General features: G+C 32.8%; 47 protein-coding genes. 25 read left to right on the top strand and 22 right to left on the bottom strand.

Features of this window, described 5'->3' with window-relative positions:
• Nucleotides 1-295 precede the first annotated feature (295 nt).
• Nucleotides 296-427, bottom strand: coding sequence for a hypothetical protein (locus IJ258_RS10510; protein ID WP_292806659.1), 132 nt, complete (start codon nucleotides 425-427; stop codon nucleotides 296-298).
• A 62-nt stretch (nucleotides 428-489) separates the two neighbouring features.
• Complete coding sequence (locus tag IJ258_RS10505; RefSeq protein ID WP_292806657.1) at nucleotides 490-741, bottom strand: hypothetical protein; 252 nt, start codon at nucleotides 739-741, stop codon at nucleotides 490-492.
• A gap of 241 nt (nucleotides 742-982) precedes the next feature.
• On the opposite strand from IJ258_RS10505, the gene IJ258_RS10500 reads away from it, so the two are divergent.
• The 3 genes from IJ258_RS10500 to IJ258_RS10490 are packed head-to-tail and all read left to right on the top strand — an operon-like array spanning nucleotide 983 to nucleotide 2589.
• A complete protein-coding gene (locus IJ258_RS10500; RefSeq protein ID WP_292806655.1) occupies nucleotides 983-1309 on the top strand; it encodes a helix-turn-helix domain-containing protein in 327 nt (108 codons plus the stop codon).
• Complete coding sequence (locus tag IJ258_RS10495; RefSeq protein WP_292806653.1) at nucleotides 1302-2057, top strand: ImmA/IrrE family metallo-endopeptidase; 756 nt, start codon at nucleotides 1302-1304, stop codon at nucleotides 2055-2057. The genes IJ258_RS10500 and IJ258_RS10495 overlap by 8 nt, the downstream gene beginning before the upstream one ends.
• A complete protein-coding gene (locus IJ258_RS10490) occupies nucleotides 2050-2589 on the top strand; it encodes a nucleic acid-binding protein (RefSeq protein ID WP_292806651.1) in 540 nt (179 codons plus the stop codon). The genes IJ258_RS10495 and IJ258_RS10490 overlap by 8 nt, the downstream gene beginning before the upstream one ends.
• A 27-nt stretch (nucleotides 2590-2616) precedes the next feature.
• Here the strand turns inward: IJ258_RS10490 and IJ258_RS10485 are convergent, their stop codons facing one another.
• From IJ258_RS10485 to IJ258_RS10475, 4 genes are all read right to left on the bottom strand, one after another.
• Nucleotides 2617-2814: a hypothetical protein gene (locus IJ258_RS10485; RefSeq protein ID WP_292806649.1), complete on the bottom strand. Its 198-nt coding sequence runs from the start codon at nucleotides 2812-2814 to the stop codon at nucleotides 2617-2619.
• Between the two features lie 49 nt (nucleotides 2815-2863).
• On the bottom strand, nucleotides 2864-2977 hold the full coding sequence (locus IJ258_RS11960) for a symporter small accessory protein (RefSeq protein WP_366514580.1): 114 nt from the start codon (nucleotides 2975-2977) through the stop codon (nucleotides 2864-2866).
• Complete coding sequence (locus IJ258_RS10480; protein ID WP_292806647.1) at nucleotides 2977-4587, bottom strand: sodium:solute symporter; 1611 nt, start codon at nucleotides 4585-4587, stop codon at nucleotides 2977-2979. Before IJ258_RS10480 ends, IJ258_RS11960 begins: the two co-directional genes overlap by 1 nt.
• Before the next feature lie 109 nt (nucleotides 4588-4696).
• On the bottom strand, nucleotides 4697-5494 hold the full coding sequence (locus IJ258_RS10475; RefSeq protein WP_292806645.1) for a lipopolysaccharide assembly protein LapB: 798 nt from the start codon (nucleotides 5492-5494) through the stop codon (nucleotides 4697-4699).
• 219 nt (nucleotides 5495-5713) lie between these two features.
• On the opposite strand from IJ258_RS10475, the gene IJ258_RS10470 reads away from it, so the two are divergent.
• A complete protein-coding gene (locus tag IJ258_RS10470; RefSeq protein ID WP_292806643.1) occupies nucleotides 5714-7015 on the top strand; it encodes a phenylacetate--CoA ligase family protein in 1302 nt (433 codons plus the stop codon).
• A gap of 8 nt (nucleotides 7016-7023) precedes the next feature.
• Nucleotides 7024-7455, top strand: coding sequence for an amino acid-binding protein (locus IJ258_RS10465; RefSeq protein WP_292806641.1), 432 nt, complete (start codon nucleotides 7024-7026; stop codon nucleotides 7453-7455).
• Between the two features lie 25 nt (nucleotides 7456-7480).
• On the opposite strand, the gene IJ258_RS10460 is transcribed toward IJ258_RS10465, so the two are convergent.
• The 4 genes from IJ258_RS10460 to iorA all read right to left on the bottom strand — a co-directional run bounded on the left by IJ258_RS10460 (nucleotide 7481) and on the right by iorA (nucleotide 10591).
• Entirely contained in the window at nucleotides 7481-7645 is a 165-nt protein-coding gene (locus IJ258_RS10460) for a hypothetical protein (protein ID WP_292806639.1), read from the bottom strand.
• Nucleotides 7646-7773: 128 nt separating this feature from the next.
• On the bottom strand, nucleotides 7774-8052 hold the full coding sequence (locus tag IJ258_RS10455) for a hypothetical protein (protein WP_292806638.1): 279 nt from the start codon (nucleotides 8050-8052) through the stop codon (nucleotides 7774-7776).
• 53 nt (nucleotides 8053-8105) lie between these two features.
• On the bottom strand, nucleotides 8106-8690 hold the full coding sequence (locus IJ258_RS10450; protein WP_292806636.1) for an indolepyruvate oxidoreductase subunit beta: 585 nt from the start codon (nucleotides 8688-8690) through the stop codon (nucleotides 8106-8108).
• 5 nt (nucleotides 8691-8695) lie between these two features.
• On the bottom strand, nucleotides 8696-10591 hold the full coding sequence (gene iorA / locus IJ258_RS10445; RefSeq protein WP_292806634.1) for an indolepyruvate ferredoxin oxidoreductase subunit alpha: 1896 nt from the start codon (nucleotides 10589-10591) through the stop codon (nucleotides 8696-8698).
• Nucleotides 10592-10697: 106 nt separating this feature from the next.
• On the opposite strand from iorA, the gene tfrB reads away from it, so the two are divergent.
• The 5 genes from tfrB (at nucleotide 10698) to glyS (ending at nucleotide 16225) form a co-directional block, all read left to right on the top strand.
• Nucleotides 10698-12173: a fumarate reductase (CoM/CoB) subunit TfrB gene (gene tfrB / locus IJ258_RS10440; protein ID WP_292806632.1), complete on the top strand. Its 1476-nt coding sequence runs from the start codon at nucleotides 10698-10700 to the stop codon at nucleotides 12171-12173.
• 11 nt (nucleotides 12174-12184) lie between these two features.
• The gene (locus IJ258_RS10435) at nucleotides 12185-13093 is read left to right on the top strand and encodes a TrmJ/YjtD family RNA methyltransferase (protein ID WP_292806630.1); all 909 of its coding nucleotides are present in this window, start codon (nucleotides 12185-12187) and stop codon (nucleotides 13091-13093) included.
• Nucleotides 13090-13911, top strand: coding sequence for a 4Fe-4S binding protein (locus IJ258_RS10430; RefSeq protein ID WP_292806628.1), 822 nt, complete (start codon nucleotides 13090-13092; stop codon nucleotides 13909-13911). Before IJ258_RS10435 ends, IJ258_RS10430 begins: the two co-directional genes overlap by 4 nt.
• A gap of 70 nt (nucleotides 13912-13981) precedes the next feature.
• The gene (dcd, locus tag IJ258_RS10425; protein WP_292806663.1) at nucleotides 13982-14518 is read left to right on the top strand and encodes a dCTP deaminase; all 537 of its coding nucleotides are present in this window, start codon (nucleotides 13982-13984) and stop codon (nucleotides 14516-14518) included.
• Nucleotides 14519-14530: 12 nt separating this feature from the next.
• Nucleotides 14531-16225, top strand: coding sequence for a glycine--tRNA ligase (gene glyS, locus IJ258_RS10420; protein WP_292806626.1), 1695 nt, complete (start codon nucleotides 14531-14533; stop codon nucleotides 16223-16225).
• 9 nt (nucleotides 16226-16234) lie between these two features.
• On the opposite strand, the gene IJ258_RS10415 is transcribed toward glyS, so the two are convergent.
• The gene (locus IJ258_RS10415) at nucleotides 16235-17020 is read right to left on the bottom strand and encodes a winged helix-turn-helix domain-containing protein (RefSeq protein WP_292806624.1); all 786 of its coding nucleotides are present in this window, start codon (nucleotides 17018-17020) and stop codon (nucleotides 16235-16237) included.
• Between the two features lie 176 nt (nucleotides 17021-17196).
• Here IJ258_RS10415 and IJ258_RS10410 point away from each other — a divergent pair, with 176 nt between their 5' ends.
• Complete coding sequence (locus IJ258_RS10410) at nucleotides 17197-17958, top strand: TatD family hydrolase (RefSeq protein ID WP_292806622.1); 762 nt, start codon at nucleotides 17197-17199, stop codon at nucleotides 17956-17958.
• A gap of 1 nt (nucleotide 17959) precedes the next feature.
• Nucleotides 17960-18862 (top strand): TDT family transporter, encoded by a 903-nt coding sequence (locus IJ258_RS10405; RefSeq protein ID WP_292806620.1) that lies wholly within the window; start codon nucleotides 17960-17962, stop codon nucleotides 18860-18862.
• Nucleotides 18863-18881: 19 nt separating this feature from the next.
• On the opposite strand, the gene sepF is transcribed toward IJ258_RS10405, so the two are convergent.
• Nucleotides 18882-19454: a cell division protein SepF gene (sepF, locus tag IJ258_RS10400; RefSeq protein ID WP_292806617.1), complete on the bottom strand. Its 573-nt coding sequence runs from the start codon at nucleotides 19452-19454 to the stop codon at nucleotides 18882-18884.
• Between the two features lie 5 nt (nucleotides 19455-19459).
• Nucleotides 19460-20512, bottom strand: coding sequence for a DUF1611 domain-containing protein (locus tag IJ258_RS10395; protein WP_292806615.1), 1053 nt, complete (start codon nucleotides 20510-20512; stop codon nucleotides 19460-19462).
• A gap of 193 nt (nucleotides 20513-20705) precedes the next feature.
• On the opposite strand from IJ258_RS10395, the gene IJ258_RS10390 reads away from it, so the two are divergent.
• A complete protein-coding gene (locus IJ258_RS10390; RefSeq protein WP_292806613.1) occupies nucleotides 20706-21650 on the top strand; it encodes a 3H domain-containing protein in 945 nt (314 codons plus the stop codon).
• Entirely contained in the window at nucleotides 21643-22224 is a 582-nt protein-coding gene (locus tag IJ258_RS10385; RefSeq protein ID WP_292806611.1) for a ZPR1 zinc finger domain-containing protein, read from the top strand. The genes IJ258_RS10390 and IJ258_RS10385 overlap by 8 nt, the downstream gene beginning before the upstream one ends.
• A gap of 8 nt (nucleotides 22225-22232) precedes the next feature.
• On the opposite strand, the gene IJ258_RS10380 is transcribed toward IJ258_RS10385, so the two are convergent.
• Nucleotides 22233-22670, bottom strand: a complete 438-nt coding sequence (locus IJ258_RS10380; protein ID WP_292806609.1) for a hypothetical protein — start codon at nucleotides 22668-22670, stop codon at nucleotides 22233-22235.
• 266 nt (nucleotides 22671-22936) lie between these two features.
• Nucleotides 22937-27877, bottom strand: a complete 4941-nt coding sequence (locus IJ258_RS10375; RefSeq protein ID WP_292806607.1) for a hypothetical protein — start codon at nucleotides 27875-27877, stop codon at nucleotides 22937-22939.
• A gap of 465 nt (nucleotides 27878-28342) precedes the next feature.
• Here IJ258_RS10375 and IJ258_RS10370 point away from each other — a divergent pair, with 465 nt between their 5' ends.
• Entirely contained in the window at nucleotides 28343-29476 is a 1134-nt protein-coding gene (locus IJ258_RS10370) for an adhesin (protein WP_292806605.1), read from the top strand.
• A gap of 37 nt (nucleotides 29477-29513) precedes the next feature.
• Complete coding sequence (locus tag IJ258_RS10365) at nucleotides 29514-30197, top strand: MIP family channel protein (protein ID WP_292806603.1); 684 nt, start codon at nucleotides 29514-29516, stop codon at nucleotides 30195-30197.
• A gap of 22 nt (nucleotides 30198-30219) precedes the next feature.
• On the opposite strand, the gene IJ258_RS10360 is transcribed toward IJ258_RS10365, so the two are convergent.
• Nucleotides 30220-30912 (bottom strand): nitroreductase family protein, encoded by a 693-nt coding sequence (locus IJ258_RS10360; protein WP_292806601.1) that lies wholly within the window; start codon nucleotides 30910-30912, stop codon nucleotides 30220-30222.
• Between the two features lie 85 nt (nucleotides 30913-30997).
• Between IJ258_RS10360 and pyrH the strand changes: the two genes are divergently transcribed.
• From pyrH to IJ258_RS10330, 6 genes are all read left to right on the top strand, one after another.
• Nucleotides 30998-31675 carry a UMP kinase gene (gene pyrH, locus IJ258_RS10355; protein WP_292806599.1) on the top strand — a complete coding sequence of 226 codons (678 nt, stop codon included), beginning with the start codon at nucleotides 30998-31000 and terminating at the stop codon, nucleotides 31673-31675.
• Between the two features lie 8 nt (nucleotides 31676-31683).
• Nucleotides 31684-32472, top strand: a complete 789-nt coding sequence (locus IJ258_RS10350) for a TatD family hydrolase (protein ID WP_292806597.1) — start codon at nucleotides 31684-31686, stop codon at nucleotides 32470-32472.
• Between the two features lie 12 nt (nucleotides 32473-32484).
• Nucleotides 32485-32676: a DUF2116 family Zn-ribbon domain-containing protein gene (locus IJ258_RS10345; protein WP_292806595.1), complete on the top strand. Its 192-nt coding sequence runs from the start codon at nucleotides 32485-32487 to the stop codon at nucleotides 32674-32676.
• A 7-nt stretch (nucleotides 32677-32683) separates the two neighbouring features.
• A complete protein-coding gene (locus IJ258_RS10340) occupies nucleotides 32684-33007 on the top strand; it encodes a YbjQ family protein (protein WP_292806593.1) in 324 nt (107 codons plus the stop codon).
• Between the two features lies 1 nt (nucleotide 33008).
• On the top strand, nucleotides 33009-33863 hold the full coding sequence (locus IJ258_RS10335) for a hypothetical protein (protein ID WP_292806591.1): 855 nt from the start codon (nucleotides 33009-33011) through the stop codon (nucleotides 33861-33863).
• A gap of 265 nt (nucleotides 33864-34128) precedes the next feature.
• Entirely contained in the window at nucleotides 34129-34329 is a 201-nt protein-coding gene (locus IJ258_RS10330) for a hypothetical protein (protein WP_292806589.1), read from the top strand.
• Between the two features lie 35 nt (nucleotides 34330-34364).
• On the opposite strand, the gene IJ258_RS10325 is transcribed toward IJ258_RS10330, so the two are convergent.
• Together IJ258_RS10325 and IJ258_RS10320 are read right to left on the bottom strand one after the other, a co-directional pair.
• Nucleotides 34365-34718 carry a M48 family metallopeptidase gene (locus IJ258_RS10325; RefSeq protein ID WP_292806587.1) on the bottom strand — a complete coding sequence of 118 codons (354 nt, stop codon included), beginning with the start codon at nucleotides 34716-34718 and terminating at the stop codon, nucleotides 34365-34367.
• 9 nt (nucleotides 34719-34727) lie between these two features.
• Nucleotides 34728-35537, bottom strand: a complete 810-nt coding sequence (locus IJ258_RS10320; RefSeq protein WP_292806585.1) for a sulfite exporter TauE/SafE family protein — start codon at nucleotides 35535-35537, stop codon at nucleotides 34728-34730.
• Nucleotides 35538-35578: 41 nt separating this feature from the next.
• On the opposite strand from IJ258_RS10320, the gene IJ258_RS10315 reads away from it, so the two are divergent.
• From IJ258_RS10315 to IJ258_RS10305, 3 genes are all read left to right on the top strand, one after another.
• The gene (locus tag IJ258_RS10315) at nucleotides 35579-36658 is read left to right on the top strand and encodes a hypothetical protein (protein WP_292806584.1); all 1080 of its coding nucleotides are present in this window, start codon (nucleotides 35579-35581) and stop codon (nucleotides 36656-36658) included.
• A 48-nt stretch (nucleotides 36659-36706) separates the two neighbouring features.
• A complete protein-coding gene (locus IJ258_RS10310; protein ID WP_292806582.1) occupies nucleotides 36707-37555 on the top strand; it encodes a DMT family transporter in 849 nt (282 codons plus the stop codon).
• Nucleotides 37556-38003: 448 nt separating this feature from the next.
• Entirely contained in the window at nucleotides 38004-39896 is a 1893-nt protein-coding gene (locus IJ258_RS10305) for an MJ1255/VC2487 family glycosyltransferase (RefSeq protein WP_292806580.1), read from the top strand.
• Here the strand turns inward: IJ258_RS10305 and IJ258_RS10300 are convergent, their stop codons facing one another.
• From IJ258_RS10300 to IJ258_RS10285, 4 genes are all read right to left on the bottom strand, one after another.
• Nucleotides 39897-40367, bottom strand: a complete 471-nt coding sequence (locus IJ258_RS10300) for a hypothetical protein (RefSeq protein ID WP_292806578.1) — start codon at nucleotides 40365-40367, stop codon at nucleotides 39897-39899.
• Nucleotides 40368-40429: 62 nt separating this feature from the next.
• Nucleotides 40430-41374, bottom strand: a complete 945-nt coding sequence (locus IJ258_RS10295; RefSeq protein WP_292806661.1) for a transcription initiation factor IIB — start codon at nucleotides 41372-41374, stop codon at nucleotides 40430-40432.
• Between the two features lie 32 nt (nucleotides 41375-41406).
• Nucleotides 41407-41694, bottom strand: coding sequence for a Gar1/Naf1 family protein (locus IJ258_RS10290; protein WP_292806576.1), 288 nt, complete (start codon nucleotides 41692-41694; stop codon nucleotides 41407-41409).
• Nucleotides 41695-41804: 110 nt separating this feature from the next.
• The gene (locus IJ258_RS10285) at nucleotides 41805-42542 is read right to left on the bottom strand and encodes an RraA family protein (RefSeq protein WP_292806574.1); all 738 of its coding nucleotides are present in this window, start codon (nucleotides 42540-42542) and stop codon (nucleotides 41805-41807) included.
• Nucleotides 42543-42688: the final 146 nt, after the last annotated feature.

The raw sequence follows: 42688 nt of genomic DNA, 5'->3' as shown, positions 1-42688 counted from the left end.
TCTACAAAACAACTTATAATTCCACAAAAGAATTAATAAACTTGTTTGAAGAAAAATTCTATGACATTATCGAATCAAAATCATTTTATGAAAATTGGCTTGAACTAAATGGTATAAACTTTTAGAGAAAAACTATAAATATATACCGATTTAAGTTCAATTAAACACTGATTTAATTCAATATTCACATTTTTAATGAATCAACATTAACATTAACGGAAGGGTTTTCGGATTTCAATTTGTATATTAAACCCCGATATATATGCACGAGTTTTTAAAAGTAGTTTTTCAATAATCAATGGCCACTGTTAATATCTCTGTTATGGATCCACTCACGATGTTTGCCAATAGCTACTCTAACAATAACATCGATAAGATCAAGATCATCAATCTGTTTGAAATAATACTCAGCAGGTCCTTCCAACATTTGGCGAAGATCATAGAATGGTCTGGGCTTAACAGCTTCAGGATTCATTAACCCGTAACTTTTTAATAGCTTAACATTCTCTGTTTCGTATTTTCAAGTTTACTTTTCTGTACTTTGGTTGCTACTGTCTTTTCTTTCTTGTCAAATATTTTAGCAACTTGTGATGAATCAATAAGGATACTGGACTCTATTAACAGTAATGTTATATCTTTTCCTCTAACTGTTATTATTGTTGGATGTGAGTTTTCAGTATCTAATATTAGATTCATTATAGTGTTTGAAACGTATATTTTGTATCCAAATATACGTTTCATTTATATATAAAACATGACCCTCAAAAAAACATTGATGTTGTCAAATATCAAATAATCAATCTACAAAGATTATTGTCATAGCTAAAAATATTACTTTGCAAATGCTCTCTCTAATTGTTTATATAGATTACAAACCTATGTACTATTATATTCATAAATTGTATTCGATTGCATTTAATAGAAATTTATATATTATAAATTTTTAAAATATAATACCATATTCTTTTTAAGGTGATTAACCATGAAAAACATTGGAGCAAGAATGGAAACTCTCAGAGAAAATATGAATTTGACTCCTCAGGCGGTTTCTTCATATTTGGATATTCCAACTGAAGATTTGCTTGACATGGAAAATGGCAACAAGAATATTACTTTATCCATTTTAAACAATCTATGCTCATTATTCGGATGTAGCGAAAGCTATCTGCTTTGTAGGAGTGATGAATTTGACCATACAAAATTTGCACTTAGAAGCACAAGCATTGAAGCAGATGACCTTAAAGGCATAGCAAGCATGAATAGGATTTATATGAATATGCAATACTTAACAAGTAAAATGGATGATTAATTTGAAAACTGACAACCAGCTAAATAGCGAAGCCATCAAATTACGAGAAAAATGGGGCTTGACTCCTTATGGATCTGTTGACATCACATCAGTGGTTTTGTCAAAGCTTCCAGACCTGACCATATTATACATTCCATTTTCTAAAAAAACTAGTGGAATGTGTATCAAGGATGGAAATATCGAAATCATTGGAATCAATTCAACGATGACAAAAGGAAGGCAAAGATTTACTCTAGCCCATGAACTTTACCACTTGTTAATAGAAGAAAATTCAGGAAAACCTATTATCTGCAACAATCCTTTAAGAGATGATTCTGAAAGAGAAGCAGATAAGTTTGCATCATACCTTCTCATGAGCGATGAAGGCTTCCTCCAGTATTGTGAGATGAACAGTATCAATGAATGGGATCTTACAAACATCATTTCTGTTGAGCAATATTTCCAAATCAGCCATCATACACTACTAATTCGTCTTTTAAATAATAAATTAATTACAAGAAAAGAATATGACAAATTTAGAGGCAAATACATATCCTATGAAGCGAAAATCAGAGGATATGGGGATGAACTATACCGACCATCCCCCAAAGAAGACCAATACATGACCCTTGGAAAATACATTAATACAATCGAATACCTAGATGAAACAGCTAAAATTAGCCAAAGCAAGAAAAAAGAACTACTACTTGATGGTTATAGAGGAGACCTTGTATTTAATGTAGATAAGGGTGATGATACCAATGACTAAACCAATTTTTTACGATACTGACTGTCTTTCATCATTTTTACAAATAAATAGAACAGAATTGCTGAAAAAAGAATATTCAAAAATCATAATCACCACTAAAGTCAAAGAGGAACTATACAACAAAAAAACACCTCAAGATATTAAAACTAGATTAACATCATTAATTCAGGATGGATATGTTGAAATTAATGATCTTGAATTTGGAAGTGATGAATTTAATCAATATTACACATTTATAACAGACGATAAAACAGAAGATATTGGTAAAGGAGAATTAAGTGTCATCTCACTTGCAATAGCTAAAAATGGAATACTTGCAAGCAATAATCTGGATGATGTATGTTATTTTGTGAGAAAATACCATTTAGAACATGTAACAACATCAAAAATAATTGTGACCTGCTATGAAAAAGGATACCTGACTTTTGATGAAGCAGAAAAGATATGGAAAGAATTGTTGAAAAATCCTAAACATCCCCAAATGTCTTTTAAAGATTTCTATGATAAAGATGATAAGATGTGTTATAACTAATACTTAATACAAATCGTATTTGCTTGATTAGAAATATAACTTTTCACAATCTTCATTTTTAGATACAATTCCTTTTAATATAAATTTTGATTTTGTTGAACCCATTGTTGTTGCATATTCAGTTACTGACATCAATGCACACATCACAAGAGCGGTAAAAAGCAATGCTGCAAATATCAGGAAAAATTCTTTTGTAAAAATTCTTTCAGAGCCATTAGCATTCATTGATAATGAATTTGTAATTAATGATATAAAAAAGATAAGTTAGGAGAAATTAATCTCCTTTATTCCAGTTTACAATACCGTAACCAACACACAGAAGTGTTGATAAGATAATTCCTAAATAACAACCCCAAATCCATGGGTCTTCTATTCCTAAAACCATCATTATGCGTCACTTCCTTTTTTATCGATTTGTGAAAATGCTTTGTCGATGACCTCTTGTGCCGGAGGTTTGGTAAGTAAACTTACGACAATTGTAAATAATGCTGAAATTGGAACTGCTATCAACATTACGTCAATAAACGGCCATGGTGCAGCTGGAAGGATTGTTTCAACACCTAAGAGGAATTGGCAGATTCCAAGTCCTAATGCGGTTTTCTTGAACACGAATATTAACCAGAAGAGACTTACGAATGTTCCAGATACAATTCCTGCAATAGCACCTTGTCTTGTAATTCCTTTCCAGTAGAGTGCTCCTAAAAATACTGGCAGGAATGCTGCTGCACAGATTTCAAAGAATAGGCTTGTTCCAAGTGCAACCACACTTCCAGGAAGTGAGAATGCCATTACCAATGCCAATATAATTGCAATTAGAATACCTACTCTTGAAATAGATACCTGATCGAGTTTCTGTTTGGATTTTTCCCTTATTGTTGAGTATATGTCTACACCGAATGCTGTTCCCTGAGTGTGGAGTTGTGATGATATTGTTGACATTGCAGCTGCAATCAGGGACAAGAGGAATATATATACAAACCATTCAGGCAGTGCCATTGTAATGAATGTAGGGATAATCTTGTCGATGTTTCCTCCTACAACATCCACTGCAATTTGACCTAACTTGTCAAAGAAGTATACATTGGAAAGAGATCCAACAATGTATGCGGTTGTCGGCATGATTGCAATGAATATTCCTCCGATTAAAACAGATCTGTTTAATTCTTTGTCTGATTTAACTGTCATGAATCTTACGATTAATGAAGGTTGTGCGAGTACCCCAATACCTACACCGATTAATGTTGAAGATACAAGTGACCACCAGAACGGTGTTCCAAATTCCGGAAACGATGTCCATCCCGTACCACCAGTTGCCAAGGCATCTGCCGGATACAGATTGCTCATTTGTGTCAGTGCTGTGTTTGCGGTGTCCACTCCTCCAAGTAACCAGTATATAAATACCAATAAGAATACCATGGCTAGAACCATGATTGTTCCTTGAAGTGCGTCAGTGTACATTACTCCACGTATTCCACCGAACAATACATAAAATGTAATAATAATTGATAATATCAGCAATGCAATACTAAAATCAATAAGCAGGGATGATTCCAGAAATCTTGCAGCACCGATTAATACCACTGCTGCATAAATTGGCATTGCACAGAAAATTATTAAACCTGAAGCATATTGGATGAATTTAGAGTCGAAACGTTTTCCTAAAAATTCCGGAAATGTCAATGAGCCTAATGCGTGACCCATACGACGAGTTCTTTTACCTAAAAATACGAATGCTATGAATATACCTATGATAATGTTTAAGAATGCTAACCATAATACACTCATACCATATTGACCGGCAACTCCTCCAAAACCAACAATAGCTGCAGTCGAGATAAAAGTAGCTCCATAACTCATTGCCATAATGAATGGGTGAGTATCTTTACCCGCTATCATAAAGTCTTCAGAGGAATTAGTCTTTTTGTATGCATAATAACCTACAAAAACGAGTGCGAATATGTAGACTATAAATACAATTGCTAAAATCATTACGTCCATAATTAATTACCTCTAAGAAATATTAAACATTTTAATATTACAATTAATTATTTAACGACAAAATTATTTAAACATTACCATAATATACATTGATGTACATAAATGTACATCAAAATATATAATATTCAACACCATTAAATTCACCATGGTCCTTTCCGGTCTCTTTGAACTCCAGCATCAGCCTGACAGCATCACGAACATCCAAATCAACCTTCTCAGACAACATAATCTGAGCATTTAAATCGTCACAAATCCTTTTATAAACTGCACCCTTCAACAATTGCCTATGTTCCTCATCAATCTCTCCAAGTTCACAGTTTTCAATCAAATCTAAAGCCTTTTCATATTTTTCAGAAAATAGATTAATCATTATTACTGGCAGCATACTTAACAAATCATTGTCTGATGCGTTTAAGATATACTCACTAATATCATCAATCATTTTTTCATCCTTTAAAAATGAAGTAGCGAGCATTTTTTCATATAATGCAGGAAGATAATTTTCATCAACCTTTAATGCATTGTCACAGTTTTCTATAACCTTGTCATTCTCATTTAAAATACTATAGAATCTGGCAATTCTGACAAACCCCTCCTTATCTTCATCACCACATAATTTTTCAAGCTCTTTTAATGCATCCAATGCTTTTGCATCCTCATTTAAGAACAGATGACATCTAACTTTTTCTGCCCAGAAAATTTCAATGTGAGGTGATTCCTCAATAATCAAATCGATGATTTTTAAAGCCTCATCATATTTCTTCAGCCTCATGAAAGAATCCAGTTTAACAATTAAAGAAAATTTATAGCCATATTCATTTTTATGAACCTGATTAAGACAGTTCAGTGCATTTTGATAGTTTTTCTTTTCAAATTCTATATTATCTTGTTTGATTTTATCATTCATGATTTTCACCATTACAATGTTTAAAATAAGTAATATAAAAAGATTATAGATAAAATAAAGTAAATATTGATGTTTATTCATAATTTAACAAGTTAAAATCAATATTTACCTTTGAACGTATAAAAAATCATTAAACAAACTAAACAATACAACAAGTTTTATATGAACAAAAATTAATAATTTAACATATAAGAAATAATTTGGAAAAATAGGGATACTATGTTTTGGAATGAAAAAGCAGAATGTATGGAAAAAGAAGAAAAAGAGAAAGTGCAACTGGAAAGACTACAAGAAACTGTAAAACTTGCATATGAGAATGTTGAGTTTTATAAAAAACGATTCGACGAAATCGGATTAAAACCAGAAGACATCAAAACATTAAAAGACATTGAAAAAATTCCATTCACCACAAAAAGTGACTTAAGAGAAGCATATCCATTAGGATTACTTGCAGTTCCACGGGAAGAAATTGTAGAAGTTCATGCATCATCCGGAACAACCGGAAAACCAACCGTAACCGCATACACCCAAAATGATTTGGATGTTTGGGGAGAATGTATTGCACGTGGACTTAAAATGGCCGGAGCTGAAAAAGACTACATCATTCAAAATGCTTACGGATACGGACTGTTTACCGGAGGATTTGGAATCCACCATGGAGGAAACAAAATGGGAGCAATTACAGTACCAATTTCTGCAGGTAACACCCAAAGACAATTAGACACTATGGTAGACTTCCAAAGTGACATTCTAACCTGTACTCCTTCTTATGCAATGTATCTTGGAGAATCCAGAGAAAAAGCCGGAATTCCACTAGAAGACATAAACCTTAAAGCAGGAATTCATGGAGCTGAAATGTGGACCAGTGAAATGAGAAAAAGAATAGAAAAATCTCTTGGAATTAAAACATACAACATTTACGGTCTAACAGAAGTTATGGGACCGGGTGTTGCTCAGGAATGTGAATGTCAAAACGGAATGCACATTCAAGATGACCAATTCTATCCTGAAATAATTAATTCTGAAACTGGAGAAACCCTAGATTACGGTGAAAAAGGAGAATTAGTTTTAACTTCTTTAACTAAAAACGGTATGCCAATTTTAAGATTCAGAACAAAAGATTTGACCTCACTCATTGGTGAAAAATGTGACTGTGGAAGAACAACAGTCAGAATGACAAGAATCACCGGTAGAAGCGACGACATGCTTAAAATTAAAGGAGTAATGGTATTCCCTTCACAAATTGAAAAAGCATTGCTCAAAGTCAGCGGTGCAAGTCCAAATTACTTAATTCACGTGACAAGACCAGATATTCTTGATGAAGTCGAAGTAAAAGTAGAAGCATCAAAAGAACTGTTCTCCGATGAAATGAAAGAAATGGAAAAAGTTGAAAAACAAATCCAAGCATCCATCAGATCAGAAACTGGTTTAAGAGTTGACGTAACAATATGTGAACCTGAAACACTTCCAAGAAGTGAAGGTAAAGCTGTTCGTGTAATTGACGAAAGGAACTTTGAATAGGTGATAATATGGCAGTGAAACAAATTTCAATTTTCGTTGAAAACAAAGAAGGAAGAATTAAAAAAGCTATTGACACATTAGCAAAAGAAAACATTAACATCCGTGCATTATCCATTGCAGATACAACAAAATACGGAATCTTAAGATTAATAGTATCTGATAATGATAAAGCCATTGAAGCACTTGAAAAAGACGGTTTTATTGTTAAAGAAAACGATGTCATTATCTTAGCAGTTCCCGACGAACCTAACGGATTAAACTCAACATTATCTGTTTTTGATGAAAAAGGCATCAATTTAGAATACCTTTATGCATTTGTAAGTAGTAAAACAGATGAAGCTATTGTTGTAATGAGATTGGAAAACATGGAAAAAGCTATCGAAGCTTTACAAGACAGTGATGTTAAAATATTAGAAACAGAAGATATTAAAGATTTATAGAAAAGAATAACTTCTTTTCTACAACTTATTTTTTTTCTTTGATTAAAAATCTTTTCTCTAAAGAAATTTTAGTTTTTTGAGCAATTACTTCACAATCCTCACCAAATTCCAACAATCGCTTAATAATCTGCCCAATACCTAGCTCAAAGCCATCAGCATTTCCATTATTATACATTTTTACCGTATTCATGAATCAAAGACATAATACCATTTACAAGATTAAATTTATAAATTAAATTTAGTTTTAATTTTAAGTATTGTATCTAATGGAACATCAGTTAAAATTAAACAATAAAAAAAGAGTAAAATAAGAAATATCTAAAATTCTTTTAATAAATTAGATATATCTTCTCTTGAATAGCCTAAACGTACAAAAAGGCTTTTTAGTGGTTCGTTTTCAGGAACAGTCCCTAATTCTCTCCAGTTTTTGAAGTCATTGCTTAATATTCCATTAATCAAAAGCTGAATTGTTATTAAATCATCACTTTTAACAGCAATAAAAGCATCTTCATCCTTAAAAATATTTTCCGGGTCAATCAATGTTACTTTACCGTTCCTGTCTTTTTTTACAATAGCATTGTCAATTTTATAAGCCATAATACCACAACTGTTTTTATATATAATATTTTAATTTAAATACTATTTATAATTTAACCTTTGATGGATTTGTATCCACTTTCGATAGCCTTTAAATTCATTGCATGGAATTTAGGTTTTAAATTATTTTTCATAGCTTCAATTACAGATTCCTTTGTCAGAGGGAATTTATCATCAGCAGTGACAGCACCTAAAAGAACCATGTTTAAAGCCAATACACTTCCTGCATCAATCGCCAATTGTGTTCCATCAACAGGAAGCACATGCTTAAAGTTTTCATTTAATGTTTTTGTTATGCTGTCAACACTAGGATAAGGCTTATCTGTTGAAGATGGAATAATCGGATGAGTATTGTAGACTATTTTAGTTTCTGAGTTTACCTTATCCAATCCTCTGATTGTTTCAATTGGTTCAAATGAAAGCAACATGTCTGCTCCTTTTTTAGGAATGATTGATGAATTGTATCCTCCAATCTTCAATTCAGTAGATACTGATCCTCCTCTTTGAGACATTCCGTGAATTTCACTCATAACTACATCCAAACCCTGATTCATTGCAGCTTCACCGATAATTGTGGAAGTCTTAATGATTCCCTGACCTCCAACTCCACAAATGTATATACTATAATGATTATCCATTTTCATCACCTTCCTGCCTCTAGAGCACCATATTTACATACCTGTATACATACATTACATCCGTCACATTGTGATTGGTCGATTGTGATTTTACCATTTACTTTTGAGATTGCCGGACAAGCAAGTTCCTTTACACACTTGTCACAGTTATTACAGTTTTTCTCAACAAAACTAACAGAAGGTTTTTTGGTTAAACCTTTAATTAAAGTACATGGTGCTTTTGAAATAATTACTGCAGTGTCATTTCTTTCAAATGCCTCTTTATAAGTCTTAACAACCTGATCCAAATTAAACGGATTGATTACACGAACATAGTCAACACCACATGCAAGGGCTAGTTTACGTATTGACACTTCAGGTGCCTCATCCCCCATTCCGTCAACCGGAATTCCAGGGTTTGGCTGACCACCAGTCATTGCAGTGATTCTGTTGTCAAGAACTGTTAAGACAAAGTTGTGCTTGTTGTGAACTGCATTGATTAATGGTGAGATACCGCTGTGGAAAAATGTTGAATCTCCAATGAAGCTTGCCACCTTCTGGTCGGTTGAGATTGAAAATCCGCAGCCGTCACCTACACTGGAACCCATTGACAATAAATAATCTGCAGCATTGTACGGTGGATTTATTCCTAAAGTATAACATCCAATATCTGATGCGAAAATTACATCAGCAGGTTTTAAGCCCAATTCATCTATTGCAATGTTTATTCCGTAATACATTGCCCTGTGAGGACATCCTGCACATAATACAGGTGCACGTGATGGAATGTCTTTCTCCAATTTTTCAAGACTTGATGAATAGTTAGCTTTAGCGTCATCTTCCTTGAAGTTCAATACCTTATTCAAACCTTCTGATACAACATCTGAGTTGAATTCGTGATATAATGGGAAAGTGCCATCCAACTTACCATGAACAGTAACATTAAGCTTTTTAGCTCCAATGCATGATAAGACATCTCTTTCAATTATTGGATCGACTTCTTCAACGACGAATACTTCATCCAGGTCTTTCAGGAATTCTGCAACTTTTTCCTGTGGGAACGGATATGAAAATCCTAATTTCAGGATGTTAATGTCCAAATCATTGAATTTGCATACATCATGAGCATAATTGTATGCACTGCTTGAAGCGATTAAACCGTATTTTTTCTCACCTGACAGTTCAATTTCAGTATTATATTTGCTTTTGTTGGTTAACTCTTCAATTTTGTGGATTTTATCCCATAATCTTACATGCATATCTCCTGCAAATGCTGGAACAGGCACATATTTAGACGGGTCTTTTTTGAAGTGACCTCTCTTCCAGTGGTTATCATTATTTGTTGAATTGTCCTTAACGTCACCGAACTCAACTACTCCTCTCATATGAGATACTCTTGTAGTTGTTCTGACAATTACAGGTATTTTGAATTGTTCTGACAATTCAAATGCATATTTGACCATGTCTTTTACTTCTTGACAGTTTGACGGTTCTAAAATAGGTACATTTGCCAATCTTGCGTAATTACGTGTATCCTGTTCATTTTGAGATGAGAAAAGTGATGGGTCATCTGCTGATAGGATAACCATTCCACCATTTACTCCAGAATATGCTGTAGTCATGAATGAATCTGCCGCAACATTCATACCGACATGCTTCATGAATGTAAATGACCTGAGGCCTGACACAGCTGCAGTAGCTGCAACCTCCATAGCAACCTTTTCATTAGTAGAAAACTCAAAATATATATTGGCATCCTTAGCCAATACTGATAAGATATTTCCAATTTCTGATGAAGGAGTTCCCGGATATGTAGCTGCAATGGAAACGCCTGCTTCTATTACTCCTCTAACAGCCGCTTCATTACCTAGTAAAAATTGTTTTTCACCAGACACTCCTGTAACTAATTCTTTTAAATTCATTATATTTTCCTCAAAATAATCTTTAATAACAATATATTATATAGTACAACAAACTATAAATATATATTATAATATTTTACAAGCTAATATAATTAGAGGGGAAAGAATGATTAAAGTTTATGTTTCAAGATTTAATAGTGAAACTGACAGTGAACCTCATTTGGAGTGTTATGAAATTGAAAAGACACCTCAGATGAAAGTTCTTGATGCTCTTCAGGCTATTAATGAAAAATATGATGCAGACATTAGTTTTAGAAGCTCATGTAGAGCAGGTCAATGCGGATCTTGCGGAATACTATTTAAAGGCAATGGAGCTTTAGCATGCCAGAAAGAAATCAAGGACGGAGCAATCATTGAACCTCTCAATTTCCCAGTTATAAAAGATTTGATTGTTGACAAGTCCAGCATTGAAGCTAAAGTTAAGGATTTGGAATTGTCCCTTCAATGCGACCATAAATGTAAAGGCATTGATGAAAGCATAACCAAGGAAGATACAAAAGACACCAAAAAAGTAAGAAGCTGTATCGAATGTTATTCATGCCTTTCAACATGTCCTGTTGTCAATATTGCAGCTGAGGAATTCGGCGGACCATACTTAATGAGATACATCCGAAAATTTGAAACCGACCCACGAGATAATTTTGACAGGCTCAGGGAAGCACTTGATGACGGATTGTATAACTGTACCAGCTGCGGCAAATGCTTAGCTGTTTGTCCTAAAAATATCAATACCTTTGGAGATGCAATTGAAAAGATGAGAGCAGTAGCTGTTGCAAACGGTTCCGGCCCTCTTCCTGAGCATGTTGCGTTTAAAGAAAACATACAGGCAACCGGAAGAAGTATTAAAACAGACAAAACTCCATTCATTGAGGAAGCAACTAATAAAACTGGTTCAAAAGTTGCATTTTTCACAGGATGTATGGTTGACTATAAATTCCCTGAAATCGGACATACATTAGTCAAAATCCTTAAGGAAAATGGAATTGACATTGATGTTCCTGAAGGTCAAGTCTGTTGCGGATCCCCACTTTTAAGAACTGGTCAGACCGAACTCGTACAGGAGCTTGTTGATAAAAATAAAGAAGTATTTAAAGATTATGATACAGTAATTACAATTTGTTCAGGTTGTGGAGCTACATTGAAGAATAATCATCCGCAATTTGGTTCCAATCTAAACGTTATGGACATCAGTGAATTTTTAGAGGATAAATTGGACACTTCCAAATTAAAAGAGGTTGATATGAAAGTGACCTACCATGACCCATGCCACTTGGGCAGAGGCCAGGGCATCAAGGATGCACCTAGAAACATTATTGAAATGATTCCTGGCGTTGAATTTGAGGAAATGAAATATCCTTGCCAATGCTGTGGTGCAGGCGGAGGAATCAAATCCGGAAAACCTGAAATTGCAATGGACTTATCCAAATCAAAAGCTGAAATGATTAAGGATACCAGTGCAGATGCCGTAGTTACAATTTGCCCGTTCTGTGAATTGAACCTACAGGACGGTTTGGATGCAATTGGTTGTGAAAATGTCAAATCAATGCATATTCTTGAATTATTAAATAAAGCTTACGAATAGAATCATAGGAGTTGATTAAAATAGGAGATGCTGCTGTTAGTGAGGAAAAAGTAGTTGAAACCACTGCAATGACTTCACCTGAAAAGAAAGAGGAAAGCAAATCAGAGAAAAAATCAACTTCCACAAAAAAAGCAAAATCAAAACCCCAATCCAGAGGAACAGCAAGAGTTAAACTTATAAGAGATAAGGAAGATGAGGAAACTAGCTTATTTAAGGAAAACATTTACATAGTTTTTGTTGAATGTGAAACTCCTGGAAACGTTGGTTTTCTTGCAAGGACAATGGCCAACTTTGGATTGAAAAATCTTGTATTAATCAATCCACCAACATTAACCAATGATGCTTACTATCAGGCCACTCATGGAAAGTATATTGTTGAAAACGCTAAAATCTACAAGACATTGGATGAATTTTACCAATCACAGAGGATTGACTTTAAAGTGGCTTCAACAGGCACCGTTGGAGGAAGCTATAATCTGTCAAGAATCCCAATCAAGCCTGAGGAACTTGGCAAATCATTAAATGTTTCAAACAAAATAGCAATACTGTTTGGAAGAGAGGGTGATGGACTTTCAAATAAGGAGATCGGAGACTGTGACATTTGCGTATCAATTCCAACTGATCCGACTTACCCTATCATGAACATATCCCATGCTGCAGCAATAATTTTCTATGAATTATTTAAAAACAAGCATGAATTTGGTGTAGAAGGTTTGAATGAAAGCACTGCCCTTGAAAAGGATTATCTTTTAAAGGATATGAAAGAATTGATAAACAGTTTGGATATTCCAGACCATAAAAAGAAAAACGGCTTGAAAACTTTCAACAACATTATTTCAAGAGCCTTTATAACAAGCCGAGAAGCGCATACATTTAAAGGAATCTTAAGAAGACTAAAAAATAAACTTGGTGAACAATGAGACGTATAAGCTTTGCAGAAATAAGTATCTTCGTTGTAAATAGAATATTTCATTGGAGATTTTGGATTGCTGGACTTACAAAAAAATCAAAAGTGGCTAAAAAAGTAATCAACAAAATGCTTTTTGAAAAAGATGAAGTATTGGTTCTTCCAAATACCATTCCAATCAATCAAAAGATTGAAAGTGACGGTTCAGATTTCCTACCTACTGATGTAATGAAAGAAGTTATCAAACAATGCGATGACATTGTCATAATGGATACTTGTCTTTGCAGAACATCCAATAAGTGTGAAGATTATCCTCAGGATATTGGTTGTATTTTCCTTGGACCGACCAGCAGAAAAATTCCAAGAGCAATCGGACATACAGCAACCGTCGAAGAGGCATTAGATCATGTTGATAAAGCTGATGCTGCAGGTTTAAGTCATATTATTGGTAGAAATAAAATTGATTCCGTTTGGATGAATGTAAGACCCGGCGAAGGATTATTAACAATTTGTCATTGCTGTCCATGCTGCTGTCTGTGGAAAGTTGTTCCAAATCTGGAAGATGAAATTGCAAATAAGATTTCAAGACTTGATGGAGTTTCCGTCAAAATCAATGAAGACAACTGTAAAAAATGTTTAAAATGTCTTAAACAGGACTGCATGTTTGATGCAATACATCTTGAAAATGGTAAAATAACTATCAATCAGGAAATGTGTAGAGGCTGTGGTCTTTGCGCCAACGTTTGTAAATTTGATGCAATAACTGTTGATTACGATAACAAAACTATTGATAATGTAATCAATAGGATGTATAATTTAATTGAAGAATAATTTTTGTTTGTGTGAAAAAATGGCAATTTTAAGCGATAAAGATATAAAGAAATGTTTAAAAGAATGAAAAATTGGAATTGAACCTCTCAGAGATGAGAAGCAAATCCAACCATCTTCTGTTGATATGAGATTGGGAGATGAGTTTAAAGTATTTAAAGTGATTAGAAAACCATACATTGATCCTAAAGATGAAGAGGACATCGCATCCTATATGGAATCAACCGTAGTGCCTGAAGGTGAAGCATTCATAATTCATCCAAATGAATTTGCCCTTGCCACCACTTTAGAATATGTTAAAGTGCCTGATGACCTTGTTGCAAGAGTTGAAGGTCGTTCAAGCATGGGCCGTTTAGGTGTTACAATGCACGTTACAGCAGGTTTCATTGACCCTGGTTTTGAAGGAAACATCACTTTGGAGATATCTAACATTGGTGCAATGCCTGTTGCATTATATCCTGGTCAGAGAGTATGTCAGATTGTATTTGAAACAATGACCTCCCCTGCAGAATTGCCTTATGGACACCCTGATAGAAATAGCAAATATATGGGTCAAACTCGCCCAGAAAGCAGTAGAGTTAAATTAGATTATGAATTGAAAAAAGATTAGGAGTTAATATTTATGAATCATGATAAAATGAGTAATGTTAGTGCTAAAAGAGGATTTTTATGGCCATCATTTGAGATTTACTCTGGAGTATCTGGTTTTACTGATTACGGACCTCTAGGAGCAAGTCTTAAAAACAACATCATGCAGAAATGGAGAAAACAATACGTATCCGGTGAAGGATTCTATGAAATTGAAGGTCCAACCGTAATGCCTAAAGAAGTTCTCAAAGCATCAGGACACGTTGACAACTTTACCGATCCAATGTGTAAATGTGAAGAATGTGGTGAAGTATTCAGAGCAGACCACATCATTGAAGAAGTAATCGGTGAAGATGTGGAAAGCTTAGAAAACGAAGAGCTTGACCAAATCGTCATTGACAACAACATTGTCTGTCCTGAATGTGGAGGCAAATTGTCCAACATTTGGAACTACAATTTAATGTTTAAAACTGAAATCGGTGCAAAAGGGGATAAAGTAGGTTACATGAGACCTGAAACAGCTCAGGGAATCTTTATTTTATTTAAACGTTTGGAAAGATTCTTTAGAGGAAAATTGCCATTTGGAGCTGTTCAACTTGGAAAAGCATACCGTAATGAAATTTCACCAAGACAGGGAGTAATCAGGCTCAGAGAATTCACACAAGCAGAAGCAGAAATATTTTTAAACCCTAAAGACAAAACACACCCTAAATTTTCACAGATTGAAGATGTTATATTGCGCCTAAATTCACAGGAAGTTCAGGAAAACAATTTAGAGCCTTTGGAAATTACCGCCCGTGAAGCGTTGGACAAAGGTATTGTTGCTAATGAAATGTTAATTTATCAATTATACTTAGCACGCAAATTCCTAACTGAAATCGGTATTCCGGAAGATGTTTTAAGATTCAGACAACACTTGGCCGGAGAAATGGCTCACTATGCTCTTGACTGTTGGGACGTTGAAGTTAAAACAGACAAATACGGTTGGGTTGAAATCATCGGTATTGCTGATAGAGGAGATTATGACTTAACATCACATTCAAAATTCAGTAATGATGAATTGAACGTTTTTGTTGAATATGATGAACCTAAAAAGGTTCAAAAAACCATTGTCAAACCTAACTTGTCTAAATTCGGACCAATATTCAAAGGAGATTCTCCTAAAGTAAAACAAGCAATTGAAGATGCTGATGTTGAAGATATCAAATCAGCAATTGAATCTGACGGCAAGTTTACTGTTGAATTGGATAAAGTTTACGAAGTAACTGAGGATTTACTCATATTTGAAGATGTTGAAGAGGAAATAACTGGTGAAAAGATTGTTCCTCATGTCATTGAACCGTCATTCGGTATTGACCGTATTACCTATTCAGTATTATTACACTCATTTACCGAAACTGAAGGCAAAGACTACTTCAAATTCGACAAGTCAGTAGCTCCAGTTCAAGTTGGAATTTTCCCTCTTGTTAACAAGGAAGGTCCTCGTGAGATTGCACAAGAGTTAACAGAAACCTTAAGAATGAATGGTTTTACTGTTGAATATGATGCAAGCGGAACTATCGGTAAAAGATATGCCAGAGCTGACGAGATAGGTATTCCTCTTGCAGTTACAGTTGATTTTGATAGTCTAGAAGACAATCAGGTTACTGTAAGAGACAGGGACAGTGAAGCTCAGGAAAGAATTCCAATTGATGAGTTAAACAATTATCTGGAAAAATATTATAAATGAGTATACTACTCATTTATTTTTCTTTTTAAATGTTTTATACAGATTGTTGGACCATTTTAATGCATCCCTATTCTTAGAGGTTAACAATCGGTTTTGATCAAAATGACCATCTTCCTTAAACAAACCTAAAATCATCATTTTATCTGTAACGATTAATAAGAAATTATTTTTTCCTTTAAATGAAGACAGATATTTTGCTTCAGAATTTCTCTCAAAAATATTAAAAATTTCCTGAGAAACTAATATTTCAACATGTTTGTCATCATTTACCAAATCATTGAGCTTTTCATTGAAACTGATATGGTAAAAAGGCAGAATGCAACGTACCCTTTCTGCATCATTCAATGCATTTTCTATAAAATTATTAATCTTATATGCATCGATGCCTTTGGATTCAAGAAGGTTTGCCTTGCCTAAAAGATATAATTCTGCAACAGATTTATTAGGGACCATGTCAACGACATGTCCGTCAATAATGTTGAAAAATTTATTCAATAGATTTACAACTTCTTTAAGCTCCAAAACATTTTGCATTTGTACTTTTAACGAATTAGATAAAAAATATTTGTTTGATTCACGGTAAACAAAATCCTTTAATTCTAATCCATTTAGTGTGGTTGAAATTGAGCTATAATTTAGTTTAGTATTATCTGCTAACTCTTTCATATTTTGTGGCTTTTCAAACAATGAAGCTAAGATTTTTAATCTTATTATTGAGTTTGCAGCATATTTTACATCTTCAGATACATTATCATAGTTTTTTAAATAGTTTTTATTCTCATTCAAATTAATCACCTATGTGGTATTACTTACATCCATATTTTTATTACCATAGCATATAAACTAACTTTAAGTGAACAAATGTGAAAAATCGCACTTGCAAAAACTTTAAAAATGATGAAATTATTAGATATTTTTTTTAAAGATGAAAAATATATTAAAATTTGATAAAAATTGATATGGAGATAAAAATGATAGATACACATATGCATGCGGATGCCAGAAGCGGAGAAGATTTTAAAGCAATGTATTTAGCTGGAATAGATTGTGCAATTACCTGCAGTTATTATCCATATAAAATACCTCAAGACATTGTGCTTTTAAATCATTTAAATAGAATACTTGAGTTAGATACCAAAAGGGCAAAAGAGCATGGACTTGAATTGAAGGTTGCATTAGGAATCCATCCGACAAACTCCTATGTTAACCCTGAAAAAATATTTGAAAAGTTATACGAATGGATTGAAACCAACAGCATTATTGCCATTGGTGAAATTGGACTTGAGGATTTGACTGCAAATGAAATCGACATATTCAAACAGCAATTAGACATTGCAAGTGAAACCAAATCCAAAGTAATCATTCATACCCCCAGAAAAAACAAAAGGGAAGTTTTAAAAGAGATTTTAGATATCCTCCCACAGCATATTGATGAAAATCAAGCAGTAATTGACCATATAAATCCGAATGTTGTTGAAGACGTCATAGATACTGATTGCATGTTGGGATTAACCGTACAGCCTCAAAAGATGGACAAATTCGAAGCAATTTCCATTCTTGACAATTATGGATTTGACAGGTTCTTATTGAATAGTGATATCAGCAATAAAGAATCTGATCCTCTTTCAGTGCCTAAAACAATACGTGAATTAACAAAACAAGGATTTAAGAAAAGCGATATTGAGAAAGTATCTGAAAAGAATGCCAAAAACTTTTTTAGATTAAAAGATTAACATGAATTTCATTGAAAAGATACCTGTTCCAATTTCAGGACTAATCCTTGCATTGTTTTCTCTTGGAAACTTACTTCAAGACATTCATCCATACCTGAGATACCTATGTGCAGGCATTGGAGCAGTATTTTTAATTTTAATTGTTTTTAAAGTTATTTTATACCCAAATTCAATTAAGGAAGACTTCAAAAATCCTGTGATTGTAAGCAGTTCAGGCACATTTTCAATGAGTTTAATGATTTTATCTACATATCTCCAACCATTTATACCTCGTATTGCATATACCATATGGATTATTGGAATTGTGCTCCATATTTTATTAATAATTTACTTCACATGTCATTTTATCATACGTGATTTTAATATTTCGAATGTCTATCCCACCTACTGGATAGTCTATGTTGGAATTACCCTGGCCGCAATCACTGCAAACATTCATGGAATCCGCCAAATTGATTTCATATTCTTCATAATAGGATTCATAGGAATGTTAATAACTACACCACTGGTTGTATACCGTGAATTTATCTTCAGGAAAATTCCAGACATGAACAAACCTTTAACATGTATTTTTACAGCATTATTCAGCATACTGATAGTAGGATATTTGAATTCCGCTGAAAGCATTTCAAATGAGTTTGCAATTGGATTATACATTATTGCAGCAATATGCTACATATTTGCATTATACAAATTCATTAAATTCAGAAATTTAGATTTTTACCCAAGTTTTGCTGCATTTACATTCCCATTTGTCATCAGCGCTCTTGCAACTAAAGGAATTTATACAAAAATTAGTCCGAATGCTGTGTTGAACAGCATCTTGAATATAGAAATAGTTATAGCTACAGTTTTAGTAATTTATGTACTTACCAGATATCTGGTTTTTTTAAAAAATAGTTAAAAAGTAGAAATCAATCTACTTATCCTTTATTGATTACTTTTACTTTCTTAGGAGAGATAATAATTAAATTTTTCTCTTCACTACGTGAAAGCAATAAAGCCTGAGCTCCATATCTGGCTCTCATTTGCTTAATTTTATCTCCAGCTAATTTAAAATTAGGAGCACTTTCTTTTTCCAAAAATGACAAATCAACAATGACCGGATTTTTTTCTTCGATTACCTGATCGACAATATAATTGATATCATCAATTGTTTTTGGTCTGATTAAAACAATCTCATAAAATGATTGTTCAGGAGTAATCACAACATCATCAAAATCATCATAAATCGGAGCTTGTCTTGGTTGAGGACGAGCCGGATTTTGTGCAGGTCTAGGAGTTGGCCTATATTGCTGTTGAGGATTTGGTCTATATTGTTGTTGTGGATTTGGCCTATATTGCTGTTGTGGATTAGCTTGTTGCCTATTAGGATTTTTAGGTTTTAAAACCTCTCGAATAGAATCCATAATACTAGGCCCATTGTTTTTCTGTTTTTTGCTAGATTCTGTTTCTTCAAAGCCTAAACTTCTTTTCAAATCATCTGTAAAACTCATTTAAATTACTCCTCTAAATATTCAAATATTGCATCTAACAATTTAGAAGCGCCATTATTGTAAACATCTTCAGCAGGCAAATTATAGGTATCCTCAAAGTATTCAGTACACAAATCTAAACTAGCATTTTTAAGATTGATAGATAAACCTACAACTTTAGTCGGTTCAACAGCTTCAATAGCTCTAATTTCTTCTTCAATACCTTTAGGTTCCCTATATGGATGGTTAGGCCTATGACCCACAATAACTGCATCAGGAGCAGCACCAATTAAAATTGCTGCAGACAAACCTCTTGGATGAGGATTGCCGTTTTCAGTTAAACTGGATTGACCTTCAATGAAAATAATGTCCGGTTTTTTAGTTTCTTCAACATATTTTATAGCAGACAATACTGCAGACGGAACATCCATTGCAGATAAACTTCCTGCCCTAAAGTTAAAATCAGTCGGTTCTTCCAATCCCATTTCATCAGTTGAAATTATTGCAGGAGTTAATCCTCTTTCACTACTTGCCAAACCAAGCATTTTAGTAGTGGTTCTTTTTCCACATTCCTGAGATGTTCCTCCAACGAATATCACTGGTGCTTTAGGAGTGTAAGATATTTTAGGTAAAACTTCACATGATTTTTTAGGGGCAACACCAGCTATTCTTTCAACAACATCAAGACGAGGACCGATTTCCTTAATTATGAGATTTTTTGAATCAGCAAACTTTTTTAAAGATAAATTTTCTTCAATGGATAATGATCTAAAAGAAGTGACAACATTTAAACCTGCATCTATAGCTTGAACAGCATATTTTAAAGCAGTTCCTTCTGCACCGATTGGCAACATTATAACCAGAGATTTAGCCTCAGGCGCATCTTTTAAACATTCTTCCAAACTGCTAGATACGATTTGACCACAATACTGTTTTCCTTGCTTTTTAACATCGTCGTCAATGAATCCTACTGTTTCAATACCTTCGAGATTGGAGAATTTTTCTCCTCCACCTCCACAACCAACAACTATAAATGGATTTAAATCCTGAATATCTTTAACTGACTTAACTGAATACAAAAACTTCACCCCTACCTATAATTTATAACTTATAACTAATCATGTAATTTATTATATTAAATTTTTAAAAAATAATTTTAAAAAAATGTTATTATAATTAATTATAATTTTTCACATTAATAAAGTATAATGTTTTTATAAGAATAATTTAAATATATAAGACATAATCAAAAAACTTTTTTGGAGAATGCACATGAGAAAACCTTATGTAATTTTAATTGGAAGTGCATCAGGAATTGGAAAATCAACTATTGCTGCTGAATTGGCTAAAAAATTGAATATTAAACATTTAATTGAAAGTGATTTTATAAGAGCAGTCGTCAGAGGAATAATAGGTAAAGAATACGCTCCAGCACTGCATAGCTCCTCCTATGATGCATATAAAAACATTAGAAATAAAAGCAGATACACCAGTTATGATGAGTTAGTATCTGCAGGATTTGATGACCATGCATCATATGTAATTCCTGCCTTGGAAAAAATTATTCAAAGAGCGATTACTGACTATGATGACATCATCATAGAGGGAGTTCATTTAGTTCCGGGATTGATTAACACTGAACAATTCAGTGATTACGCCAACATTTACTTTTTCATTTTAAGTTCCGATGAGGAGTCTCATAAAGAAAGATTTGTTAAAAGAGCTGTTCAAATACATAGAGGTGGAAAACAGCTTGATTTCTTTAAGGAAAACAGAATAATCCATGACCATCTTTTAAATCAAGCAAGAACAAATAATGTACACATCATCAATTCCGAATCCATTGACCAGACTTTAGAAAAGATTTTAGGCATAATAAATAAATCCTGCATGACAATTAAGCTTATTAACGAAGTTGAAGATTTGGATGACGTTATCAATATAATTATTAATGAAAATAAAGGAACCTTGGAAAAAATAACCTATAACATCAAAGGTTTTAAAGAACCATTAATAAGAAATATTGGCGTTTCAGATAGCGAATCAGCAAATACATTCCTGAAAAATATTAATGAAGATGAAAGTAAAAAGGAATACTTGAATGAATTGTATAAATTATCCGAATATAGGCAAACTACAATATGTGCCTCCAATCCCGAAAGATTAGAAAAAATTGTTAACGAATTAAACAAAAAAGGTTATGTTTTAAATGAATGATGAAACAATTAATGAAATGATAATTAAATGTCCTGCATGCGGCATTGAAGGTGTTGCAAAATCAATAATGAAAGAAATTGAAATACCTCACTTTGGTAAAGTAATGGAAACAACCATACAATGTCCATCATGTGGATTTAAACACTCAGACATTATTGCACTTGAACAAAATGATCCTGCAAAGTATGTTCTTGAAATAAATAGAAATAATCTGTCGATTCGAGTTGTAAGATCCCAATCTGCAACAGTCATCATACCAGAACTTGGTGTGAAAGTGGAACCTGGTCCAAAATCCGAGGGTTATGTGACAAATGTGGAAGGTGTTCTTACACGTTTCGAGAGTGCAGTAAAAAAAGCATTGAATTTGTTTGATGATGCTGAATCCCAAAAAAATGCAAATAATATTTTGAATCAAATTCAGGAGCTTAAAAAAGGCAATGGCACTGCCACTTTAATTATTCTTGATCCGTTCGGACAAAGTAATATTGTAAGTGAAAATGTGGAAATTCTTGAAATTCCTGAAGAGGAATTAAGTGAATTAAAAACAGGTTTTAGTCATATTGAAGATAATTAAGGAAGAATTTATTCTTCTTCCTCTTCTTCATCGTTTGCTGAGAAGCTTACAAATGAATCTTCTTCAACAACATCTTTTAATTTTAAAGTTTTTTGAACATCCATAGCTAATGCATTACAATCTGCTTTAATAGCTTCTAAATGTAATAAGATTCTTTCTTTTTCTTGATTAATTCTTTCAATGTTTGTGTATGGATAAGTGGACTCTTTAAGCATTTCATACTCAATAGTTGTATATGGGTAATCATTTAATTGCTTACATACATTTTTCAAAACATCTCCTAAGAATTTGTTCATTTCAACTTTTACTCTTTCCCTAATCATTTTGTCGTCGTCAAGATTTTCTTTCATTAAACGTACAACTTCAGCTTTAGCGAAAGGTAATTTTTCTTCATCTTCTTCGACAAATTCTTCAGAAGTTTCTTCAATCATTTCTTCTTCAGACATAATTACACCTCTTTTGAGTTTTTAAAAATATTGAGTCAATGAGTAATTTTTCCAAAAAATTATTATTACATCAATATCTAACTAATTATTTATCAAAAGTTTTATTTAAAGGTTTTGTTTAAATTGCAGAATTGGAGCATTATTTGAGCAGTTATTGCTACAACATATAAAATAATTAAGCACAAAATTAATAATTCATATACTTGGAAAATTTTGAAAAATCGTTTTAAAAAAAATAAAAAATAGTAGCAAAATGCTACTTTAATCTATCTTTTCCTTGAAATATTGTCTCCTAAAAATATTATAGAGAATAGTGCAGAAACCACCAAAAGCATAAACGGATTAGCTGTTTGATGCATTTGAAGATTACTTGGCATTTTTACATTCATATTATTTTTAGAAGGGTTTGAAACATCATTGGAATGTTTTTTAGTCACATTTACTATGGCATAATCCTTATTATTGGACTTATCATAATCAAATGTATCACTGGTTACTTCAACAGTGTTTTTTATAATGCCTGAGCCAGTTGCAACAACTTTGATAATTAATTTAGCGGATTCACCATAGCCAAGGCTACGAATAGTCCAGACATTTGTAAATTTATTGAATTTACCTTTAGAAACCTTAAATGATTTTAGTTTTAACAAATCATCCAATATGTCAGTTATTTTAATGTTATGAGCAGTATCAGGACCATTGTTAACAACTTCAATCACATATTCAATTACATCACCTACATTATAATGATATTTTGATGCAATTTTAGTTACTGCCAAATCGCTAGCCGGAGCAACACTGATTGATTCGCTTGCATGATTGTTAGACTCATCAAGATCAAGTTCATCTGCCCATACATCAGCATTATTAATGAAATTACCAGTTGAAATAACTTTACAAACTATTTCAATTGTTTTTTGCTCACCAACATTTAAACGTCCAACATTCCAGATATTTCCTGTGTAATCACCATTGGAACTAAGATATTTTAATCCTTCAGGCAACACATCTTTAACCTTAACGTTATTTGCTACATTTGGACCATTATTCATTACAATCAATGTCCATTTAACCTTATCGCCATATTTTGGAGAATCTTTATTTACCAATTTAATGATTGACAAATCTGCAATAGGTCTAACATCAATATGGGAATCATCGAAATTGTTTGACATGTTCCAATCATATTCATTGGCATCAACTCCAACATTATTTGTAATAATGCCTAAATCATTTGAAACAGTAGTTATGTTCAAATATTCCACTTCTCCGACGTTTAAGTTACCAATATTCCAAATTAAATTACTGAATGTTCCTTTTGTCAATTCATATCCATCATAAATCAACTCTTTAGGCAAAATGTCTTCTAATACAACACCAGTTGCATTATCCGGACCATTATTCACTACAGAAACAAGCCAGCTGACACGTTCACCAAAAATTGGATTGGTATTGTTCACGTCGATAATGACTTTCAAATCCACCGCTGGAGGAACACCAATTGATTCACTGTCATTATTGTTGCTTTCATTGTAATCATATTCATGAGCATGGATTGATGCAAAATTGGTGATTTCACCAGTTTTGTTTACCCTGCAAATAATTTCAAGGGTTTCTGTTTCACCATTCTCCAGGCAGCACACTACCCAACGGCCATCATCATAAAATCCTTTGGTAGCAGTATAGTTAACCAATAATAAACCTTCAGGCAAAGAATCTTCAACATAAACCTCAGTTGCCTTATCCGGCCCATTATTGGAAACAATCAATGTCCATTTTACCAAATCCCTATAATTTGGTGAAGTGTTATTGACCAATTTGATTACATATACATCGGCTGATTTTTCAACATCAATGATTTCATTGTCGAAATTATTAGTCAAGTTATAATCATACTCACTGGCATTGACTGACACATCATTCTGGATTGAACCGGTTGCATTAACCATACATTCAATATTTAAGGTGAATGATTCATCAACACCCAATTCTTCAATGAATAAAATTCCTTTTAAATGGTCATATTCGCCCAAACTATCATCTGAAATCCAAACTAATGAATTTGGAAGCAAATCACAAACAGTTACATTGTGCGCAACATCCGGCCCGTTGTTGACAACCACAATTGTCCAGGTAACATTTTCATGATATAACGGATTTGGATTAGAGACTGTTTTGGAAACTGATAAATCACTTGCAGGATTTACAAAAATATCTTCATCATCCTGATTGTTGGTTAGATTATAATCATACTCATCAGAATTTACATTTGCAAAGTTATTAGCTTCACCGGTAGCTTCAACAAGTGTAAATATATCAATAGTTACTGTTTCACCAACATTTAATGCATCAATTGTAAAAATACCATCTTCATACTTTCCTTTTGTTAAAATAGAATCAACATATATGAATCCGTCAGGCAATGAATCAACAACCCTGACATTTGTTGCCACATCAGGACCGTTATTTGAAATAGTTAAAGTCCATTTTACAGTGTCTCCAAAATTAACATTATCCCTATCAACAGTTTTGACAATGGCCAAATCACTAGCAGGATTTACAAATATTCTTTCTGTATCATTATTGTTTGTTAAATCATAGTCATATTCACTGCCATTGACTTTGACAAAGTTTTCAATTTGTCCTGTGCCGTTAACAATACAGCGGATGTTCAATGTTATTTTTTTATTAGATTCCAAAGTTCCTATTTTCCAGATTCCTGAAACGTTATCATAATCGCCGTCACAATCAATGAAAATCAAAGATTTAGGAAGCACATCTTTCATTTCAACATCGTGGGCAGTATCCGGACCATTATTGATTATTTGGATAGTCCACACAATCTGATCTTTATAGTTTGGTTGAGTATTTGAAACGCTTTTGATAACCTCCAAATCACTGGCAGGATTTATGAAAATACCTTTTTCGGCATAATTATTGGAAGTGTTTGTATCAAATTCATTTGAAGATACATTTGCGATATTGACTATGTCTCCGGTAGCATCAACTATTGTAATGATATCAAATGTAAATGTTTCACCAACATTCAAATCACCAACATCAAGAATGCCACTGTTATGGTCATATTTGCCATTTGAAGTGTCGTTTAACCAGATTAATCCATTAGGCAATACATCAGTTACTTTAACACCAGTGGAATTATTAGGGCCATGATTTTTAATTGTAATAGTCCATATTACGATATCTTCAAAGTTTCCAGTCTCTTTTGAAACTGATTTAGTGATTTCATTATCCACTTTCGGTTTTACGACAAATGAAGTTACATTTGTAATTGCCTTATAGTAATTGTCTTCATAATGTTTTGCTGAAACGAAATATTTTCCAGGTTTCAGATTATCCAAATCAACAGAAATTTCTCCCAAATAACTTGTATGACCAACCTCATTATAGACATATGTTCCATCCTCATGCTGAACTGTTAGTAAAACGTGAATGTTATATTCACGACCGTCCTGATATAAATCTCCACTGTTGGTTGCTCCATCCAACGGATACTGATTATCCATCATGATGTTAAGGTTGTCAGCTGCATTATAAATTGCATTTGACACTTCAAGATTATCAAAGTCCGCAAGATTATTTCCACCGAACAGAACTACTTTAATGTGCTCGCTATCTTCATAATAGATATCCTCTGCATAAATCGGCAAATGATAAACCCATGCCTGATTTTGAGAGAAGACATTGTTTTCCAAAGTGAGCTTTTTACCGAATTTATCATAATAAATTGCACTTCCATTTCTTGCAGTATTATATCTAAATGAATTATTTTTGATATGGGCAAGTTCACTATTTACATAAATAGCTCCTCCCAATCCGTCTTCAAGTTTATTGACATCAGGAATCGCTTCATTAGCAACAAATTGTGAATTGTCAACTACAGTGTTTATTCCATCAATGAAAATGGCCCCACCATCTACATTTGCCTTATTGGAGTTAAAGACAGAATTTCTAATTGTAACCTCCTGTGCTTTAACATTGATGGCGCCACCATTTTGAGATGCAACATTACCTTTAAATTTAGTGTTGTCAATGAGAATATTCAAACCGTTTGCTTGAATTGCACCTCCTTTTGGAGCAGTATTTCCTTCAAAATTACAATCGATTACACTTAATTCCATATAATCATATAATAATCCTGTGGAAAGTGCACCTCCATAGATGTCAGCATTATTGTCAATAAATGTACAGTTTTTAATAACACCTGATGAATGGAAAGTCAATGCACCTCCCTCATTAGCAAAATTATTGATGAATATACAGTTGGTATAAGAAGATCCTTCACGAACACATCCTGCCCCTCCATGAGAGCTTGATGTGAGACTTATTGCACGATTATTTTTAAAAACACAGTTAGTTACCTTTGCATTAGAGCCGGGCAAATCCAAACCAACTTGTATTGCCCCCCCATATGCAGCTCCTCTTGCCTTAACCCAGTTATCTTCAAAAACACAGTTTCGAACTTCTGAATCCATACCAAACATAGTTACTGCCGCACCTGCAGATTCATCATTGAAATTGTTATAATAACCCGTGTTTCGTCTAAATTGACAATTGTCAACAATCAATCCTGAAACAGTGTTTAAATTCCATTCAGTGTGAATTGCACCACATTTGTTTGCATGATTATCTTCAAATATACAATTTTCAATTCTGACATTTTTCGCCTGAACATAAACGGCAGATCCCAGATCACCTTCACCATTGATGAATTTAATATTTCTCAGCACAGTGCCCGCACCACCACTTTTAATATCCATGGCAATGGACAAATGTCTTCCATCAAGTACGGCTGTTGAATCCCCAACTATTGTCAGAGGCTTAGTAATTTTAATATAGTCATTTCCATTTGAACGATAAGTTCCTTTTAATACAATTGTATCTCCCGCATTAGCTGCATTAACTGCATCCTGAATACTTTTATAAATATTTCCACTTGGAGTACGTGTAGCACCCAACAAATCTTGTGAATCCTGAGAATTCACCTCCAAAATTTCATTTTTTTGAGAATTTTCTAGTTGTTCCACATTATCAGATTCCAAACTTACCTCATCAACTGTATCATTTAATTCGGCTGCAAATGAATTGTCAACACCAACACCAAATGCAGTAAACATCAAACCAATAATACATAGACAAAATAAGAAATTTCTTCCAATAATCATCTTTCTATTATTATTTAACATTTTTAAATCACCTTATCTGAGGACGATTATAAACACTATTAATTAACAAAAAGCTATTAACTAGCAATCAATCTTTTTATTTTCAGTTTTAGATTAAAAAATGATGATTCACACCATCAAATTTGCAAAATGACCATAAATTAATAGGAACATTTTAAATAATGTCCTAACACAACTTATTTTAAATAAATAAATTGCCAAAATTTATTAGCCAAATCCAATTTAAAAGTCAAAATCAAAATTTATTAAATCAAAGCAATATTTAACTTAAAATAAAAGATAATCTTTCTAAATCCTCAAAATACCTATTAAACTGATTATTATTTAAAACTATGCTTTTAAAGACTTCAATATTGTTTTTAAGTTAAAATATTACATTTTAAAGTAAATATTAAAATCTGTGGGAAAACTATTTTATTTATAAAAATAATATTAAAACATAATTAATACCCAAGGTAAAGAGACATGAAAAGACAAATTGCAATACTTATCATGGCAATATTGATAATAGCACCAGTTATTCAAGATGTGAGTGCTGCAAAAACAGTTTTTATCACATCAGATACTATTATAGACCATGATAACGATATAAAAATGTTAAATTCTATAAAAAGTTATATAGAAGAAATAAGTGGTGGAGAACTACAAGTAATCGTTGACAATCAGGCCCCTGCACCTGGAGAGGGGTGGAGAGCAATAGAAGTGACAAGTGATGTGAGCATTTGTCTGGCGGCATCGGATGCCGGAAATTACCTGCAACTGGCCACATCAACAGTAAACTCAGGAAAACAAATTGTATTCGTAAATACCGGAAGTTATGATTTAGACAACAATACAAACTTCTTAAGAAGAGCATGGGACGACAACTATTCAAATGAAAGCCTAGCTGGAATGCATGACCCGGGAACATTTCTTAAAAATGCTGGAATTTACTATGTACAACCAACAAAAGAATTCCCAGACAATGCAAATGACGGTTATTTAGCCAGATATGATGAAGAAATGAACAAACAAATCGCACAAGAAATTGTAGACATCGTTAACACTCATGAAAACGATACAAAAATTCTAAGCGACGGTTTAATTACACACAACATTATAAAACCAGCAGTTATGGCCAATGCAAGTAAAGCTCTAATAAAAAGCAATGATACAGAAATGAAAGGAACTTACGGTAACTATACTGGTCCTCAGCTTTTATATCAAACCAGTTCCTATCTAAATGGAAACGGTTTAGATATTCCAAAAGCATATGACGAGCCAGAAGATCCAATGGGAATTTCATTTTTAGCAAAAGACACATACTCAGTTTATGATTATTTCAAGATGGGAGGAATAGTCAGAGAGTATATGGATGCAAATGGAAGAGCACCTGATTCAATTGAATATGACGGAGCACATATAGGATATTATGACTTATTATATAACTTTGCAAAAGTTACACAGAATCATACAGATGCAAAACATATGGGCTTTGAAAGTGAATATCACTTCGATAAAGTAAACGATTCAATATTATTACACATATTCCCATTCATATTAATATTATTCGTTTTATTCATTGCATATTTATTCTTAAAAAGAATAAGAAGATTTTAATATAATGAAGAATTAATGTTACACTGAGGGAAAATTTATGAAAAAATATATCGCAGAATTAATAGGAACAATGGTTCTTGTACTATTCGGTTGTGGAAGTGCAGCTATAGCAGGTTCTGTTTTAGGTAATCTTGGAATTGCATTAGCATTCGGTTTATCTATCGTAGCTATGGCTTATGTAATCGGTGACATTTCAGGATGTCACATCAATCCAGCTGTTTCAATCGGTATGTGGATTGATGGAAGAATTGATGCAAAAGACTTGATAATGTATATCATTTTCCAATGTATCGGTGCAATTATAGGTATCGCTCTTTTAGCAGTAATCATTAACTCTGCTCCAAGTCTTGGAGGATATGCAGCAACTGGTCTTGGTCAAAACGGATTCGGCTCTGCATCTAGTGTAGGATTAGATGTTGTAGGAGCTATTCTTGTAGAAATTATTTTAACCTTTGTATTTGTATTTACAGTTCTCGGAGTTACCAAAAAAGCAGAAAATGGTGCTGTTGCAGGTATTGTAATTGGTTTAACATTAGCATTTGTACACATTATGGGAATCCCATTAACAGGTACTTCTGTTAACCCGGCACGTAGTTTAGCACCTGCTCTTTTCCTTGGAGGACAAGCATTGCAACAAGTTTGGGTATTTATTTTAGCTCCAATTGTCGGTGCAGTCATTGCAGGTTTATTGTACAAAGGATTAGCTACAGAGGAAGCTTAAATCCTCTATTTTTTTCTTTTTTTTAAATTTTAATACTTCCAGTATAAGTATAACCTTTAATATTTTCAAAATCAGTTTTTTTATAGAATTCAAAATTCTCTTCATTGGCAACATACATATGGGCCAGGGATATTCCAACATCAATTGGATTCCACTTTTTTAAAACCTGACGTTTAATAATATTCTGTTTAATTTGATATACGTCAAATCCATCATTAGAATGTTTAAAATACCATGGCTGTGAGTTAATAGCTGACGGTGCAAGCTGTGCAGGGATTAGCTTTTCATCTGCGTAATCTGAAATCTCAGCCAAACTTTTACGTTTGAAAGCAGATCTGTCACGTGTCATTTTATCGGATTTTCCAAAAGAAATTGAAATAACAAAATCATCTCTTTTTTCTTTTAAGGAAGCCATTCCCACCCAACAGCTGCCAATATCAATGCTTTGAAGATATAGGGAAAGCTGTTGGAATATGAAACCCAAATTTTCCAAGTAATTTCCATTCTTCTCGCTGAAGAGTGCCAAGTAGTACGGTGCTTGCCAGCGAGTGCGAATATTAACTTTATCATTAGTCAAAATTTCATAATCATATTTGATTGAATCATCTAACGGTTTAACATTTGATATGAATTCGTGAATTGGAGTCATGTCGATTTCTTCATCAGTATAATTTCTGCATGATTTTCTAACGTAAATTTGATTTTCAAGATTCATTATTACACCTTAATCTGTTGATATAACATTTGTTAATTATAACTTTAAATAATATTGCAATGATAAATTATTATAAGGTGAATATATGAAAATTGTTGTTGCAATTGGAGGATCAATTTTACTTAAGGAATATGATTGTAAAAAATTCCAGGAATACAGTGCTATTTTAAAAGACCTGTCAAAAGAACATGAATTATTTGTTGTTGTAGGTGGAGGAAAACCTGCAAGAGAATATATTGGTGTTGTTCGTGATTTAGGTGCTGGCGAAGCACAATGTGATGATATCGGAATTGAAGTTACAAGAATTAACGCTAAACTAATGTTATCTGCTCTTGGAGATGCAGCTTATCAAAGAGTGCCTCATAATTTCCAGGAAGCTCTTGAATTCTCAGCTACCGGAAAAATAATTGTTATGGGTGGAACTGAACCTGCACACAGTACTGATGCAGTTTCAGCAATATTAGCAGAATACATCAAAGCAGACAAACTCATTAACCTAACTTCTGTTGATGGAATGTACACCAAAGATCCTAATAAATTCGATGATGCAGAACTTGTTCCTGAAATTACCGCTACAGATTTACTTGACTTTTTAAGCGGTAAAGATGTTAAGGCAGGAACCTATGAGTTCTTTGACACTACTGCAGTTCAGATGATTAAAAGATCCAATTTAGAAACAGTCATTACAAACGGTTTTGAACCTGAAAACCTAATAAAAGCAGTAAACGGTGAAACTGTAGGAACCAGAGTCATTAATGAATAGGTGAAAAAGTGGATAATCTTGTTGATATCGGCTTAAATCTAATGCATAAGTCTTTTAGAAAAGACAGGGTTGAAATCATTGAAGAAGCTAAAAAAGCTGGAGTTAAACAGTTCATCATTACTGGAACCAATGTCAATTCCAGCCAGTTAGCTACAGAATATGCTTCAAAATATCCTGGAACCTTATTTTCAACTTCAGGAGTCCATCCTCATGATGCAAAAACCTGCAATGGCCACAGCATGTTTGAACTTGAAAAAATAGCTAAAAATGATTGTGTTGTTGCAATTGGAGAATGCGGACTTGACTATAACAGAAACTTTTCACCGCAAGATCTTCAGAGGAAATGGTTTGAAGCTCAAGTGGAACTTGCTGAAAGACTTGATATGCCCCTGTTTTTACATGAAAGGGAAGCTCATAAGGATTTATATGAAATCTTAAAAAGACATGACAGAGTCATTGAAAAATCTGTTGTTCACTGTTTTACCGGAACAAAAGTTGAAGCACAGAATTATGTCGATTTAGGTTGTTACATTGGTGTAACCGGATGGATTTGTGACATGAAAAGAGGAAGAGACCTGCAGGAAGCAGTGAGTGTAATTCCACCTGAAAAGTTAATGATTGAAACTGATGCACCATTCCTAATACCAAAAAACTTTGATTTCAAACCTAAAAAGAATAGAAATGAACCGAAATATTTACCTCATATCCTCAATACAATTGCATTATGCATGGGAATTGATGCTGAAGAATTAGCTATTCAAGTTAACAAAAATACTAAAGAATTTTTTAAAATATAAGGAGATGATAAAATGGCAGTAGACCCTCATAAACATTGCCCAATTTGTGGAACCCCAATACCATTAAATGAACTTGTATGCTCACCGGATTGTCAAAAAGTCTGGGATGCAAGATTAAAACAAAGAAAAAGATCACAATTAATACTATATGTAGTTATTGCAATATTTTTAATCATATGGGCAGTAATGACATTCATGAAATAGTGATATAATGATTTTAACCTCATCAAACACTCTTGAAAATAAGGAAATTATTGAATATAAGGGATTGGTTACTGGCGAATCCTTAATCGGCGCCAATATTTATAAGGATTTATTTTCAGGAGTTCGTGATGTTGTAGGTGGGCGAACATCCAGATATGAAGAAGAAATACAAAAAGCCCGTGACATGTCACTGAACAGTATGATTGAAAAAGCGGAAAGCTTAGGTGCAAATGCTATTATTGGACTTAAAATTTCTTATGACAATCTTGGCGGTACAATGGGAAACACCATACTTATAACCGCATATGGCACTGCTATAAAATACGAATAGCATGAAAATAAAAAATAAAGAAATTGATTTGGAACATACACGAAAAGCAATCATCTGTATCGGTGCAGGCACTGCAGTAGGTCTTTTCGTATATGGAATTTTTCTATTTTTCAACATAGCAATTTTCGGATGGAATCTAGGACTGATTTTTGCACCAGTAGCTGCAGGCTATGTCGAAACCGTACTGGCCAATAAAATCATTGGAGAGAATGTGGGAGCCATTAGTGCATTTATCCTGTTTATTTATACAACATTTTATAGTTTTATATTAAAAAACCCCACATTAGGAATTAATCTGATTACTGCAGGTTCTATAATAATTATATTGCAAGCGGCGTTTCCAACATTGGTGAATTATATTATTCTAGTTGTACTCGGAGGAATATTATCAAATTTCATCAATCATTTTAAGAATTTTGGTAAATATCTTAAAATCCGTATCAAAAACAGATCATTGTTTCATTGGGAACCCCAATCAGTCGAGATAAGAACTGAACCCATTCCTTACTTTGATGAGGCTGCAAGCAATGAAACAATTAATAATTTGGGTTTTTATTTCATTACAAGCACTGATTTGAAAGATATGGAACATTCAATTATCGGCATTTATCAAAGTGAAGTCATTATCGAAAAAGATGTTAGGCTAATCAATTTGGAACCTGAAAGAAAAGAACAGGAACATTTGAAAAAAATTAAGGAAGGAAAAGATGAATGTTTGATTAAACTTGCAAATCAAATTAAAAGTAATGGTGGCAATGGAGTTTTAGATTTATCAATGAACTACGCCCTAATTGGACTTAATGGAGACAATATCCAAATATGTGCAATGGGCATGGGCGTTAAATTAATCTCATAGGTGATATTATAAATGCAGAAGATTTCATACAACAATTAAGTAAAGAAACTGGTTTAGATACCAACCAGGCAGCAAGCGTAAATGGAATTTTAGAAAGTACATTTTTAGCTGGAAACAAGAACAAAGACACAATCACTAAGTTAATTAGTGAAAAATTAGGCGTTGATGAAGCAAAAGCAGATATGATATATAATGCTGCAATCGGACTTGTTACATCAGGAATTTTAGACAAAATTAATCCATTTAAAAAATAAGAGGTGAAACGATGGAAAATGAAGGAACAATAATTATTCCAATCATTGGATACATCATTGCATTACTCTCTCCAATTATTGGATTACTATATGGTGCTGTTCTGGTTTTTTTCAAAAAAGACACACCACTATACCAAAAACATGGAAGATTCATAATCTACTTTGCAATTGCACTATTCATTATTGGTTTTATTATAAGAATGCTGTTATGAAACTTTAACTCTAGCATCAGCTAGAATTATTTTAATTATTTTATTTCATCTAATCTTTTTTTAAACTCAGTGTTTTTACTGCAGTTACTTATGGCTTTTTTCAAAATGTCTTTTTCGCTTTCGACATCACTTTGCTTTTTATAGATATTTGCAATGGCTTCATAAGCTTTTGATGAATCTGGCAAGATATAAATAACTTCTTTATATAAGTTTATAGCTTCATCATAATTATTGTCTTTTACTAAGCTTTCTGCCTCCTGCATAAGATTAGTTATATTGTCAAACTTGCCCTTGCGTTTGGGTTTAATTTTACCTTCAACATTTTTTAATTTGTCAAAAATATCTTCTGCAGTTTTATCATCAAAATTTTCTCCGGTTTTTCTCTCCATATTATCACCTTAAGGAAGTACTCCCAGCATTTTCAATGCCATGTACAATACCAATATTGAAAAAATAATTTTTAACTTTTTTTGCGGAACTTTATGAGCATATTTTGCACCTATTGAAGCCAACGGCACGGAAAAACATGCAATCAATAAGAAATTAATGATGCTTACATAACCTATTGAATATGGAAATGTACTGACTCCCCATCCTGAAACAATATATGACAGGAACCCTCCGATTGCAGTCAAACTGATGAATATTGATGAGGTTCCTATTGCCTCAATCATGGAAAATCCGAGAAGTGCTGTTAGAATAGCTATTAAGAATATTCCTCCACCAACACCCAGGAGCCCTGATGAGAATCCCACAAGCAAACCGATAATAGCTGTTACGACCATGTTATTTGGAATTCTGGCTTCTTCCCTTTCCTTATTGATGTTAACAATATTGTTAACAGTTATGAACAACAACAAACATCCGAATATTATTTCCAATACTCTGGAAGATAGTCCTGATGCAACAAATCCTCCTATGACTCCACCGATGATTCCGAATATTCCAAAGCGAATTCCAGGATTTATAATATTGTCCATAGTTCTGGTGTGCCTGTATGCTCCACTTAATGATGTTGGGATAATAATTGCCAAGCTTGTTCCAAGTGAGATTAGCATTGCAAGATTAGGTTCCGCCCCAATATATTTCAACAAGAAATATTGTAAGGGTACGATTAAAAATCCTCCACCAACACCTAGAAGTCCTGATGCAAATCCTGCACATATACCTATTAGAATCAATCCTATGAAATATTCTATGGGAAACATAACATCACTTATTTAAAGTATTAATAATTAAAGTATTGTTGATGAAGATTAATAAAACTATTTTAATTGGAGCTGCATTCATATTACTTGCCGGCATAATTTTTTTCACAGATATGTTAACTCCAATTATCAGACCTGTTACCTATCTATTTTTAATGGGATCATCAAAAGGAAAAGACATCATATTTTTTGGTCTTTTAGGTTTGTTTCTAATTTCATCACAAATTATTAAAAAAGATATTGACACAACCAAATATTTAAAGATTTCCATTGTTTTAGGTGCAGTTTTATTGATTTTAGGAATTTTGCTTGAAGTTATCTTTAGGTTGCAAATGGGCATTGGACTCAATACAGTTTTTTGCTCCATGACTAACGGCATGAGTTCCACAAGTATTCTGCATACTCACTTATTAAAGTCCATTTTAGGAGAAGTTTTAACTCAAATTATTGGACCATTCATTCAAAGTGACATTAACACTGGCGTCGGCCTATATGCTTACCTCCCAAATTTTGCATTTTTAGCAGTTTTACTTATTCCAATATTATTTGCAACCCTGATTTTATCCATTCAGAAACGTCCATGGTTTACAAATTTCCTGATGGCGACCTTTTCAAGCTGCCTTCTGATTGGAATCCTTGATGGAGGAATGTTTGCAACACCATCATATGTAGGATTATTTGGACTGTATCTAGTTTACAGAAACGGCTATTACATTAATTATATTATAGGTAAAGCATTGAATGATAAGAGATTACTTGAAGAAAATGAATTAATACAACCAGTGTATAAAAAACATGAATCTAAAAAAGTCAGATATTTATTTAATCGCTTTTTAATCTGGTTTGTAGTGTTGGCAATTATATTTTTAAGATTCACAATAGCATTTGCAGGAGCAGAACCTGACTATTACACTGTAGATGTTGTTAATCCAAGTGGAGATATTGAATTGGGAAATGTAAGTGCTAATATTATTAATTGGGAAAAAACTGACCTGAATAAAACCACTTATCATATTGACCCAAACTATAATGAAATGAAACTAATAAATGATTTGAAGGTTCCCCTGAACAATTCGTGTGAATACTACACCGTATCATGGAATATTTATTCATACTTATGATGATACTATGAAAAAATCTATCTTATTCTTCCAATATTAGCAGGTTTTATGTTTGGATCCAGCGGAATTTTTGTCCGCACTTTAACCCAAAACGGAATTGATGCAACCACATTGTTGTTTTTAAGGTTTTCAATAGCCATAATTCCAATTCTGATTGCAATCTTATTGACTGATACGAAACTGTTAAAAATTAATTTTAAAGACCTACCATTGTTTTTGGTTTGTGCAATGTGCATAATAGGACTAAATCTATGTTATAATGAATCAATGAATACAGTTTCACTTTCACTAGCAGCAGTACTCTTATCCCTGGCTCCAATATACGTTTTGATTTTTGCTTATGTATTATTTAGAGAAAAAATCACATCCGGAAAAATAATTTGTATGATACTGGCGATTTTTGGATGTGTTTTGATGACAGGAGTTTTGGAGACCAGTTTATCAGATATCCCTTTTATAGGAATTGTTTCAGGAATCGGTGCAGGCCTATTTTGGGCAGTTTATCTGATGAGCTCTAAAAAATCTATTGAAAGCGGAACACACACATATACCATATTATTTTACTCAGTAATATTCATATCCCTTGCATTACTCCCATTTACAAGTTTTAATCAAATCAATGATTTTATTAATATTAATCCGTCATTATCTGTTATATTCCTAATAATACACTCAACATTCTCTTTTGCATTACCATATATATTTTCAACAGTCAGTTTGAAGCATATTGACTCAGGAGTATCATCCATATTGCTATCCGGTGCAGAACCTTTTGCAGCATTGATATTTGGATTTGCAATATATTCAGCAACACCGACAATACTAATGTCTTGCGGATTTTTATTAACAATTATTGCAATGACAATGCTGAGCAAAAAAGAAAGTGTTAAAAATTAATAATAAAGAGAGGTGCATTTCAACTGTAAATGCTTTAAATAATTAAATAAGCTTAAATAATACCCAAATATTATTTTAAAGGATTTATACATCTTAAATAAAAAACATGCATTGCAAATAATGATAAATTAAAAATGTGTAAAAAATTCTGAGTTACTCGGAAAAGATTGTCATACAGTAAATTAGCAAATGTTAGTAAAAAAATAAATAAAAGAAAAATACGAATCTGTTAATTAAAAAGATAAATTAAATATAAACAATACGAATTTAAAAATATTTAGACAAATTCATTATGCAAAATCCAATTTTCAAACAATATTGATTTAAGTTAAAATAACATTACATCTGTAAGAAAAGTTCATTCGAGAAATTAACTTAAATTAGTTTAAATTGCAAAAATAGACAAATTTTAAAAAAACTTATTAATTTAAAAAATAAACTTAAACATATGATATTAAGCATTATCATACCTACTTATAATGAAGAGGAGTACCTCCCAGTTTTATTAGACAGCATTAAAAAGCAAAGTTTTGATGACTATGAAATTATAGTGGCCGATGCCAACTCAACTGATAAAACAAGAGACATAGCCAAATCATATGGATGCATAGTTGTTGATGGAGGTTTACCTGCAGTAGGTAGGAATAATGGTGCTAAAATAGCAAAAGGAGAATACTTACTATTTTTAGATTCGGATTTGAAGCTTACCGATGAATATTTGCGCAATGTCATTTATGAATTTAGAATGGAAAGGCTGGGAATAGCAATTACCCAAATGGTGCCTATGTCAAACAAAGTAGAAGACAAATTATACCATGATTTTGCAAATTACTTCATGATAAGTGTTGAAAAGATAAAGCCTCACGGAGCAGGATGCTATGGAATAATTGCAAGAAAAGAACTCCATGATGCATGCGGAGGTTTTGATGAAGAATTGAATTTCGGCGAAGATACTGATTATATTGAAAGATTAGCTAAAAAAGAACGTTTTAAAGTTTTAAGAAATGCAAAAATAGGTGTTTCAACCAGAAGGCTGGAAGAAGAAGGCATTGAAACACTAATAAGACAATATGGCAAAAGTACTGTTAATGACTTTTTGGGAAAAAGAACAGATGCCGAAGAGCTCAACTATAACTTTGACCATGGACATGAAAAAATCACAACAAACAGACTTGAAAGACTGAATAAAACAACTGAAATGATCAATGAAATCAAGGAAAACTATGATGAGTCCATTCAAAAAATAAATTCCACCAAATCTCGTTTTAAAATTAAAAAGAATAGGGAAAAAAAGGTAATTTTCTATTGCATCTGTGGTGAAGGAATGGGACATGCAATAAGAAGCAGTGTCATTCTTGAACGCATAAAAGAAAAATACGACGTTTATATTTTTTCAAGCGACCGGGCTTATAACTATTTAAATTCAAAATTTGACAATGTTTATGAAATTGGAGGTTTCAATACTGTCTACATTAACAATAAAGTTAATAATCTCAAGACATTATCAAATGCCTTAAAAAGAAACCCTACAAATATGAAAATAGGATATGAAAAGCTATATAAAAAAGCAAGGGAATTGCGTCCTGATGCAATAGTCACTGATTTTGAAATATATGCGACAATGGTATCAAAACTTCTGGACATTCCTTTAATCAGTTTAGACAATATCCATATGATCACTCAAACTAAAATCCATTATCCTGCAAGCAAAAGAATGGAAATGCTTAAAGCAAAAGGAGTGATTAAAACATACGTCGTAAAACCGAAAGTCCATATTCTAACCAGTTTCTTTTACCCACCAGTCAGGGCTAAAAAGAATGCTGTGATATATCCTCCGGTCATTCGTGAAGATATTTTAAAACTCAAGCCAAGTAATGGCGATCACATCATAGTCTATCAAACAAGTAAAGAAAGTGGAAAGCTTGTTCGTAAATTAAAAGCTTTGAAAAATGAAAACTTTATCGTATATGGATTCAATGTGAATAAAACCGATGGAAATTTAACATACAAAGAATTTAATGAAGATGTGTTTTATGAAGACCTTGCTTCTGCAAAAGCCGTGATATGTAATGGAGGATTTACATTTATTTCAGAGGCAATTTCACTTAAAAAACCTATTTACTCAGTTCCAGCTATTGGAAATTTTGAACAGACACTAAACGGATACTATGTGCAGCGTTTGGGTTATGGCGAATACCATGAAGTGATGAATGCCACAAGAGTTAAAAGCTTTTTAGAAAAACTTCCAAAATATGAAAAGAAACTTTCCAAAGTTAAAAAAACAGATAATGAAGGCATAATAAAAGAATTAATTTACAGAATTGAAAAATATTCAAAATGATTAAAGATTTTTAACATCTTTAATCTCTATAGTATCAGCAATTTCTTTTAAAAGATTCAAATCATCACCAATAAGAATAATATCCACACCATCATGTATTGATACATATTTATAGATCGTATCATTTTTAAAAACAGAAGAATAAACCTGTTCTTCACTGGTGTTTAAGATAGATTGAGAATTATCCCCAATTAATGAATCGGTCAGGTTTTTATTGATAATTATTCTTGAAAAATTATCTCCATAACTTCCATTATTCTGATATGATTTCATTCCATCCATTTCATTTTGAATAGTGAAGTTTGAGCCTTCAGGAATATCTATTGAAAAACTATCGAAATCATGTGGTTTTAAAGTTATTGAAGATTCATCTATCACCTTTTCACTAAAAGGATTTGTAATAATTAGATATCCTCCAACGATAATAAGAATGACAGCAATTATAATAACTGCAGATAATTTTTTATTCATAATAAACTCCAAAAAAAGATAAAAGTGATTAATAAAGTAATTACTTCATTAATCCAGGCAAACTATAAAGTTACACCCATTTCTAATTGTTCAGTTAATTCTTTGTACCTATTACGTATGGTAACTTCAGTTACGCCCGCAATATCTGCTACATCTCTTTGGGTTTTTCTCTCACCGAGTAAAACAGATGCAATATATAATGCAGCAGCCGCTACACCAGTAGGTCCCCTACCAGAAGTCAATCCTTTTTCCATTGCTTTTTCAATTATTTCAATGGCTTTAGATTGTGCTTCACCAGATAAACCTAATTCAGATGCAAATCTTGGCACATAATCTACTGGAGAAGTTGGTGGTAATTTAATATTCAATTCACGAGTTAAGAACCTGTAGGTTCTTCCAACTTCTTTTTTAGTTACACGAGAAACCTCAGCAATTTCATCTAAAGTACGTGGTACATTACAACGTCTACATGCAGCATATAATGAAGCAGCAACTACTCCTTCAATACTTCTTCCTCTGATTAACTTATTGTCTACTGCACTTCTGTAAACAACACTTGCAGCTTCCCTTACACTTCTTGGAAGTCCAAGTCTTGATGAATCACGATCAAGTTCACTTAATGCAAATGCCAAATTCCTTTCAGTAGCTCCGGAAATTCTGATTTTTCTTTGCCATTTCCTTAACCTATACCATTGAGCCCTGTTTCTTGCAGGAATATCACGACCGTAGATATCTTTGTTTCTCCAGTCAATCATTGTACTAAGACCTTTATCGTGAATAGTGTAAGTAATTGGAGCTCCAACTCTTGTACGTTTGTCTCTTTGTTCGTGGTCAAATGCTCTCCATTCAGGACCCATATCTACAAGATTTTCATCAATAACTAATCCACAGCGAGCACAAACAACTTCTGCTCTTTCATAGTCACCAATTAATTCTTCTGAACCACATTCTGGACATACTGTCTGTTTTGAATCATCATAAACATTTTTTTGTTTTTTATCAGGTATGGCTCTTGTGCGTCCTCTTTTAGGAGCCTCTTTTACTTTTTGTGTCGTGGTTTCATCCTCCTTTTTCTAGGTTTTTTGGATTTTGGTTTTGATACAAATAGTTTTTCACCACAATTTTTTTCTATTTTCTCTCGATTTGCTGATTTGAACAAACGAATAGAAATATAGGGTTCTTTAGTAGGTCCAAAAACATAATTAACCTTACCAATTTTATTCTTATTACTATCAAATACTATACCACCAGGTGAAGGTGTTTTAGTGGACCTTGCTATTAATTTTCCAGAGTTTGCTATATGCAAACTATTTCCTAAAAATTTCATAAAATCAAACTTAAAATCAAATCTGTATCATTTATATAATTAGAAATAGGTTATATATAAAGGTATCGATATATTTATATATAAATATTGATTTCTATTTAAATGTTTTTCTATTTGAGTCCAACAATTTCAGCTAAAGACTTGCCATCATCAATTTCATTTATAATATTGGATTCCTTAATTTTTACTTCCAATGCTGCAACCATGGTTTTTGTGAATAATTCCTGAGGAATTACAACAATGCCTGATTCATCACCAATGAAAAAATCACCTGGATTAATTTTAAATCCTTCAATTTCGATAGTTTCATTCAAGCTACCTAAACCCAAAGCAGATCCTGCATTAGGACAGAAATTAGATGCAAATACTGGAAAATCAATATACAAAAGAGCATCCAAATCTCTTGCAGAACCATAAATGACAACAGCTTTAATGCCATTATCTTTTGCACATGTAGAAGCAAGTTCACCCCAAATAGCCTTATCTTCAGAATCTACTTTAAAAAATAATATATCTCCTTCACTGGCTTCATCAATTGCCAATGCAGAAGTTCCCCAATCATCACTGGTAGTTTCAGCAGTGAAAATGGATCCGAAAACTTTCTGATTGTTGATTGGTTTGATTGACTGAATTACACCAGACCTTCTGGAAATTCCATTAAAAGCATCTGAAACCTGACAAGCAGAAACATTCTCCAACAAAGACATCAAATTAATATATTCATCATAATTTTTACCATTATACCTTAAATCATCAACTGACACATTATTTAAGTTAATTTTATCTATATCAATGCGTTTGTTTAAATTATTATTTTGATTCAATATATCTTTTGGACTTATTGACATGACTTCACCACTCAAATATCTATTTATCAAACATAGTTAAAATACATTTCACAGATTTTATATATAAGTTTATTCAAAATATTAATTGAAGTATTGAAATAAATACTTAGATTATTATATGCTCATAGAGTTTTACATTATTTATT

The organism is Methanobrevibacter sp., from assembly GCF_017468685.1.
GTDB lineage: Archaea > Methanobacteriota > Methanobacteria > Methanobacteriales > Methanobacteriaceae > Methanocatella.
The sequence above is the reverse complement of the archived record's forward strand: the minus strand, read 5'-3'. Positions and strand labels throughout refer to the sequence as shown.

What these genes read in the sequence shown, in the direction of transcription:
- IJ258_RS10370 (WP_292806605.1), top strand. Translation starts at nt 28,343, where the DNA reads ATGAAAAGACAAATTGCAATACTTATCATGGCAATATTGATAATAGCA.
- IJ258_RS10390 (WP_292806613.1), top strand. Translation starts at nt 20,706, where the DNA reads ATGAGAAAACCTTATGTAATTTTAATTGGAAGTGCATCAGGAATTGGA.
- IJ258_RS10365 (WP_292806603.1), top strand. Translation starts at nt 29,514, where the DNA reads ATGAAAAAATATATCGCAGAATTAATAGGAACAATGGTTCTTGTACTA.
- glyS (WP_292806626.1), top strand. Translation starts at nt 14,531, where the DNA reads ATGAATCATGATAAAATGAGTAATGTTAGTGCTAAAAGAGGATTTTTA.
- IJ258_RS10405 (WP_292806620.1), top strand. Translation starts at nt 17,960, where the DNA reads ATGAATTTCATTGAAAAGATACCTGTTCCAATTTCAGGACTAATCCTT.
- IJ258_RS10320 (WP_292806585.1), bottom strand. Translation starts at nt 35,537, where the DNA reads ATGTTTCCCATAGAATATTTCATAGGATTGATTCTAATAGGTATATGT.
- IJ258_RS10310 (WP_292806582.1), top strand. Translation starts at nt 36,707, where the DNA reads ATGTTTGGATCCAGCGGAATTTTTGTCCGCACTTTAACCCAAAACGGA.
- IJ258_RS10490 (WP_292806651.1), top strand. Translation starts at nt 2,050, where the DNA reads ATGACTAAACCAATTTTTTACGATACTGACTGTCTTTCATCATTTTTA.
- IJ258_RS10475 (WP_292806645.1), bottom strand. Translation starts at nt 5,494, where the DNA reads ATGAATGATAAAATCAAACAAGATAATATAGAATTTGAAAAGAAAAAC.
- IJ258_RS10340 (WP_292806593.1), top strand. Translation starts at nt 32,684, where the DNA reads ATGATTTTAACCTCATCAAACACTCTTGAAAATAAGGAAATTATTGAA.
- IJ258_RS10335 (WP_292806591.1), top strand. Translation starts at nt 33,009, where the DNA reads ATGAAAATAAAAAATAAAGAAATTGATTTGGAACATACACGAAAAGCA.
- IJ258_RS10500 (WP_292806655.1), top strand. Translation starts at nt 983, where the DNA reads ATGAAAAACATTGGAGCAAGAATGGAAACTCTCAGAGAAAATATGAAT.
- sepF (WP_292806617.1), bottom strand. Translation starts at nt 19,454, where the DNA reads ATGAGTTTTACAGATGATTTGAAAAGAAGTTTAGGCTTTGAAGAAACA.
- IJ258_RS10470 (WP_292806643.1), top strand. Translation starts at nt 5,714, where the DNA reads ATGTTTTGGAATGAAAAAGCAGAATGTATGGAAAAAGAAGAAAAAGAG.
- IJ258_RS10345 (WP_292806595.1), top strand. Translation starts at nt 32,485, where the DNA reads ATGGCAGTAGACCCTCATAAACATTGCCCAATTTGTGGAACCCCAATA.
- IJ258_RS10465 (WP_292806641.1), top strand. Translation starts at nt 7,024, where the DNA reads ATGGCAGTGAAACAAATTTCAATTTTCGTTGAAAACAAAGAAGGAAGA.
- IJ258_RS10290 (WP_292806576.1), bottom strand. Translation starts at nt 41,694, where the DNA reads ATGAAATTTTTAGGAAATAGTTTGCATATAGCAAACTCTGGAAAATTA.
- IJ258_RS10305 (WP_292806580.1), top strand. Translation starts at nt 38,004, where the DNA reads ATGATATTAAGCATTATCATACCTACTTATAATGAAGAGGAGTACCTC.
- IJ258_RS10325 (WP_292806587.1), bottom strand. Translation starts at nt 34,718, where the DNA reads ATGGAGAGAAAAACCGGAGAAAATTTTGATGATAAAACTGCAGAAGAT.
- IJ258_RS10495 (WP_292806653.1), top strand. Translation starts at nt 1,302, where the DNA reads ATGATTAATTTGAAAACTGACAACCAGCTAAATAGCGAAGCCATCAAA.
- IJ258_RS10505 (WP_292806657.1), bottom strand. Translation starts at nt 741, where the DNA reads ATGAAACGTATATTTGGATACAAAATATACGTTTCAAACACTATAATG.
- IJ258_RS10300 (WP_292806578.1), bottom strand. Translation starts at nt 40,367, where the DNA reads ATGAATAAAAAATTATCTGCAGTTATTATAATTGCTGTCATTCTTATT.
- IJ258_RS10285 (WP_292806574.1), bottom strand. Translation starts at nt 42,542, where the DNA reads ATGTCAATAAGTCCAAAAGATATATTGAATCAAAATAATAATTTAAAC.
- IJ258_RS10460 (WP_292806639.1), bottom strand. Translation starts at nt 7,645, where the DNA reads ATGAATACGGTAAAAATGTATAATAATGGAAATGCTGATGGCTTTGAG.
- IJ258_RS10430 (WP_292806628.1), top strand. Translation starts at nt 13,090, where the DNA reads ATGAGACGTATAAGCTTTGCAGAAATAAGTATCTTCGTTGTAAATAGA.
- IJ258_RS10510 (WP_292806659.1), bottom strand. Translation starts at nt 427, where the DNA reads ATGTTGGAAGGACCTGCTGAGTATTATTTCAAACAGATTGATGATCTT.
- iorA (WP_292806634.1), bottom strand. Translation starts at nt 10,591, where the DNA reads ATGAATTTAAAAGAATTAGTTACAGGAGTGTCTGGTGAAAAACAATTT.
- IJ258_RS10450 (WP_292806636.1), bottom strand. Translation starts at nt 8,690, where the DNA reads ATGGATAATCATTATAGTATATACATTTGTGGAGTTGGAGGTCAGGGA.
- IJ258_RS10410 (WP_292806622.1), top strand. Translation starts at nt 17,197, where the DNA reads ATGATAGATACACATATGCATGCGGATGCCAGAAGCGGAGAAGATTTT.
- IJ258_RS10380 (WP_292806609.1), bottom strand. Translation starts at nt 22,670, where the DNA reads ATGTCTGAAGAAGAAATGATTGAAGAAACTTCTGAAGAATTTGTCGAA.
- IJ258_RS10360 (WP_292806601.1), bottom strand. Translation starts at nt 30,912, where the DNA reads ATGAATCTTGAAAATCAAATTTACGTTAGAAAATCATGCAGAAATTAT.
- IJ258_RS10330 (WP_292806589.1), top strand. Translation starts at nt 34,129, where the DNA reads ATGGAAAATGAAGGAACAATAATTATTCCAATCATTGGATACATCATT.
- IJ258_RS10485 (WP_292806649.1), bottom strand. Translation starts at nt 2,814, where the DNA reads ATGAATGCTAATGGCTCTGAAAGAATTTTTACAAAAGAATTTTTCCTG.
- pyrH (WP_292806599.1), top strand. Translation starts at nt 30,998, where the DNA reads ATGAAAATTGTTGTTGCAATTGGAGGATCAATTTTACTTAAGGAATAT.
- tfrB (WP_292806632.1), top strand. Translation starts at nt 10,698, where the DNA reads ATGATTAAAGTTTATGTTTCAAGATTTAATAGTGAAACTGACAGTGAA.
- IJ258_RS10315 (WP_292806584.1), top strand. Translation starts at nt 35,579, where the DNA reads ATGAAGATTAATAAAACTATTTTAATTGGAGCTGCATTCATATTACTT.
- IJ258_RS10455 (WP_292806638.1), bottom strand. Translation starts at nt 8,052, where the DNA reads ATGGCTTATAAAATTGACAATGCTATTGTAAAAAAAGACAGGAACGGT.
- IJ258_RS10375 (WP_292806607.1), bottom strand. Translation starts at nt 27,877, where the DNA reads ATGTTAAATAATAATAGAAAGATGATTATTGGAAGAAATTTCTTATTT.
- IJ258_RS10385 (WP_292806611.1), top strand. Translation starts at nt 21,643, where the DNA reads ATGAATGATGAAACAATTAATGAAATGATAATTAAATGTCCTGCATGC.
- IJ258_RS11960 (WP_366514580.1), bottom strand. Translation starts at nt 2,977, where the DNA reads ATGATGGTTTTAGGAATAGAAGACCCATGGATTTGGGGTTGTTATTTA.
- IJ258_RS10480 (WP_292806647.1), bottom strand. Translation starts at nt 4,587, where the DNA reads ATGGACGTAATGATTTTAGCAATTGTATTTATAGTCTACATATTCGCA.